Here is a 55,930-nt window from a genome sequence, read left to right as displayed (position 1 = left end):
ACCATCGACAACGACCTCAAGGCCACCGACTACACCTTCGGCTTCGACACGGCGATCTCCATCGCCACCGACGCGATGGACCGGCTGCGCACCACCGGTGAGTCCCACCACCGCTGCATGGTGGCCGAGGTCATGGGCCGCCACGTCGGCTGGATCGCTCTGCACTCCGGGATGGCCGCCGGTGCCCACGCGATCCTCATCCCGGAGCAGAAGGTCGGCCTGGACCAGATCAACGAATGGGTCGAGCAGGTCCACTCGCGCGGCCGCTCCCCGCTGGTCGTGGTCGCCGAGGGGTTCATCCCCGAAGGAGCCGAGGAAGCCGTCGCCGGCAAGGGGCAGGAGGCGGACGGCCGCCCGCGGTTGGGCGGAATCGGCGAGTGGCTGACCCACCAGATCGAAGAGACCACCGGGATAGAGACCCGCAACACCACCTTGGGCCACATCCAGCGCGGCGGGAACCCGACCGGCTATGACCGGGTGCTCGCCACCCGGTTCGGTATCAAGGCCCTCGACCTGGTCCACGAGCAGGCCTGGGGCCACATGGCATCGCTGCGCGGCACCGAGATCGTCAAGGTCGACCTCGCGGAGGCCCTCGACGGGCTCAAGGAAGTTCCGCTGGCCCGCTACGAGGAGGCGAAGATCCTCTTCGGCCGGTGATCCGACACAGTCCGGCTTGGCCGGGCCGGCCGGGCCGGCCGGGCCGGCGCGTAGAGTGGCCTGCATGTCGCTGACCGAGCAGACCCGTCAGATCGTCAAGCTGGCCTGGTGCCGCATGCTGGGCCTGGAGGACACCGCATTGGACCTCGGCGACCCCTCCGTCCGGGTCGAGGCGGTGGAGGGCGACGCCGCGGCGGTGACCTTCGTCCGGATCTTCGACCGTGCCGCGCTCTTCGGCCCCGCCGAGGTGGTCGGCGATGCCCGAGGCGTCGCCGATGATGCCCTGGCCCGGGAGGCCACGCTGCTGGATCTGGTACGCGCCCACCACACCGGAGCCCGGGCGCTCGGTGCCGCAGACCTGTTCTACTGCGAAGAGCCGCCGCAGGCCAGCCCGCCGGCCGGCATCGCCGTCTCCTTCGACACCGAGCATGTCACGGACCTGATGGCCGCCTGCCCCGCCGACGACGTCGCCGGCTCGGGCCTGGCCGACGCCGTCTGGGCGGCCGCCCTGGTGGCCGATCGGACCTCGCGGCAGGACCCGCAGATCGCCGAGGAGCAGGTGCTCGCCGCCGCGGGCCGCGAGGTCTGGCAGCAGATGATCGCCCAGCTCGGGGTGCTCTCCCACCCGGAGCACCGCGGCCGCGGACACGGCCGGTCCATTGCTGCGGTGGCGATGGAGGAGGCCTTCGTGGACGGATTGATCCCGCAGTGGCGTGCCGCGTGGGAGAACCCGGCTTCCCGCCGTGCGGCGACCCGACTGGGCTTCACCCTGGCCGGGTCGCAGACCACTGTCGCGCTGGAGTGAGCGGGGCGGGGGCGCGTGCTGCCCCGATCCGTACCGCACACCCACGCGGCGCACCCAGTCTGTGAGATCGCACCCCCACCGGTGGGGGTGCGATCTCACAGACTGGGTGCTAGGCAGGACGCGGGCGGGCGACGCCGTCACAGCTGACACGACGACCAGAAACGTCTCGCATGGGCAGAACAGCCAGCACGCCCGCGACGACCCGGGCCGACGGCTCAGCGCGGAGGACGCACGAAGTCGCCCTGCGGGCGGCCGACCGTCTTGCCGGCATCAGGACGCACGACGGGCTCCTGGGCTGCGGCGTAGAAGGTCACCACGGGCTCTGCCACGGGCTCTGCCACGGACCCTGCGTCCGCCTCCGCGTCACGCACCACCAGCCGCGCCTCGGGAGCCACCCGGCGCTTCACCAGCGCCAGGGCGATCGGACCCATCTCATGATGCCGGGCCACCGAGGTCACCGTTCCCACAGCGCGCTCCCGGGCCAGCGACTCCCTCGTGGCGGCGTCGACGTCCGCCGGAGCCAGGATCTCCGAGCCGACGGTGGGCACCGTATGCTCGCTGCCGTCGAGGTGCAGGAACACCAGCCGACGCGGGGGATGCCCCAGGTTGTGCACCCGGGCGACCGTCTCCTGCCCGCGGTAGCAGCCCTTCTCCAGGTGCACCGCGGTCCGGATGAGGTCGAGCTCATGGGGGATCGTCTTCTCGTCCACCTCGCGGGAGAGCCGAGGACGCCAGGCCGCGATCCGCAGCGCCTCCGCGGCGAACGTACCGGCCAGCTGCCAGCCCTGCTGCTCCACCGCTGAGACGACGTCGTCGAGGCGAGATCGCTCCACCAGAGTCAGCTGCCAGGACCAGTCTGCGCCGGGGTGGTCCTCCTCGGCCACGGCCGCGTAGCTGACCGCACCCGGGCCCAGCCGCGGCCACGGATCCTCCCAGCGCACCGGCAGCGCAGCGGAGAAGTCGCCGGAGAGTTCGGCACCCTCCGGCAGGGGCGCGGTGGACCCCAGCACGGCGATCTCGGACGTGCGGTCGGCGATCTCCACCTGCAGCATGAACTTCATCGACTCCAGCCAGGAGGCCAGCACCGGGCCGTGCGCGGCCTCGGTGATCAGCCAGGCGGTCTCGCCGTCGTCGACGATCGAGGCGTCATGCTCGATCCGGCCGGAGATGTCCAGCAGCAGCAGCTCGGTGGACTCGCCGGGCGGCAGGCCGGTGAGCTGCTGGGAGGAGAGCGTGGTCAGCCAGGAGAGCCGATCCGGCCCGGTCACCGTCACCACCGCCCGGTGGGAGAGGTCGACGACGGCCCGGCCGCTGTCCAGGGCGCGCTGCTCCGTGGTGGGGTCGCCGTAATGGGCCGCCACCCCGGTGTCCCCTCCGCCGGCGGCGACAGCGCCCGGACGTCGCAGCAGCGGACTCTGGTCGGTGGTGTCCGCGGGCGTTCCGTGCTCAGAACCGGTGCTCACAGGTGCTCCTTGGGCGTCGATGCTCGGTCGCTTCTCAGCCAGCTGACGCGGAGCCCCCGGTGCGATCCAGGATCGCCGAGGCGTGCGGCTCCATCTCGCCGTCGGCGCCGCGGATGTCCCAGCGCCAGAACAGCTGACCGTTCACCAGGCCGAACATACGGGTGGCCCCGCCGTATTCCGCGGCGCTCTCACCGCGCATCACCGCATCAGTGGCGATCTGCAGCTGCGGCCCCTTGATCTGGCCGTAGTACAGCTCGGTCAGACTCCCCGGATGGGAGATCGTCGCCGTGATGGGGTAGGAGCCGTCGGGCCGGACGAGCTGTTCCACCTCGGAGGCGGTCTTAAAGGCCGGCACCACGTCGGCCGGACTCAGCCCGGGGCCGACGTCGGCGTCGGCGCGCGGTCGGTCCAGCGACCAGAAGCCGGTCTCCACGCTCAGCGGCCGCAGGCGGGTGCCGGACTCGTCGGTGAGCCAGGACTCGGCGCGGTACTCGATGAACTCCAGGCCCGAATCACGGAATGTGACACGTTGGGTGAAGGTCGGGTCCGACTCCTCGCCGGAGCCCAGACGACCCTCGCCCTCCCAGCTGCCGAGCAGCCAGTACAGCGGTGCCAGCTCAGGAGTGAGATCGGTGGGCAGCTCCATCGGTGCCAAGGCTCAGCGCTGTCCCTTGTAGAGGCGGGAGATGACGGTCCAGGAGATCCCGGCGATGACCAGCGTCGCCAAGATCAGCAGCCCGATGAAGAAGATCTCCATGGCCAGCAGCGAGACGTTCTGCAGTGCGAATTCCATGCCGGAGAGTCTACCCCCGGCATCGCCCCGATGGGGCGGCATCGACGTCAGATGACCCTCAGACGAAGAGCAGCCGCTCGGCGAAGTAGACCAGGGCGCCCATGCCGGCGATCGGCGCCGCCCCGACGGCCATGGCCGAGAGCCGCCCGACGGGCGCCCCTTCGACGATGAGGAAGCGACGCATCGCGGCGATCAGCACACCGGCGCCCAGGCCCAGAAGGCCGGAGAACAGCAGGGTCAGCTCGCCCCAGAGCAGAGCGGTGAGCAGCGACCCGGCGAACCCACCGAGCACCACCAGAGGCAGCACGAACACATCACGCAGCGGCAGACAGGCCAGCAGCACGGAGACCCCGAGGCTGATCGCCGCCAGGCCGACCACGGAGAGCTGCCCGCCGGCGCCGGTCACATCGAGCAGCGCCCAGTCCTCGAACACCGCCAGCCCCGGCACGGCCAGCACACCCAGGGCGTCGTCGTCTCCGATGCCGACCAGCTCCGCCGGATACCGCAGTCCCGCCACCCAGCCGGCCGCCGTCGTGGAGATCACCACTCCGGCGCTGGCTCCCAGCGTGGATTCCAGCCGATGCGGCCGGCCTGTCCCGCGCAGCACCTGGATGACGAACACCGACATCACTCCGAAGGCCAGCGCCACCGAGGACCAGAAGAACAGCGACTCGACTTCCTGGACGACGGCGGCCCCGAGCGCAGCCACCACTCCGGCCACCAGGATCACTGCGGAGAGCGACCGCCGGGCGGAGACCCCCATCAGCTGCGGCCAGCCCAGGGAGAGCACGACACAGATCGCGCAGACCACTGCGGTCAGGACGGCGGTGCCCGCCCAGGAGCCTGCGACCAGGGCGATCGCCGAAAGCAGGGCCGAGGCGGCCACCAGGAAGTACCTCACACCAGACCATCTTGCCAGAGCCTGCCGCAGGTCCCTCTGTGACGCGGCCCGTGACCTTCCCCGCGACGCACTGATCAGCGGGACAGATATACTCGACGCGGTGCGATTCCCGCGCTGCCGACGGTCACATCGGTGACGGACACGCTCGAGAAGGGACACGGATGGCTCAGGTGCTGCTGCTCTCTGACGCCCCCGACGACGCCCTGCCCTCGCTGGAGCTGCTGACCCACCGGGTCCGCGTGTTCCCGGCCGAGGCCTCGTCGATCGTGCGGGCACCCCAAGTGGACGTCACCCTGGTGGACGCCCGGCGGAACCTCGCCCACGTGCGCTCGCTGTGCCAACTGGTGAAGTCCTCCATGCTCACCCCGGTGATGGTGATCGTCTCCGAGGCGGGGCTGCCGACCCTCAACGAGTCCTGGCAGGTCGACGACTTCCTGCTCACCGACGCCAGCCCCGGCGAGGTCGATGCGCGCATCCGGCTGGCCGCCGTCGAGACTGAGGAGGAGGAGCACTCCGGAGAGATCCGCGCCGGCGGCATCAGCATCGACGAGACCACCTACATCGCGACCATCGACGGCCGACTGCTGAACCTCACCTACAAGGAGTTCGAGCTGCTCAAGCACCTCGCGCTCCATCCCGGCCAGGTCTTCACCCGGGACCGCCTGCTCCATGAGGTGTGGGGCTATGACTATTTCGGCGGCACCCGCACGGTGGACGTCCACATCCGTCGACTCCGCGCGAAGCTCGGCTCGGACCATGAGTCGTTGATCGGCACGGTGCGCAACGTGGGGTACCGCCTGGTGGTCGACGACGCCGGACGCGCCGGACGCGCCGCCGAGTCCGGCGACGGCGACTGAACGCTCCGCCGAACGCCGCGGCGCCCCGGATCTGCCGAGCCCCTCCACCTCGACCGCCCGCCTCGGCCCTCCGCTCAACCCTCCGCTCAACCCTCCGCTCAACCCTCCGCTCAACCCTCCGCTCGACGCCCCTCGACCGCCCAGTCCTCCGTTACAGTGGAGTCATGAGCTCCGAGGAGATCCAGACCGCCCCTGAGACGACCGTCGAGCTGAGCGGCGGCGCCCCCACGCTCGACCAGGTGGAGGCCCTCGTCGAGCTGGCCCATGCCGCCGAGGAGGCCGACGCCAATCCGCCGTTCTCGGAACAGACCCTGGTGGAGCTGCACAAGGCCGCCGACGCCGGTGGCTCCGACGCCCCGCTGCACGTGGCCTACGCTTGGGCCTCCTCGGACGAGGGCAGCACCGACCACCAGCATCTGCTCGCCGGGGCCGGCGTCGTCGTCCTGGGAGACGACGGCTCCCCGGACGTCCTCGAACTGGTGGTCCGCCCCAACTGCCGCCAGCACGGGATCGGCGGACAGCTGACCGCCGCACTCGCCGACGACGCTCTCGCTCCGCGTCCGGGTCGCGTCCAGCGGGCCTGGGCCCATGGGGAGCACGACGCCGCCGCGCGGCTCGCTGCGCGGCACGGCTGGGCGCCGGTCCGCGAACTGTGGCGGATGCGGCTGGCCTCCCTGGATGAGGTCCCCTCGCCCCGGTTGCCGGAGACGGTGACGGTCCGGTCCTTCGTCCCCGGCCAGGACGAGGAGTCCTGGCTGCGCGCCAATGCGGCGGCCTTCGCGGACCACCCCGAGCAGGGTCGCCTCACCCGTGCGGATCTCGACGCCCGCATGGCCGAAGGGTGGTTCGACCCGGCGGGCTTTCTGCTCGCCGAAGAGGACGGCGAGCTGCTGGGCTTCCACTGGACCAAAGTCCACCCCGGCGAGGCCGGCGGCGCCGAGCCGCTCGGCGAGGTCTACGTGGTCGGCGTCGTCCCCGATGCGCAGGGCCGCGGACTGGGGTACTCTCTGACGCTGGCCGGCATCGATCATCTGCGATCCCAGGGCCTGGGCGCGATCATGCTCTATGTCGACTCGGACAACACCGCCGCCGTGGAGCTCTACCGCAAGCTCGGGTTCACCCGGTGGGATGTGGACACCATGTACGCACCGGTGACCGAGCCTGGGGCGGAGCCCGCCTGACCCTGACCGAGACTGCGTGAGACAGCGAGCACCCATCCGATGAACCCCTGGCCGAGCGCCCCCGCCGAGAGCCTCGGCACCGACAGCCCCCGCACCAGCACGAGCACCAGCAGCACCAGCACCAGCACGCCCGACTCCGACGAGACGCCCGCCGCCGCAGGAGGTCCCTTGCGCCGAGTCCCCCGCCGCCGCACCCACGCCTACGCCGACGACGGCACCGAGGCGCAGGTCCTCGCCGCCGGCGCCCTGTGCTGGAGACTGCACCGCGGGGAGCTGGAGGTGCTGCTGATCCACCGCCCCCGCTACGACGACTGGTCCTTCCCCAAGGGCAAGCTCGACCCCGGCGAGACCCTTCCGGAATGTGCCGTGCGGGAGGTCTCCGAGGAGATCGGGCTGCGAGCACGCCTGGGTGTGCCCCTGCCGGTGACCCGCTATGACGTGCCCAAGAACGGCCGGCCGCGGACCAAGGAGGTCTGGTATTGGGCGGCCCGCATCATCGAAGGCACTCCCGCCCCGGACGGCAAGGAGACCGACGAGGTCCGCTGGGCCTCGATCGAGGTCGCCCGCGAGATGCTGACCAACGAGAGCGACCGCGAACCCCTCGACGAGCTGGAGCGGCTGCACGAGACGCGGCGGCTGCACACGAGTCCGTTCGTGGTGCTGCGCCATGCGAAGGCCAAGCCGCGGGCCAGCTGGTCCCGCGCCGAGGGTGAGCGGCCCCTCGCCGCCACCGGCAAGCGTCAGGCCAAGGCGGTGGAGCGGCTGCTCACGGCCTGGCGGCCCCGGCTCATCGAGACCAGTCCGTGGCGCCGCTGCGTGGAGACCGTGGCGCCGTATGTGAAACGCCACCGGCACAAGCTCAAACATCGCAAGTCGCTCACCGAGAAGCGTGCCCAGGAGGATCCGCGGAAGCCGGTCCACCGGACACGGAAATCCCTGGAGGTGCTCCAGCCCACGGTGCTGTGCACTCATCGTCCGGTGCTGCCGCTGGTGCTCGGCGAGCTGCGGGACTGGATCGCGGAGGAGAAGCTGCTGGAGGCGATGCCCGCGGCGGATCCGTACCTGAGCCCGGGAGCTGTGCTGGTCGCTCAGCAGGCGGTGGACCGGGGCGGGGAGATCGTCTCGGTGGAGATCTACGAGCCGTTCGAGGACTGACAGCGCTCCTGGCGTGACGGTAGTCTCGCCCTATGAGCGTCGAGAAGGTCGAGAAGAACGTCCACCCCACAGGGGTGCTGCGTCGCGATGAGGACCGAGGCCGGGCTGAGCTCTGGGACACCGTCGACGGTGTGGAGACTTTCATCGGATTCATCGGCTACACCGAGGAGACCATCGCCGGGCGCCAGGTGAAGCGACTCCAGCACACGATCATCAGCCCGCAGTACGGTCGCCGCGGCTATGCCCGGTGCCTGGTCACTCTGCTGCTGGACGAACTCGTCGACGAGGGCTGGTCGTTCCTCTCCGAGTGCACCTACATCGACCAGTACCTGCACCGGTATCCGGAGTATCGGACGCACCAGGCCCCGATCAGCTGAGGGGTCCGCCCCGCCTCCGCAGCGCCTCCGCTGTGGCCTCCGCAGCAGCCTCCGCTTCCTCGGCCCGGGCCGTTATGCTGGGGAACGTGAGTGACGCGATCCCCACCCCGTACGAGGACCTGCTGGCCGACGTGCTGGAGCACGGCACGGCCACATCCGACCGCACCGGCACCGGCACACGCAGCGTCTTCGGCCGACAGATCCGCTTCGACCTGCAGGACTCGTTCCCGCTGGTCACCACCAAGCGGGTGCACTTCAAGTCCGTGGCCCTGGAGCTGCTGTGGTTCCTGCGCGGAGAGTCGAACGTGCGCTGGCTGCAGGAGCGCGGTGTGCGGATCTGGAATGAATGGGCCGACGACGCCGGCGAACTCGGGCCGGTCTACGGTGTCCAGTGGCGCAGCTGGCCGACCCCCGACGGCGGCTCGATCGACCAGATCGCCCAGGTCGTGGACTCGCTGCGCCGCAGCCCGGAGTCGCGCCGACACGTGGTCACCGCCTGGAACCCGGCCGAGATCGATCGCATGGCCCTGCCCCCCTGCCACGTGATGTTCCAGTTCCACGTGGCCGAGGGCCGACTCTCCTGCCAGCTCTATCAGCGCAGCGCCGACATGTTCCTCGGCGTGCCGTTCAACATCGCCTCCTACTCGCTGCTGACCCTCATGGTCGCCCAGCAGGCGGGCCTGGCGCCGGGAGAGTTCATATGGACCGGCGGCGACTGCCACATCTATGACAATCACCTCGACCAGGTCACCGAGCAGCTCTCGCGGGACCCGTACCCGGCTCCTCGGCTGCGCCTCACCCGGACCCCGGAGTCGATCTTCGACTACGCCTACGAGGACTTCGAGGTGCTCGACTACCAGCATCACCCCACGATCAAGGCGCCGGTGGCGGTATGAGCCCCTCCCCTGATCCGTTGCAGGAGCACCGGCGGCCGGGACCCTGGGTGGGGATGATCTGGGCCCAGACCCGCGACGGCGTCATCGGCCACGGCGGTGACATGCCCTGGCATCTTCCCGAGGACTTCGCCCACTTCCGCGCCCAGACCCGAGGGCGGCCCGTGGTGATGGGCCGCCGCACCTGGGAGTCGCTGCCGGAAGCCGCCCGTCCCCTGCCCGGCCGCCGCAATATCGTCATCACCGGCGACTCCGCCCGGGCTGCGGAGATCGCCGCCGCCGGCGCGGAGACGGCGTCGTCAGTGGAGGCGGCGCTGGAGGTGGCCGGAGGCGCCGACGCCGAGGGGACGTTGCCGGAGAAGGTCTGGGTGCTCGGCGGAGGCCGCATCTACAGGGAGACCGTGGACCGTGGACTGGCCGACGGGGCGGTGATCACGGTGATCGACATGCAGGCCGAGGGAGATACCTGGGCACCGCGGCTGCCGCCGTCGCGCTGGGAGCTCTGCGCCGCGGACCCGGCCGAGGGGTGGCACACTGCGGCGAACGGCCTCCGGTACCGCTTCGAGACCCTGTGCCGACGCGAGGTCGAGGGCCCCACGGACGACTGAACCGACGCTGAACCGACGCTGGGCCGCCGCTGGGCCGCCGCTGGGACGCCGAGTCGCCGCCTGAGTCGCTGAGTCGCTGAATCGTCGCCTGGCCCGTACTGCGGGCGGAGACTCGTGACACTGACGCCGCCGGGACGTACCGTCGTGTCATGAGCACGATGCACGGCATCGGCGGGGCGGACGACTGGAGCGCCGATCCCCGAAAGATCCGAGCCGAGGACGGCCCAGCCGACGACCCAGGCGCTCTCCACCGCAAGGGCTGGAAGCTGGCCCTGGGGATCCTCCTGCTGCTCGTCGCCCTGGGCTCGCTGGGCGGTGCGGTGGCCCAGTACATCGGCGACACTTCCTCCGGCGTCGCCGCGGGCGAACCGCTGGGGGTCTACCTGATCGGGCTGCTGCTGGGAGTCTTCCTGTTCGTGGTGGTCCCCGCCGTCGTCGCCGCCTGGCTGCTGTGGAGCTGGCGCCGCGGCCTCTAATCGGGAGCCCCTGACCCGGAGCCTCGAATCGGGAGTCCCTGACCTGGGGCGTCGGCCGTGGAGACGCCCGACGGCGCGTCCCTGACGCGCTCTGGTGATCTGTCCCATATCCCTGCGATGCGCGGGTTCGTTACCCTGGTAGGTATGGCTTCTACGACATCCCCTGCTGTCTCTGCACTTTCCGACGCCACCGGCGCGGCTCCGTCCGTCGGGATCGTCGGCTGGCGCGGCATGGTCGGCTCCGTGCTCATCCAGCGCATGCTCGACGAGGGGGACTTCCAGCACATCTCCCCGGTGTTCTTCTCCACCTCCAACGCCGGCGGTGCCGCCCCGATCTTCGACGGGCTGCAGCCGGCCGAGGACACGCTCCAGGACGCCTACGATCTCGACACCCTGGCGAAGCTGTCGATCATCGTCACCGCCCAGGGCGGGGACTACACCCAGGCCGTCCACCCCAAGCTGCGGGCAGCCGGCTGGGACGGCATCTGGATCGACGCCGCTTCCACTCTGCGCATGGCCGAGGACTCCATCATCACCCTGGACCCGATCAACCGGGATGTCATCGACGCCGGTCTGGCCGCCGGCGTGAAGGAGTTCGTCGGCGGCAACTGCACCGTCTCCTGCATGCTGATGGGCCTGGGCGGGCTGTTCTCCGAGGGCCTGGTCGAGTGGGGCACCGCCATGACCTACCAGGCGGCCTCCGGCGGCGGTGCCAAGCACATGCGTGAGCTGCTGACCCAGTTCGGTGACCTCCATGGCGCCGTGGGCGAGGAGCTCGCCGACCCGGCCTCGGCCATCCTGGAGATCGACCGCAAGGTCCTCGAGACCCAGCGCGGCGGCCTGGACGCCTCCCAGTTCGGCGTGCCGCTGGCCGGCTCGCTCATCCCCTGGATCGACGCGGACCTCGGCAACGGCGTCGCCAAGGAGGAATGGAAAGCCGGGGTGGAGACCAACAAGATCCTGGGCCGCGGCGACGCGCTGGCCCCCGGGGTGGAGCGCCGCGGGGAGAGGATCCCGTTCGACTCGCTGTGTGTGCGGGTGGGCGCCCTGCGCTCGCACTCCCAGGCACTGACGCTGAAGCTGCGCGAGGACCTCGAGGTCTCCGAGATCGAGTCCATCCTCGCCGCCGGCTCCGACTGGGCGCAGGTGGTCCCCAACGAGAAGGAGGCCACCATGGAGCAGCTCACCCCGGTGGCCGCCACCGGTGAGCTGACCATCCCGGTGGGCCGCATCCGCAAGCTCGAGATGGGCCCGGAGTACATCTCCGCCTTCACCGTGGGCGACCAGCTCCTCTGGGGTGCGGCCGAGCCGCTGCGCCGGATGCTGCTGATCGCCATCGGCAAACTATGAGACGGCCCCACTCCGGCTGACGGCCCGCACTTTCTCCGGCGCCCCGCGCCCACGCCACCGTACGACGACGGCGCCCTGCCTCCTCAGCGAAGCAGGGCGCCGTCGTCGTCGCTGACCAGTGGCGACGGCGCCCTGCGAGCCACCCGTCCCCTCCCAGCCGCCCGCGCCCACCTCTCGCCAAGCCACTCGCCGTCCCCCTTTCAGGGGCCCACCTCCGCGCTTCACCGAGCGAGGGCGTCCCTGGAACGGGGACAGCTGCTCCAGCACCACCCGAAGGACCGCATCGTGAGCGCTGCTCAGAGCTCGCAGCCGATGAGCACCGGCTCGGGGTGCAGCTCGATGCCGAAGGTCTCCCGGACCCGGTCCCGGACCGCACCGGCCACGGTCAGCAGGTCCGCCGTGGAGGCCTCACCCCGGTTGGTGACGGCCAGCGTGTGCTTGGTGGACAGCGAGGCGCGGCCCTCCACCAGATCCGCGCCGAAGCCCTTCTGGCAGCCGGCGCGGTCGATGAGCCAGGCCGCAGAGAGCTTCACCCGCGCGGAGCCGTCCTCATCCTGCAGGGCCGGGAAGCGCGGCGCCCCCTCGGGCAGGGTGGCCAGCACCTCCTCCCCCACGATCGGGTTGGTGAAGAACGAGCCGGTGGACCAGGTGTCGTGGTCGGCGGGGTCCAGCACCATGCCCTTGTCGGCCCGCAGGGCCAGAACCCTGGTACGCACGTCGGCCAGCGGCGCCCGCCGCTGATCCTCCGCCGCGTTCACGTCCAGGCCCAGGGAGCGCGCCAGCTCCGCATAGCGGACCGGCGACGACGGCGTGGCCTCACCTCGATGCGCCAGGCGGAACCGCACCGAGAGCACCACATAACGCGGCGAACCGTGCAGCGTGGTGCGCTTGAGCACCGAGTCGCGGTATCCGAAGCCCAGCTGCTCGTTGCTCAGCGTCACGACCTCACCCAGCAGCCGGTCCCAGGCACGGATGTCCACCAGCGTCTGAGAGACCTCGGCACCATAGGCGCCCACGTTCTGCACCGGGGTCGCCCCGGCGGCCCCGGGGATCCCGGAGAGTGCCTCCAGGCCCGCGTACCGGCGCTGCACCGTCCAGGCGACGACGTCATCCCACTCGTGCCCCGCGGCGGCGGTGACCAGCACGTCGCCGCCCTCCTCCTCGGCTCCGGCCGGTTCGGCGCTGATCCCCGCGAAGGCCAGCTGCAGCACCGTGCCGGGGAAGCCGGAGTCGGCGACGAGCAGGTTGGAGCCGCCCCCGAGCACCAGCAGCGGGTCGCGGCAGGCCGCGCGATCCTCCTCCGAAGGCAACGGGTGGCGGGAGAGCGTCTGCAGGGCCTCGAACTCCGTATGGGCGATGACCCACTCCCCCGCGGTGCCGCCCACCCGTGCCGTGGTGTGCTCGCTGAATCGCCGTCTCAGGCCCTGCTGCCTCAGAGACTGTGCCATCAGGCCTCGAGGTCCACGCCGGTGGGGTTGAGCACACGCCGCAGGAAGTCCTGGGTGCGCGGCTGCTGCGGGTTTCCGATGACCTCCGCGGCCGGGCCCTCCTCGACCACGTAGCCCTGGTCCATGAAGACCACCCGGTCGGCGACCTCTCGGGCGAAACCCATCTCGTGGGTGACCACGAGCATGGTCATGCCGGCCTCAGCCAGCTGGCGCATGATCGCCAGCACGTCCCCGACGGTCTCCGGGTCCAGGGCGGAGGTCGGCTCGTCGAAAAGCATCAGCTGCGGCCGCATCGTCAGCGCACGGGCGATCGCCACCCGCTGCTGCTGACCGCCGGAGAGCTGGTCCGGACGACGCTGGGCGAGGTCCTCGAGTCCGACCCGGCGCAGCTGAGCCATCGCCTCCGCCTCGGCGGCCTCCTTCGACTGCTTGAGCACCCGACGCGGGGTGATCGTGCAGTTCTCCAGCACGCTCAGATGCGGGAAGAGATTGAACTGCTGGAAGACCATGCCGATGTGCCGGCGCATGGCGTCCAGGTCCACCTCGGGGTCGGTGGCGTCGAAGGAGCCGACCGTGATGGTTCCCGAATTGGGGTCCTCCAGACGGTTCACGCAGCGCAGCAGCGTGGACTTCCCGGAGCCGGAGGCACCGATCAGGCAGACCACCTCGCCGGGGCGGACCGTCAGGGAGATGCCTTTGAGCACTTCATTGTCGCCGTACGACTTGTGCAGGTCGGTGATGCTCACCCCCGCGGCGGTGTTCTCGGCGGCGACCGTCGCGGTCTGATCAGGCTCGGCCATGGGGATCGGGCCTCCTACTTCTTCTTCGGTGACCGCTGCTCCATGCGGCGGGCCAGGATGGACAGCGGCACAGTGATCAGCAGGTAGCAGGCGCCGGCGGCGACCAGAGGGGTCAGGCCCGCCTGGTAGATGTTGATGCCGTCGCGGCCGAACTTGGTCAGCTCCGCCGCACCCGCGGTCAGGCCGACCACGAAGATCAGCGAGGAGTCCTTGGTCAGCAGGATCGCCTCATTGGTCAGCGGGGGCAGCACGATGCGGAACGCCTGCGGAATCTGGATGGACAGCATCGCCCGCCAGGCCGGCATGCCCAGCGCCCGAGCAGCCTCCACCTGCCCCTTCGGGACGGCCTGCAGGCCGGCGCGCAGCGTCTCAGCGATGTAGGCGCTGGCCACCAGCCCTAGGGCGGAGCCGGCGATCTGCAGGGAGTTGAGATTCCAGCCGAAGGCGATGGACACGCCGAATCCCAGAGCCAGGAACACCAGGATCGCCGGAATCCCGCGGAAGAACTCGATGTAAGCGGTCGCCAGCCACCGGTAGACCGGGAAGCTGGAGAGCTTCATCAGCGCCAGCAGGGTCCCGCCGAGCAGACCGAGGGCGAAGCCCACCGCCGTGTACTGCAACGTGTTGACCAGGCCGACGGTGAGGATCTCGGGGAACATCGGGCTGACACGCTCGATGTCGAAGAAGCTCCGGTGGATCGCCGTCCAGTCGATGATGAAGATCAGCACGATCACCACAGAGATGAACAGCCCGGCCTGGATCCCGAGGCTCAGCCGTGCTCGGTCACGGGTCGTCAGTGCCATGCGGGTCAGTCGTCGCCCTCGTCGGCGTCTGCGTCCTCAGCGTCGGCCTCCTCGTCGTCCTCCTCGTCGTCCTCGACGTCGCCCTCCTCGGGCGTCTCGCCGCCGCCGAACCACAGCTCCTCGATCTCGGCCATGTAGCCGCTGGAGACCATCTCGGCCAGAATCTCGTCGACGACGTCGATCAGCTGCTGGTTCTCCAGCTGTGCGGCGATGCCGAGCTGCTCGCCGGTGTCGATCTCCTCGATGAACTCGGAGGCGTCGTCTTCGCCGGCCTGGTACCCCAGGATGGAGATGTTGCCGATCGCGGCCTCCACCTGGCCGGATTCGAGTCCCTGGATGAGCAGTCCGGAGTCCGGGTAGGAACGGATCTGGTAGCCGTGCTCGTCGGCGTAGTCCTCGCCGGTGGTGTCCGCCTGCACGCCTACGGTGATCGAGTCGTCGATGTCCTCGAGGGACTCGATGCCGGAGTCGGAGGCGGCCAGCAGGCCGAGGTTGTCATCCAGGTACGGGTCCGAGAAGAGCATGTTCCCGGCACGGTCCTCGGTGATGGTCATCCCGGAGATCGCCAGGTCGCAGGTCTCGGCGTTGAGCGCCACACCGGACTGGATGCCTTCGAAACTGGTCTGGACCACGTCGAGCTCGACATCGAGCACATCCGCGATGCCCTCGGCGATGTCGATGTCGAAGCCGACGACGTCGCCATCGGCGTCGTAGTACTCGAACGGCGGATACGGCACATCCGAGCAGACGGTGAGCGTGCCGGGGGTGATCAGCTCGACCTCTCCGACTTCGAGGTCCAGCTCGGTCTCCACCTGGGGCTCAGCCTCGAGCTCACCCTCGCCGTCCTCGCCGGCGCAGGCGGTCAGGGCCAGGGCCGCGATCGTGGCCGCTCCGAGGCCCGTGGCCAGCTGGGTGCGCCGCGTGCCGCGGGGCATCCCCGCCGGTGCGACGGCGCGCTCATCAGTCTCGAAATCCGTGCTGCTGGGCATGTGAGGTCCCCTGTTCACTGGTGCTCATGGCCGCGTCGAGGCAGACGCGGCGAATCCGTGTGGCGATTATACGACCCTGACCCACCAGGTCAGGGGACCTTGGGCCGGTGATCAGCCGTGGTCCTCCGCCGCGGTCCCCCTCCGTGGTCCTCAGAGACTGACGCTGACCTGAGACTTCGCCAGGACCTTGGTGCCTTCCAGGGTCACCGTCAGGTCGATGCGCACCGTGGAGGCCTCCTCATCGACGGCGCCGACCGTTCCGCTGACCATCAGGGTCGCAGTCGGGGCGTCCGGGGGGCCGGACTCTGCGTCGGGCACCGGCACCGGCTTGGTGAAGCGTGCCTGGTAGTCGCCCACTCGGCCGGGATCCCCAGCCCATTCGGTGACCAGGTCCACCGCCAGGCCCATGGTCAGCATGCCGTGGGCGATGACGCCGTCGAGGCCCACCTCACGGGCGAAGCGTGCGTTCCAGTGGATGGGGTTGTGGTCCCCTGAGGCGGCGGCGTAGCGGATCAGGTCCGCCCGGGAGAGGCTGATCTCCCGGCTGCCGATCTCCTGGCCCTTCTCCAGGGCGCTGATCTGCGGTGCAGTGGTCTCGTCGGGGCTCATGCGCTCTCCTCCTCGGCACGCACCAGCAGCGAGGACATCACGGTGCTGCGCGCTTCGCCCTCCGCGGTGGTGATCTCGACCTTGGTGGTGACCATCGCTCCGGCGCCCATGACGCGGATGCGGTCCAGGGTGACCTGGGCGTGCAGGGTGTCGCCGGCCAGGATGGGGCTGTGGTGGGTGAACCGTTCGTCGGCGTGCACCACCCGGGAGAAGTCGATGCCGACCTCGTCATCGGCGACGACGGCCGCCTCGGCACGCTGCGCGACCACGACGGCGAAGGTCGGTGGGGCGACCAGATCGCGGTGCCCCCGAGCGACGGCGGCGTCGACGTCATGGTGGGCCGGGTGGTCGGCCTTCACCGCGACGGCGAACTCCCGCACCGCCTCCCGACTGACCTGGTACGGCGCGGCCGGCGGGTAGACCCGCCCTTCCGCTGCGGTGTTGATGCTCACGCTCAGCGCCCTCTCTTCTTCGTCGACTCGTCGGCCCGGGACCGGATGATCTGCATGGCCTGCCGCTTGCGCAGCAGGATGGAGACCAGATGGCTGATGATGCCCACCCCGATCAGCCCCAGTCCGATCGTCCGCACGGTGGTCTCGTTCTCCGGACCCACGGCGACGGCGGCCAGCACCACGACGACCACGCCGAGGAAGGTGGCGGACATCCCCAGCAGCAGAGTGCGGCGGTAGGCGGGCGTCCCGTGGGTCCACGGGTCCATCGGCGGTGTGCTCATCGCTGCAATCCTACCGGCCGCGGTACCGGTCCAGGATGATCTCCACCAGCTCCGGTGGGGAGGCCGGCGGCTGCTCGAGGTCCTCAGGGGCCGGCAGCAGCGGCGCCGTGGTGCGATCTGCGGCGGCCTTCTCCAGCAGGTTCTGGAAGTAGCCGGGAGCCAGCAGGTAGCTGACGACGACGACACGCCCCGGACCTGTGGCGGCCTCCTTCGCCTCGGCGACGGCCTCGGCCACGGTGGGCTTCGCGGCGGCGAGGAAGCCGACCGTCACCTCCGCACCGAGGCGGGCGGCCAGACGGCGGCCCATCTCGTGACAGTCCTCCACGGCGGAGGCGTCAGAGGAGCCGGCCACTCCCAGGATGATCGTGTCCGTGCGCGGATCCGCGTCAACCTCCTCCAGACGCCGGAGCAGCACGTCCACGAGCCGGTCGTCCGGCCCGAGCGCGCCGGCGATGGTGACCTCGCGGCCGACGTCGGCGGTCTCCTTCCTCAGGTCCACGTTGACGTGGTAGCCGGCGGAGAGCAGCACGGGCACGACCACCGCCGGCAGAGCCTCCGGAAGCTCCGACAGAGTGGCGGGGACGTCCGGGTCTTGGACGTCCACATGTCCCAGGCGCACCTCGGCGTCGAGGTTCCGGACGTGCACGGTCGCGGCGACGTCGTCGACGAGCCGGCGCACCACAGCCTGACCCGCCGGATCGGAGGTGCCGTGCGAGATCGCGGCCAGAGCGGGGACGGACGGCGTCTCCGGAGAGGCGTCGCGCGGGGACGGGGCGCTCATAGGGGTCCTTCCGGGTGGGTGGGGCGGCTGGGTCGGCGGATCGGCTCTGCTTCCAGCCTAGGACGGATGTGTGACACCTCCGTGAATACGACGTCTCGCAGAGTCACGGCCCGGGTGAGGAGTACACCACCACCGACTCGGCACCGATCCTGCGGCGGCCGACACCGTCGTCCCCGTCCGCCGGCTCCTCCTCCGCCGGCTCCTCCTCCGACGCCGCGGCCTGCTCAGTCTCGCCTCCGGAGTCGAACTCGAGGTGCCACGGCCGGTCGCCAGGCAGCTGGACCTCCACCTGCTCACCGAGGTTGAGGATGACGGCGACCGACCCGACCAGTGTTTCCCCGATCGGATCGTCGGCGGCCCCGGCGAGGACAGCGACGAGGGTGCGCAGCTGCGGATCCTGCCAGTCCTCCTCGGTGGCCGGCTGGCCGTCGGCACGCAGCCAGACCACGTCGGGGTCTCCGGAGGACCGCTGTCCGCCGTGCAGGAAGGTCCGCTGGCGCAGCACCGGCAGACGTCGTCGCACCTCGACGAGGCGACGGACGACGTCGAGCAGCCCCGTCTCCGGGGAGGTCCAGTCGACCCAACCGATCTCGTTGTCCTGCGCATAGGCGTTGTTGTTGCCGCCCTGGCTGTTGCCGATCTCATCGCCGGCCAGCAGCATCGGCACCCCCTGCGAGACGAGCAGAGTCGCGAGCATCGCCCGCATCCGCCGCGAGCGCGCCGCCCGCACGACGGGGTCATCGGTCGGACCTTCCACCCCGAAGTTGTCGGAGTGGTTCTCGCTGTGCCCGTCCCGTCCGTCCTCCAGGTTCGCCTCGTTGTGCCGTTCGGTGTAGGAGACGACGTCAGCGAGGGTGAAGCCGTCGTGGGCGGTGAGGAAGTTGATCGAGGCGGTGGGTGTGCGCCGCGAGTGATCGAAGGTGTCCGCGGAGCCGAGCAGCCGCGCCCCGAGGGCGCGCACCGCGTCCTGGTCGCCGCGCCAGGCCCGGCGCACGTCATCGCGGAAGCCGTCGTTCCATTCGGACCAGGGATGCGGATACCCTCCCCGCTGGTAGCCGGCGGGGCCGAGATCCCACGGTTCCGCGATGACCATGACCTCGGCGAGCACCGGGTCCTGCCGCACCGCCTGGAAGAAGGTGCCTGCCGGGTCGAAGCCGTGCGGGGTGCGCGCGACCGCGGTCGCGAGGTCGAAGCGGAATCCGTCGATCCCGTACCGGGTCACCCAGTGGCGCATGCTGTCCAGGACCAGACGCAGCACCATGGGATGCTCGGTGGCCACGGTGTTCCCGGTCCCGGTGTCGTTGATGTGCGCACCCTCGTGCAGCCGGTAGTAGGCAGAGGTGCCGAGCCCGCGCAGGCTGAGCGTCGGACCGCCGTCGCCGCCCTCGCCGGTGTGGTTGTAGACGACGTCGAGGAACACGGCGATGCCGGCCTCGTGCAGGGTGTGCACCAGGGAGCGCATCTCAGCGTCGGCGTCGCGGAGCGCATAGCGGGGCTCGGGGGCGTGCCAGGCGATCGGCTGGTAGCCCCAATAGTTGGTCAGCCCGCGCTCCACGAGGTACTCGTCGTCCAGGAACGCCTGCACCGGCAGCAGCTCCACGGCGGTCACGCCCAGCGAGGTCAGGTGGTCGATGATCGCCGGGTGGGCGAAGCCCGGGTAGGTGCCGCGCAGCTCCTCGGGGACCTCCGGGTGGGTGGCGGTGAGACCTTTGAGGTGCGCCTCATAGATGACGAGGTCGGCGACGTCGTGCCGGGGCCGGTTCGCCGCCGGGTCAGGCCCGTCGGCATCAGCACCGCCGACATCAGCACCGCCGACATCAGCGAGAACGATGCCCTTGGGCATCACGGAGGCGCTGTCCTCCTCCGCGCCGCTGGACATGTGCGGGTGCCAGCGCACCGGCGCATCGAGGGCCCGCGCATAGGGATCAATGAGCAGCTTGCGCCCATCGAAGGACAGCCCCTGTGCCGGAACGTGCGGCCCCTCGGCGCGCAGCCCGTAGCGGGTTCCCTCGGTCACCCCACAGATGTGGGCGTGTCGGACGCCGCCGTCGTCGTAGGGCAGCAGGATCCTCTCCTCCTGCTCACCGTCGAAGAGGCAGAGCCAGACGTGCGTGGCCTCGGGGGCCCAGACCGCGACGTTCGCACCGTCGGAGGACAGGGTGACACCCAGCGGCCAGGGGCGGCCGGGTGAGATGCGGTCGGTCACCGCACCAGCTCCGTGAACAGGTCGGCGTACTGCCCGGCCGCGGTGGACCAGTCGACCGGCGTGGTCATCGCCCGGTCGCGCACCGCTCGCCACGCGGCCTGATCCGCGTAGAGGCGTCCGGCCCGGTCCAGGGCGTCGTCGAGTCCGGCGGCGCTGATGTCGGTGAAGGTCAGACCCGTGGCGGTCCCGGCGGCCAGGTTCTCCACTGTGGCGTCCACGACAGTGTCGCGCAGCCCGCCGGTGGCGGTCACCACCGGCAGCGCTCCGTAGCGCAGACCGTAAAGCTGAGTGAGGCCGCACGGTTCGAAGCGCGACGGTACCAGCACCAGGTCGCCGCCGGCGTACATCCGGTGGCTGAGCGGCTCGTCGTAGCCGATGTGCACCCCGACGGCGTCGGGACGCCGCGCGGCCAGCTGGAGCAGCTCCTGTTCGTATCCGGGGTCCCCGGAACCGAGCACCACCACCGCGCCTCCCGCGTCGAGGAAGGTGGGCAGCGTCTCGAGCAGCAGGTCCACGCCCTTCTGATGGGTCAGTCGGGTCACGACGACGGCGAGCGGCCCGGACGGTTCGGCGAGCCCGAACTCCTCCAGCAGCACCGTGCGGTTCTCCACCTTCGGCCCGGGCGCGGCGGCCGAGTAGGAGATCGTGTGCGGGTCCTGCTCAGGGTCCCAGTACGCCGTGTCGATGCCGTTGACGATGCCGTGCATCTCCCCGCGATCTCGGCGCATCGCGACCACACCCTCCAGCCCGAAGCCGAAGGCGGGCGTGGTGAGCTCCTCCGCGTAGGTGCGGCTGACGGTGGTGACCCGGGAGGCGTGCATCATGCCAGCCTTCAGCGTGCTGAGCGCCCCGTGGTACTCGAGCCCGTCCGGGTGGAAGTCCCACGTCGGCAGCCTCAGCCGGTCGAGCTGGTCGGCACCGGCGATCCCTTGGAAGGCGATGTTGTGGATCGTCATCACCGTCGGCACCGGAGAGCCGGCGTACTTCAGGTACGACGGCGCCAACCCGGCCTGCCAGTCGTGGGCGTGGACCAGGTCCGGAGCCCACCGGTCGCTGGTGCCCTCCAGGGCGATGCGGGCCGCGGCCCAGCTCAGGGCGGCGAAGCGCACCGGGTTGTCAGGGTGGTCCCAGCCGTCGACCATGTACGGTCCGCCCGGCCGGTCGAACAGATGGGGGGCGTCCAGCAGCAGGACGTCGAGCCCGTCCACTGTGCCCGCCCGCACATGGGCGGGGCCACCGAACAGGTCGTCGTCCTGCCAGACACTGCGGGCACCGGTGACCTGGTCCCGCACTGCGGGATAGGCCGGCAGCAGCACCCGGGAGGCCCAGCCGTGCAGCTCGAGGGCCGCCGGAAGCGCCCCCACCACGTCGGCGAGGCCGCCGGTCTTGATCAGGGGCGCACACTCCGAAGCTACGGAGAGGACACGACGACGCGCGGCAGGCATGGGACGTCCTTTCTGAGGAGGGGCACCAGCCTACTCCAGCGCGGCGGCACGGCGGTCGATCATATCCTGAGTGATCAGCGTGATGCCTTTCGCCGTGTGGCGGAACCACTGGGCATCCTCCTCCGGATCCTCCCCGACCACGAGGCCGTCAGGGACCCGCACCCGGCTGTCGATGACGCAGCGGCTGAGCTGCGCGTGTCGGCCGACCTCCACGTACGGCAGTGCGACCACATGGTCGAGCGCCGAGAACGAGTGCACCCGGTTTCCGGTGAACAGCAGCGAGTTGTGCACGTCGGATCCGCTGATGATGGTGTCCCCTGAGATGAGCGACTGGATCCCCTGCCCTCGGCGGCCCTCCTCATCGTGGATGAACTTCGCGGGCGGGGTCTGCTCGGCGTAGGTCCAGATCGGCCATTCATGGTCGTAGAGGTCCAGCGGCGGCACGAACTCCGTGAGATCGATGTTGGCCTGCCAGAAGGAGTCGATGGTGCCGACGTCCCGCCAGTAGGGACGGGTCTCCAGACCGCTCATCACGCAGGACTCGCTGAAGCGGTGGGCGTATGCGGAGCCGCGCTGCACCAGCTGCGGGATGACGTCGTGGCCGAAGTCGTGGCTCGACTCCGGGTCGTGCTGATCCTCGATCAGCAGCTGGCGCAGGAACTTCCAGTTGAAGACGTAGATACCCATCGAGGCGAGTGCCACCTCGGGGTCGGCAGGGGTTCCGGGAGGGTCGGCCGGCTTCTCCAGGAAGTCGATGATGCGATCCTGATCGTCGATGTGCATCACCCCGAAGGCGCTCGCCTCTTCGCGCGGCACCGTCAGGCAGCCGACGGTGACCTCGGCCCCGGTCTCGACGTGCTGGCGCAGCATCACCTCGTAGTCCATCTTGTAGACGTGGTCCCCGGCGAGCACGATCACGTACTCGATGTGGTAGTCGTCGACGATGTCGATGTTCTGGGTGACGGCGTCGGCCGTGCCCAGGTACCACTTGTTCTCTGCGACGCGCTGACTGGCCGGGAGGATGTCCAGGTACTCGTTGCGTTCGGCGCGGAAGAAGCTCCAGCCGCGCTGCATGTGACGGATCAGCGAGTGCGCCTTGTACTGGGTGGCGATCGCCATCTTGCGGATGCCCGAGTTCAGCGCGTTCGAGAGGGGGAAGTCGATGATGCGGGTCTTGCCGCCGAAATGCACTGCCGGTTTGGCCCGCCTGGCCGTGAGCTCCTCGAGGCGACTGCCTCGGCCGCCCGCGAGCACGAAGGCCATGGCCTGGTTGGTCAGTCGGGCGTGGGCGCCCGGCTCGGTCGAGGTGTTCATGACTGTTCCTCCACGAAGTAGATGGCCGACAGAGGGGGCAGTGTGAGGAGGGCCGACTGGCTCTCGTTCGCACTGGGCACGGGTTCCGTCTCCACCGCGCCGCCGTGGCCCCGATCGCCGCCGGCGTAGGCGGAGGAATCGGTGTTGAGCGCTTCGTGCCACCGGCCGGCGACCGGGAAGCCGACGCGGTACCCCACGCGTTCGACGGGCGCCAGATTCAGCACGACGACGACATGCGGATCCTCCGTGTCGCCCCGCCGGGTCCAGGCGAAGACCTGGTCATCGGCCGCGTCGACGAGCAGCCAGGAGAATCCGTGCCCGTCGGCGTCATGGCGGTGGAGCGCCGGCTGCTCCCGGTAGAGCCGGTTCAGGTCCCGGACCAGGGACTGCACCCCGGCGTGACCGGGGTCGTGGAGGGTCGCCCAGTCGAGCTGTCCCTCATGGCTCCATTCGGCCGTCTGACCGAACTCCTGCCCCATGAAGAGCAGCTTCTTGCCCGGATGCCCCCACATGTAGCCGTAGAACGCCTTCAGCCCGCCGAGTTTGTCGGCGTGCGATCCCGGCATCCGCTGGTACAGGGAGCCTTTGCCGTGGACCACCTCGTCATGACTGATCGGCAGCACGAAGTTCTCGCTGAACGCGTAGGAGAGGCCGAAGGTGAGGTCATGGTGGTGGTACCGACGGTGGATCGGGTCCCGGCTGAAGTACGTCAGCGAGTCGTTCATCCAGCCGAGGTTCCACTTGTAGCCGAACCCCAGGCCGTCATGGTCGACCCGACGGGTCACCCCGGGGAACGAGGTGGACTCCTCGGCGGTCATCGCGACCCCCTCGTGGGTGCCGTAGGCCGCCACGTTGGTCGCCCGGAGGAACTCGATGGCCTCGTAGTTCTCCCGGCCTCCGTCGCGGTTCGGGACCCACTCCCCCTCCTGGCGCGAATAGTCCCTGTAGAGCATCGAGGCGACGGCGTCGACTCGCAGCCCGTCGAGGTGATACTGGTCGATCCAGTACAGGGCGTTCGCCACCAGGTAGCCGCGCACCTCGGGGCGTCCGTAGTTGTAGATGAGCGTCTTCCAGTCGGGGTGGAAGCCCTGGCGCGGATCGAGATGCTCGTAGAGCGCCGTGCCGTCGAAGCGGCCCAGGCCATGCTCGTCGGTGGGGAAATGCCCGGGGACCCAGTCGGCGATGACCCCGAGGCCCTTCGCGTGCGCCGCGTCGACGAAGGCGGCGAACTCACCGGGGGTGCCGTGCCGGACCGTCGGGGCGTACATGCCGACCGGCTGATACCCCCAGGATCCTTCGAAGGGATGCTCGCTGACGGGCATCACCTCGATGTGGGTGAAGCCCAGGTCTGCGACGTAGTCGACCAGCTCCGTGGCGAGCTCCAGATAGGACAGCGGGCGTCCGCCGTCCACGCGGCGCCAGGACCCCAGATGCACTTCGTAGACGCTGATCGGGCTGTCCACCGCGTTCGCCTCGGCCCGGCGGGCGAGCCACTCCGCGTCCTGCCACTGGTGCGTGTCGAGACGACGCACCACCGACCCTGTGGCCGGGGGGTGTTCGCTGCCGAAGCCGACCGGATCGGCCTTCTGCGGCAAGTGGTGGCCGTCGCGGTCGTGCAGGTCGTACTTGTAAACGGCGCCCTCGGAGACGCCGGGGACGAAGGTCTCCCAGATCCCGGTGGAGCCGACCGGACGCATAGGATGCTCGTCCGGGTTCCAGACGTTGAAGTCCCCGACAACCGCCACACGCGAAGCGTTGGGCGCCCACACGGCGAAATGCACGCCGTCGACGCCTTCATGCGTCATCAGGTGCGCGCCGAGCACCTCCCACAGCCGGTGATGGGTCCCCTCCGCGAAGAGGTGTTCGTCCAGCGCGCCGAGCACAGGACCGAAGCGGTGCGGATCCGTCTGAGATGCCATCGCCGGGACCTTTCATCAGGAAGGAGGACGCTCATGGCGCCGAGGGAATGCCCCAGATCTCCTTCATGTACTGAGCGATGGCACGGTCCGAGCTGAAGCAGCCGACCCGAGCCATGTTCTCCACCGCCATTCGTTGCCACTGCCGCGGATCGCGGTACGTCTTGTCTACCAGTTCCTGGGCCGAAATGTAAGCATCGAAATCAGAGGCGACGAGGAACCAGTCACTGGTCCACAGGTGGTCGACGAGACCTCTGTAGCGCGCTGGTTCCTCGGGGCTGAAGGTGCCTTCAGCCACAGCCTGCAGCACATCCTGCAGCGGCTGGCTCCGCTCGATCGCGGCGCGGGCATGGTCCGGCTGCTCACGCCGGGCGGTGACCTCATCGGCGGTGAGGCCGAAGAGGAAGAAGTTCTCAGCGCCGACCTGTTCTCGGATCTCGACGTTCGCCCCGTCCAGGGTGCCGATCGTCAGCGCCCCGTTCAGGGCGAACTTCATGTTGCCGGTGCCGGAGGCCTCCATGCCCGCCGTGGAGATCTGCTCGGAGAGATCCGCCGCCGGGATGAGCTTCTCCGCCATCGTCACGTTGTAGTTCGGCGGGTAGACCACGCGCAGCTTCTCCCGGGTCTCGGGGTCACCGTTGATGACCCGCCCGACATCGTTGATCAGCCGGATGATGTCCTTGGCCGCCGCGTAGCTGGGTGCTGCCTTGCCGCCGAAGATCTTGACCCGGGGAACCCAGTCGGCCGTCGGGTCGGCTTTGATCCGCTGCCAGCGCGAGACGGTCCAGAGGATGTTCAGCAGCTGCCGCTTGTACTCGTGGAGGCGTTTGATCTGCACGTCGATGAGCGAGTCGAGGGGCAGATCGATGCCGTGCTCGGCGGCGAGCCAGGACCCCAGACGCTGCTTCGCCTCGTGTTTGGCACGACCGAAGGCTGCGAGGAAGTCGGCGTCGTCGGCGTGGGCCTCGAGCTCGCGCAGCCGTTCCAGATCAGCCTCCCAGCCGGCACCGATCGTGTCCGTGATGAGGCCTGCGAGGGCCGGATTGGCGAGCTTGAGCCAGCGTCGCGGGGTGATGCCGTTGGTGACGTTGAGGATTCGCCCCGGAGTGAGCGCCTCGAGGTGTGGGAAGAGGTTCCGGCGGACGAGGTCGGTGTGCAGGGCGGAGACGCCGTTGACCCGATGGCTGGTCACGAAGGCGAGCTCACCCATCTTCACGTGGCCGTGCTCGATGAGGTGCACCCCCTCTGCCGCCTGCCCGTGGACCTCGTGGACGCGTCGGTCGAGCCGTTCGATGATCTGCAGGTGGCGCGGGAGCAGGTGACGCATCAGGTCCACCGGCCACATCTCCAGCGCCTCGGGCAGCAGGGTGTGGTTCGTGTACCCCAGCACCCGAGTGGCCAGGTCGACGGCGACGTCGAAGGCGAAGCCGTGGTGGTCGACGAGCAGACGGATCAGCTCAGGGCCAGCGATCGCGGGGTGGGTGTCGTTCATCTGGATGGCGGCATGCTCCGGCAGGCGCCGCAGGTCGTCCTGGGTGTCGAGGAAGCGTCGCAGCACGTCCTGCACGGAAGCGGAGGTGAGGAAGTACTCCTGCGACAGACGCAGCTGTCGGCCGAGATCGGTGGTGTCGGTCGGGTAGAGCACCCGGCTCAGCGTGCGCGCCCACGTCTCGGTCTCGGCGGCGCCGATGAAGTCTCCGGCGGTGAACCGGTCAAGGTCCAGCAGGTCCGCGCTGGGCAGCGCCGACCACAGGCGCAGCGTGTTGGCCCAGCCGGCGCCATAGCCGACCACCGGAGTGTCGTGGGCGGCGGCGACGATCCGGGTCTCCGGCCGCCAGGCCGCCCCGCCGTCGTCGTCGGTGGCCTCTCCTCCGAAGCTCACCTGATAGGCCTTCTCCGGGCGGGAGAAGCTGAACGGGTCCCCGGTCGAGAGCCACTCGTCGGGGCGCTCGATCTGCCGACCGTCTTCGAAATGCTGCCGGAAGAGCCCGCGCTCGTAGCGCAGACCGTAGCCGTAGGCCGGGCACCCGAGAGTGGACATCGACTCCAGGTAGCAGGCGGCCAGGCGCCCCAGGCCCCCGTTGCCGAGCGCAGGGTCGGGTTCGCCGTCGACGACGTCGGCGAAGCTGACCCCCAGCTCGTCGAACGCGGCGGCCACGGCCTCGCGCAGCCGCAGGTTGATGGCGGCGTCCTCGAGAAGCCGGCCCGGCAGGAACTCCATGGACAGATAGCTGACGCTCTTGAGCCGCTCATCGCGGGTCCGCCGGGCGGCCTCGAGCCACGGATCCGTCGCCTTCTCACGCAGCACATGCGACAGCGCCACGCGCCAGTCGTGCAGACCCGCACAGGCTGGTTCGACCCCCGCGGAATACCGCAGATGATGCAGGAGGGCGGCGCGAAGCTCGGTGGGTGTCGACATGAGCCACAGCATAGCCCGGGATGGAGCCTCGGCTCGGACGCCGTTCCGAAAGACGAGAAGCCCCGAGTCCATGGACCCGGGGCTTCTGGTGCGGTAGCGGTGGCGGGGCTCGATCCCGCGACCTCACGATTATGAGTCGTGCGCTCTAACCAGCTGAGCTACACCGCCACGAATGAGAAAGCCCGCGCCGCGCCGGAAGCGCCGCGCGGGCTCTCATTCAGAGCCCCAAGCGGGAATCGATCCCGCGACCTCAGTCTTACCAAGACTGCGCTCTACCACTGAGCTATTGGGGCAACGGCATGAAACTCTACCACCAGGTCTGCCAGCGGCAAAAATCCGGCAGAGTGACCTCCGTCATAGGATCGGCAGGTACGCCGACCCGCGTATCAGCGCCAGCGCGGCTTGCGCTGACGGTCCGTCTTGTCGCCGCCGGAGCCGCCCTTGCGGTGACCGCCGCGCGGACCGCGGTCACTCCGCTCACCCCGGTCTCCGCCGCGCCCACCGGCGCCGCTGTCCTTCTCCAGTCGAATCAGCTCGCCGCCGATCCGGGTCTTGGCCAGAGCCTCCCACTGGTCGCTGGAGAGGTGCTCCGGCAGCTCCACCAGTGCGTGGGTGTTGCGGATGTCGATCCCACCGATCTTCTTGGCCGGGACGCCGGCCTCGTTGGCGATGGCGCCGACGATGTGACCGGGGGCGACGCCGTCGCGACGACCCAGGGCGATCTTGTACATGGCGTTGCCCGGCGCGGCGACCCGCGGCGCCCGGGGGCCCCGGTCACCACGGTCGGCGCGCGGACCCCGCTCCGGGCGGTCACCGTCGTTGTCCCGACCGGCGCGCTCCGCCTCGCGGACCAGCTCGTCAGAGCCCTTCTCATCCAGCAGCAGGGGCCGTCCGTCATGGACCATCGCCACCAGGGCGGCGGCGACGTCCTCGGCCGGGGTGTTCTGCTCGGCCACATAGGAGGCCACCAGGCCTCGGTACTCCTCCAGGTCCTCGGAGGCCAGGGTCTGGGTGATCTTCTCGGAGAACCGCTGCAGGCGGGAGGCGTTGACGTCGGCCACGGTGGGCATGGACATCGGCTCCACCTTCTGACGGGTGGCCTTCTCGATGGCGCGCAGCAGGCGGCGCTCCCGCGGCGTCACGAACAGCACGGCCTCGCCGGAGCGACCGGCGCGGCCGGTGCGGCCGATCCGGTGCACGTAGGACTCGGTGTCCAGCGGGATGTCGTAGTTGAACACGTGGCTGATCCGCTCGACGTCGAGCCCGCGGGCCGCGACGTCGGTGGCGACCAGCACGTCCACCCGCCCGTTGCGCAGATTGTCCACCGTGGTCTCACGGAGCTTCTGCGGAATGTCGCCGTTGATGGCGGTCGCCCGGAATCCCCGGGCGCTCAGCCGATTGGCGACCTCCTCGGTGGCCGACCGGGTGCGCACGAAGACGATGGCGGCGTCGTGCGCCTCGGTCTCCATGATGCGGGTCAGCGCCTCCAGCTTGGAGGAGTGGCGGACCTGCACGTAACGCTGGCGGATGGTCGACGACGTCGAGGTGGTCGACTTGACCGAGACCTCCACCGGGTCGTTGAGGTAGTCCGCAGAGATCCGGCGGATGGCCCGCGGCATGGTGGCCGAGAACAGCGCGGTCTGCTTGTCCGCAGGGGTCTGCTCCAGGATCTGGTCGACCTCCTCGGCGAAGCCCATGCGCAGCATCTCGTCAGCCTCGTCGAGCACCAGGTGCTGGATCTCGGAGAGGTCCAGCGACCCACGGGAGAGGTGGTCGATCACACGACCCGGAGTGCCCACCACGACGTTGGCCCCACGGCGCAGGCCGGAGAGCTGCGGGCCGTAGGGCGCCCCGCCGTAGATGGGAAGCACCGTCAGGCCGTCGATGTCGGCGGCGTAGGTGGAGAAGGCTTCCGCCACCTGCAGGGCCAGCTCACGGGTGGGGGCGAGCACCAGCGTCTGCGGGGCGGCGCCCACCCCGCCGGCGTCGGCGGCACGGGCCATGTGGGTCAGCGCCGGCAGCGCGAACGCCGCGGTCTTGCCCGTGCCGGTCTGGGCGAGGCCCACGACGTCGCGACCGTCGTTCAGCAACGGGATGGTCTGCGCCTGGATGGGCGAGGGGGTCTCGTAGCCCAGCCGCTCGGTGACGGCCAGGACACGAGGGTCCAGGCCGAGGTCCACGAAACGGGGGCCTTCCGGCTTCTCGGACTCCTGCTTCGGGGACTCCTGTTCGGCCTGCGGCCGCTCCGGCTGCGGAGCGTTCTCCGGGATCTCGTTCTTCTCTGCGCTCTCGACGGCCTCGGCGGCGTCCGGCGTCTCAACGGTGGGGGTGCTCATGGGTTGAGGCTCCTTCGTGACGATGGGCGGCCTCGAGTCCCCGTTCGGCGTCCTCTGCACACGGGCGTCGACCACCTCTGCTCGACAGTCATGTCAAGGGCAGGGCAGGGTGCACATGCTCTGATGGGACGGAATGGGACGGGGACTCTGCGGCCACTGGTGGGCTCCGGAGTCGACCCGTGAAAACACACACGAACCTCGACAGCCTCTCGGGCGCCGAACGGATCGGCGCGCACCGATGATCAGTGCAGAGATGCTGGAGTAGCAAGAGAAGACGGGATCTTCCGGAGAATGCTCTTCAAGTGTAGGGGACGCCGTCGCGTTTTCCCCAATCAGGAGACCAACGTCACGCGGGTGCCCGCCCCCGGCCGCCGAGGTGGTCCGAAGCCCACCTCCCGGTTGAGCTGGTGCGCTTCGGCCGGAATGAGCCGACTCTCGGGCCTTTTCGGGCGGAAACGCACCAGCTCAACGCGAGAACGGGACCGGAACTAGTCCTGTGGGCGGGCCGCCGTCGGACCCTTGGCCAGGGCGATCTCCCGGATCGTGCGCTCCGGGGCCTCCGCCGCGGAGATGACCTCCACCGGGGCACCGGCACGGACCTCTCCGGGGGTGACCACGCGGAAGTAGGTGCCGGGGCGTCCGGCCTGCAGGAACCGTTTCACCCAGCCGGGCTCGCCCATCCAGCGCCCGAAGGTCGCACACGGGATCCGCGGGCGGGTGACCTCGAGGACCAGCCGGTCCCCCACCAGCCAGCGCTCACCCGGGTAGGCGCCGTCGACGTCGAACTCCTCCCCCGCGGACCCGGAGATCCGCAGGTTCTCCCCGAAGCTGCCGGGTGGGATGTCGTGGCCCAGCTGCTCGGACCACCAGAGGGCGTCCTCGGCCGCATAGGCGTAGACGGCCTTCTCCTCGCCGCCGTGGTGCTTCCGGTCCGCCTGCACGTCTCCGTGCAGGCCGAAGGCGCGCACCATGACGGGCCCGCTGACCGGACGCTTGTCGATGCCGGTGACCCCGACAGGGCCGGGGTCGTCCCGAACCAGCTGGTCCACCACGCAGACGGCGTCCACCGTGCCCCGCAGGCCCAGGCGCTGCGTGGCGGCGGCCAGACAGGTCGGAGAGGAAACGTGGTCGAGACTCATGGACGACAGTGCAGGGACCCGGAACGTGTCGGCTCAGAGTCCGGCGAGCGCGGCGTCCAGGTCGTCGATCAGGTCGGCCACGTCCTCGATGCCCACCGAGAGACGCAGCAGGTTCTCCGGCACGGCCAGCTCGGTGCCGCGCACCGAGGCGTGGGTCATCTCATGCGGGTAATTCATCAGGGACTCGATGCCGCCCAGAGACTCGGCGAGCACGAACAGCCGGGTAGCCTCGGCGACCTTCCGGGCCGCGGGCTCCCCGCCGGCCAGCTGGAAGGAGACCATGCCTCCGTAGCCGCTCATCTGCCTCGTCGCCAGCTCGTGGCCCGGGTGGTCCGGCAGACCCGGGTAGAGCACCCGCTCCACACCGGGGTGGCCCACCAGGTGCTCCGCCACGGCCTGGGCGTTGCTGCAGTGCCGGTCCATCCGGACCCCGAGGGTCTTCAGCCCCCGGGTGGTCAGGTAGGCGTCCAGCGGTCCGGAGACCGCGCCGACGGCGAACTGCTGGAAGGCGACCTTCTCGGCCAGGTCTGCGGCGGCGGCGTCGGAGCCCAGCACCACGGCCCCGCCGACGACGTCGGAATGTCCACCGATGTACTTGGTGGTGGAGTGCACCACGATGTCCGCGCCGAGGGCCAGCGGCTGCTGCAGATACGGGGTGGCGAACGTGTTGTCCACCACCAGCAGGGCCCCGCGGGCATGGGCGATCTCAGCCAGCGCGGAGATGTCCACCACGGTCATCAGCGGATTGGAGGGGGTCTCCACCCACAGCACAGTGGCGTCATCGCCGTCGAGCTCAGCGGCGACGCGCCCATGGTCGGACAGGTCCAACGGAGTGTTCGCGATCCCCCACTCCCCATGGACCCGGTGGATCAGCCGGTAACTGCCGCCGTAGGCGTCATTGCCCATCACGATCCGGTGCCCCGGGCGCATCACGGCGCGGATGACGGCGTCCTCAGCGGCCAGCCCGGAGCCGAAGCTGAAGGCGTGCCCGCCGCCCTCGACGGCGGCGAGCTGGGTCTGCAGCGCGGTCCGGGTGGGGTTGCCGGCCCGGCCGTAGTCGTAACCGTTGCGCAGATTCCCGATGCCGTCGGGCGCGAAGGTGGTGGAGAAGTGGAGCGGCGGGACCACCGCGCCGAAGACCTCGTCGAGGTCCTGGCCGGCGTGGATCGCGTCGGTGGAGAAGCCGCGCCCGCGGGCGCCGGCGTCGTCGTGGTGGGTCATCGGTCCTCCTTAAGCACCGCTGAGGTGCGCCAACAGGTCATTGCGGGTGAGCACGCCGACGATGTCGCCGTTCTCGGCCACCAGCAGGGTCGGGTCCCGGCGCAGCTTGGCCAGGACCTGGTCGACGGTCTCGGTGATCCCGACCAGCGGCAGGTCCTCGCGCAGGTGGTTGGCCACCTGGTCGCGCGGGTCGGCGTGGCCGACGATCAGGTCCTCGGAGAGCCGCTCGACGTCGACGATGCCGTAGACCTCCCCGATGCGCGCCACCCGCCCGGGCTCGTCGATGACCGGGACGATGTCGATGCCGTAGCGGTTCATCACCGAGACGGCGTCGCGCAGGGTGGTGGTGCGCGGGATGGAGATCACCTCGGGAAGCGCGTCGCCGACGGTGTCACGCTTGGCGGTGAGCACATCGGCCGCCGTCGTCGAGGACGGGTCCTTCGCCCCGGTGCCAGGGGCCGGGGCGGCGTCGGCCCCGATCACGCCGTCGCGGACCGCGGTGCTGATCTCCTCCTGGCTGGCGACGCTGATCTCGGTGCCGGTGGAGGTGGACACGACCTCGCCGAAACCGTGGTCGATCATCCACTGGTCGTTGAAGATCTTGCCCAGGTAGCCACGGCCGGAGTCCGGCAGCACCGCGACGACGACGTCGTCAGGGCCCAGCTCGGCGGCGACCTTCAGCGCCGCGGCCACCGCGGTGCCGGAGGATCCGCCCACCAGCAGGCCCTCCTCGGTGGCGAGCCGCCGGGCCATGGCGAAGGACTCGGCGTCGGTGATCGCGTGCTTCTCATCCGGCACGGAGGCGTCGTAGTTCTCCACCCAGACGTCCTCGCCCACCCCTTCGACGAAGTAGGGGCGCCCTTCCCCTCCGGAGTAGATGGAGCCGTCGGGGTCGGCGACGACGACGCGCACCGGACCGGTCTCGCGCTCCCGGGAGACCTCTTTGAGGTACCGGCCGGTGCCGGTGACGGTGCCGCCGGTGCCGGCGCCGACCACCAGGTGAGTGACGCGGCCTTCGGTGTCCTCCCAGATCTCCGGGCCGGTGGTCTCGTAGTGGGAGGCCGGGGCGGCCGGGTTGGAGAACTGGTCCGGCTTGTAGCCGCCGTCGATCTCGGCGGCGATCTGATCAGAGATCCCGTAATAGGACAGCGGTGACTCGGCGGAGACACCGTTGGGGCCGACGACCACGTCGGCTCCGTAGGCTCGCAGCACGTCGCGCTTCTCCTGGGCGACCTTCGGCACAGTGATGAAGACGCTGCGGTAGCCCTTCTGCTGGGCCACCAGCGCCAGGCCGACCCCGGTGTTGCCGGAAGTCGGTTCGACGACGACGCCACCGGGGCTCAGCCGGCCGTCGGCCTCGGCCTCTTCGATCATCTTCAGGGCGATGCGGTCCTTGATGGACCCTCCGGGATTCAGGTACTCCAGCTTCACCAGGACGGTGGCGGAGATCCCCTCTGTGACGCGGTTGAGCCTCACCAGAGGCGTACCACCGATGAGGTCGACGACGGACTGGGCATATCTCATGGGCCCAGCCTACCGGCGCGGACCGACGCGGCTCTGGGCCCCTGCGCCTGGGGGACTCACGGCGCAACATGTCAGCCGGCTGTGCTTCCATGGACACGTGGCCCCTCGATCCTCGCGGTCCCGGCCGACGGCCCATCAGCCGGGCGCCGGCGCCCCCGACCGCGAACGCGTCGTCGACTTCGGGTCGCCCGTGGACCTGCCCCGTACGCTGGAGATCATCCAGCGCGGAGCCGGTGATCCGGCCTTCCGGGTGGATCCGGGCACCTGGCCCGGCGGGCCCGCCGGCACCCCGGGGGCCGGGGCATGGTCCTGCTTCCGGGTGCACTGCCCGCTGACCGCGGTGGAGCTCGGCCAGGTGCTGCTGCGGCTGGACCAGCTGGACGCCTCCCGGGTGCGCGCCCAGGTGTGGTGCGCCCCCGAGGAGGCCGCTGCCTCGAAGCCGACGGAACCCTCCGCACACGGCCCCTCCGAACACGGCCCCTCCGACCGCACCCTGGATCAGCGTGCCCTGGCTGAGCGTGCCCTGGCCCAGGTCCCAGCGCTGCTGGGGGCCGACGATGACGGCTGGGACGAGTTCGACCTTCTCCTGGAGGCCCTGGGCGATGACCGGTCCACGGCGCTGGCGCGGATCCGTCGGCGGCACCCCGGGGTGCGACTCCCCGCCAGCGGCCAGCTGCTGGACCAGCTGGTCACTGTGGTGCTGGAGCAGAAGGTCACCCACGATCAGGCCCGCTACGGATGGCGAGAGCTGCTGCGCCGGCACGGCGAGCGCCCGCCCGGCCCCGCGCCGGAGTGGATGCGGCTGCCGCTGACCGGCGAACAGCTGCGCAGGGTTCCGTCCTGGCGCTGGCATCAGATGTGGGTGCAGCCGCCGATGGCGGCCACGGTCGTGCGGGTGGCCGCACGCGCCTCCGCACTGCACCGGCTCGCGGCCACCCCGAACGATCCTGCCTCCGTGGCGGATCTGGCGGGCCGACTGACCGCGATCGACGGCCTCGGGGCGTGGACGGCGGCGGAGGTCCTGCAGCGTACGCACGGCGCCGCCGACCTGCTCGCGGTCGGTGATTATCATCTGCCCGCCCTGGTGGGCGAGGCGCTGACCGGAGCCAGGACCGACGACGGCGGCATGCTGCGACTCCTGCGCCCCTGGCGGGGACACCGCCAGAGGGTGGTGCGCCTGATCCGGCTGAGCGGATACCGGCACCAGGCGTTCGGCCCCCGGCTGAGGCCGGCGGACCACCGAGATCGGTGAGAACCCCGAGCCTCCGTCAGACGCCCAGGACATGAGACGCCCAGGACATGAGTGGAGCCGGGCTCAGCCCTGGAGCTGGGCGTAGACGATGAAGTTGTCCTCCAGAACTCCGGTCTCCTGATTGAGCCCGTCGCAGGTGATCAGTCGCAGCTCCGGCCCGGCGGTGTTGCCATAGACGTCGAGCGTGGGGAACTCGTCCTGCGGGAATCTGGCGGTGCGATAGACGACGAACTCGGCGAGGGTCCCGTCCTCCCGAGTCACCGTGATGGTGTCGCCGACGGACAGGTCAGGGAGCTCGGCGAAGATCCCGGGGCCACCCTCCCACGCGTTGCGATGGCCGAGGATGACCGCGGGGCCGGTCTCACCGGGCGTGGGACCGTGCCGGAACCAGCCGGCCGGCGACCCCCCGCCGTACGGTGGGACTTCGATGACGCCGTCCTCCTGCAGGCCCAGGTGCATGATCTCAGAGACGATGCCCAGGGTCGGCACCTCCAGCGAGTCCGGTTCAGCCGGAGCCATCGGCTCCGCCAGCGCCACCTCCTCCGCCGGAGCCACCTCCTCGGCCGGCGACGCTCCCCCGACCTCCGGCTCTGGACTCGACACCGGTCCAGGCGCGGCGGAGGACAGGTCAGAGGGTCCGGAGGAGGGTTGGACCTTCTCGGCGGCGCCCGCGGAGGGCGGACGTTCGGCGCTGAGCGGCTCGGCGTAGTCCGGCTCGGTGGACCCTGCACAGGCGCTGAGGAGCAGAGCGGCCCCCGCCACACAGGTGAGTGCACCTGCGCGACGGGGACGTCGCATCGTCGACGACATGATCTCATCCGCTCCGGCGGTCAGGCGTGGGCTGTGCGGCGTCGCACTGCCCACGCACCGCCGAGGGCCGCCATAGCCAGCACTCCACCGCCGAGGGCGAGGTGCAGGCCGCCGGCGGTCTGCACCGGAGCGCCGGTGTCGGCCCCGCCATCAGGCATCTCCTCCATCTGGGAGACGGTCAGCGTGCCGCAGGCGGCGGGGAGGGTCGCCGCCAGGGGAAGCTCAGGGTCTAGTTCGCTCTGCTTCTGCGCCGCTTCCTCCGGCATCAGCACCGGATCCACCCCGTGGACCACGACGACGGCAGTGCCCTCCTCGAGGGAGGCCAGCGTGTCATCAGACAGGTCGAAAGTCCGCTCGTAGGAGTACTCCGATCCCCCGGGGAACCGGTCGACGGCGAGACCCGAATCAGGGCTGGTGTCTCCCTCAGTGGTCAGGGAGGTGCCGATGTCGCCGTAGAAGTGGTGCCCCTCCGGGGTGCTCACGACCCCGTCGCCGTCAGTGTCGGCCTCCGCACCGGGGCAGAGGCCCTGGGCCCCGATGTGGATGTGCTGCGCGTGGGGGAAGGGACCGTCCATGAACTCATCGGCGGCTCCGGTGACGTTCATCGTCACCGTCGCCTCCTGACCCTGGATGTCGATCATCACCTCGCCGGTGGTGCCGCTGCCGTTCAGCTCCTCCAGGGACGCCTGCACGGACCACGAGTCGTCATGACCGTGCGCCATCGCCGGTGAGGCTGTCAGCGCGAGCCCGCCGAGAGCCAGTGCGGGTACAGCGAAGAAGGTGGAAGTGCGCATCGTCGTCTCCTCATTCAGTCGCCGAGCGCTCGGCAAGCCTCGAGGCTCAGCTCATCGAGTCAAGATGTCTGCTTGCACGTGACGTTCGTCGCACCCCCCGATCCGGATTGGAGGAATCTCGGAAGAGGCCCGGGCGCCAGGTTTCGGACATGCGTGGAGCCGGGCTCGATGATGAGCCCGGCTCCTGGTGCGTCTGGTCTGTCGGAGTCGTCAGGCCTGCTGGCCCTCGGCCTCGTCCTCGGCGATCTGCCGGTGGATCTCCTCCATGTCGAGCCCCTTCACCGCCGTGATGACCTCGTTGAGCTGGTCGGCGTTGAGCGCTCCCGGCTGGGAGAAGACGAGCACCTTCTCGCGGAAGGCCATGAGCGTCGGGATGGAGCTGATGCTCGCTGCGGCGGCGAGCTCCTGCTCGGCCTCGGTGTCGACCTTCGCGAAGGTCACGTCCGGGTGCTCTTCGGAGACCTGCTCGTACACCGGGGCGAACTGCTTGCATGGGCCGCACCAGTCCGCCCAGAAGTCCACCAGGAGGATGTCGTTGTCCTCCAGGGTCTTCTGGAAGTCCTGTGCGGTGATGTCGGTGGTAGCCATGGCGGCCACGATACGCGACCCGCCGGCGACTGTCCGCCCCGCCGCCGTCGCCTCCGGCGCCTTAAGCGCCCCGCGAAACAGCCACCAGCCTCTGTCCCGGCCGTGCCCCAGTCCGCGTCTCGGCCTTCCCGCCCCGGACGCGAAGAGGCCCGGACCGCAACGGTCCGGGCCTCTTTCACATGCTGTGGCAGATGAGGGATTCGAACCCCCGTAGGCAATGCCAGCTGATTTACAGTCAGCCCCCTTTGGCCGCTCGGGTAATCTGCCGCTCGACCGTCTCCGGTCATCCCTCGGAACCCGTGGCCCCGAGGCACCACACAACTTTACCCAAGACCTCGAGATTTTTCGAATCCGCACCGACGCAACTCCGCAGTAGGCTGGTGCCGCCCCGTCTTTCCGCCATGCCCAGACCGAAGGAGGCTTCGTGGCAGACATCGAAGCCGAGTCATTGGCCCGCTCGCTGACCGAGCGGAGTCCGGCCGGGATCGCCGAACAGGTCCGCGAACTCATCGCCGCCGGCGTGCTCACCGCCGGGATGCGCCTGCCCACCGTCCGTGATGTCGCCACCGAGATCGGGGTCAGCGTGGGCACCGTGGCCCAGGCCTGGGCGCTGCTGCGCGAAGGCGACCTCGTGGAGACCCGCCGCCGCGGCGGAACCCGCGTCATCGAAGGCAGCGGACCCTTGGCCGGGGAGTTCGCCGGCTGGCCCGGAGTGGATCTGCTCTTCTGCAGCCCGGACCCCTCCCTGCTGCCTGCATTGGACGAACCGATCGCCGAAGCGCTTAAGCAGCCGGGGATCAACACCTGGGGCCGCGAGCACATGATCCCTGAGCTCCGCAAGGAGCTGCAGAAGATGCTCACCGACCAGCCGCGGGAGTTCATCACGGTCAGCTCCGGCACCGAGGCGCTCTGGCTGGCCACCCGCGTCGCGGCGGAGTCGGGAGACGTCATCGCCGTGGAGGAGCCCGCCTCACCGGGCTACCTCTCCGTGCTGCAGTCCATGGGGCTGCGACCGATCGGTGTCCCTGCCGACGAGCAGGGGCCGAGGCCGGAGCACCTGGCCGCGGCGCTCGAGTCCGGCGCGGTCGCGTTCGTCCACTCCCCGGTGGGGGCCTTCTCCGACCGCCATGTGCTCACCCCGCGGCGCGGCCTGGATCTGGAGGGTGCCCTGCAGGCGCATCCGGAGGTGCTGATCATCGAAGATGATCCTCTGGGCCCACTGGCCCCCGACGACGTGCCGTCGCTGGACGCGCTCTTCCCCGAGCGCACCCTGCGCGTGCTCGGCTTCGAGCGCGCCTTCGGCATGGACCTGCGCACCTCCGCCCTGGCCGGCCCACAGGACCTCGTGCAGCGCTGCGTGCGGCACCGTTCCGGCGGCGTGGCCTCCAACTCGCGGGTGCTGCAGCATGCGCTGGTCCGCATGCTGCGCGATCCGGTGGTCTCGCACCGCATCGCCTCGGCCCGCGGCCACTATGCGACTCGCCGCAGCCTCGCTGTGGAGGCCTTCACCGCGGCAGGGCTGACGGCCCGCTGCGGCCCCCACAGCTGGGCGATCTGGGTGGAGGTCCCCGACGAGCGGGCCGCCGCACTGGCCCTCAGCGGCCAGGGCGTGGTGGTCGACGTCGGCTCCGGCAGTCTGGTCACCGAACGGCCGACCGGTCTGCTCCGCCTCTCGGTGGCGCAGCTTCCGGAGGATGATGCGGTGCTGGCCGATCTCGCCCAGCTCGTCTCACGGGCCGCCTCCGGGGAGCTGGGCGGGTCGACCTTCGTCTGAGGACCGCGGCGGACGCCGTTAGACTCGTGGCGGACATCGACCCGGCAGCATCAGGAGGACCTATGGCCAAGGAATCCAGCTTCGACATCGTCTCCAAAGTGGACAAGCAGGAGGTCAGCAACGCCCTGAACCAGGCGCAGAAGGAGATCGCTCAGCGCTATGACTTCCGCGGCACCGGCGCGGAGATCGACGCCTCCGGGGACAGGATCCTCATCAAGGCCAATGCGGAGGAGCGGGCCAAGGCCGTCCAAGACGTCTTCGGGTCCAAACTGATCAAGCGGGGCATCTCGCTGAAGTCCTTCGACGCCGGCGAACCCTTCGCCTCGGGCAAGGAGTTCCGGATCGAGGGCACGATCAAGGAGGGCATCGATCAGCCCACGGCGAAGAAGATCACCAAGAAGATCCGGGACGAGGGTCCGAAGTCGGTGAAGGCCACCATCCAGGGTGACGAGCTGCGCGTGACGTCCAAGTCCCGGGACGACCTGCAGGAGGTCATGGCCCTGCTGAAGGACTTCGAGGACGCCGACCTGCAGTTCATCAACATGCGCTGACACCGCTGCTGAGCCCGCGCTGCGGCCGTTCACTCCAGCAGCAGGCCCCATTCCTGCTCCAGGAGCACGCGTCCGGAGGCAGTCAGCGTGAGACCCCGCCCGGCCCGGTGCCTCTGCACCCATCCGGCCTCCAAGAACTGCGAGGCGACCGCCGCTCCGAGGGCGCCTGCGAGATGCGGACGCCGCGCGGTCCAGTCGAGACAGGCACGCGCGAGGGGCCGCCGCAGGCGCCGCAACGCACCCACGTCGACACCCAGCTCGGAGAATCCGACGTCTCCGTCCCTGGTGAGCGTGAGGTGATTCTCGGTCAGCCACTCACGACGCCGCCACTCCTCGGTGAGCGCGACGCCGAGCCGCCCCGCCAGGTGGTCATAGCAGAGCCGGGCCTCGGCGAGCCGCTCGGCCTGACGGCTGAGCGCGTACCCGCTGATCCCTGCAGGACCGCTGACAACTCCCAGCGCTTCCAGCGCCTCGGCCACCTCGGGCCCGGCGAGGGCGTACCATCGGTGGCGCCCCCGGGAGGTGCAGGTGATCAGCCCGGCCTCCACCAGGACGGACAGATGCTCCGAGGTGGTGGAGGCGCTGACGCCCGCCGCGCGCGCGAAGTCCCCTGCCGGACGCACACTGCCGTCCATGAGCAGGTTCAGCATGAGGGACCGGGCCGGTGCCGCCAGTGCGGCGCCGATCCGTGCGAAGTCCCGATCCCTCGCCTCCGTCATAGATCCCGTCCTGGCTTCGTCCTGGCTTCGTCCTGGCTTCGTCCTGGCTTCGTCGGGGTCCTGCAGGCGTCCTGCAGCCACGATGATGGCACCCGATCGTTTCGGCCTCGGCCGAAACGATACGGGCCTACGATGCTTCCATGATCACTGCCCAGCATGAATATGAGACCAGGGCATCCTGGCCCGTGTCAGCGGATTCCGGCTCCACTGGCGGCGGACTGCGAGACTACTCCCGGGACCATGAGATCACTGTCCCAGGCGTGGAAGGCGGTCTGGCGCTGACTGCGGACCCGGCATTCCGGGGCGACGCCTCCCGGCTCAATCCGGAGCAGCTGCTGGTGGCGGCGGCATCATCCTGCCAGATGCTCAGCCTCCTGGGGGCCGCCGCACGCGCCGGAGTGGACGTGGTGGGCTACCGGGACACCGCCGTCAGCCGTCTGCTCCTGCACGAGACCCCTGCCCGGCTGGACACGATCCGTCTGCACATCACAGTCCAGGTGACGGCCGGGACCGACGAAGGCGTCGTCCAGGAGCTCGCCCAGCGGGCCCACGAGCGGTGCTACATCGCCAACAGTCTGGCCATCCCGGTCGAGCTGACGGTCACGGTGGAGCATCTCTGACCGTACTCGCTCAGTCGGTGACCCCCATCGGCGCTCATCGGCGCCCGTCGTCGCCGTCAGACGCCTCTGGCCCGGGAACGTCTCCGGGCCGTTCCTGGCCGTCTTGGCCCCGGATCTCGTGGAGCACCTCCTGGAAGAAGTCGCGGACCTCCTCCCAGCGGACCCGGGAATTCGCGAGGTGCTCCTCAAGCCGTTCGATCTGCTCGTGCTGGAGGCGCCGCTGCCGCTGCTCGGCGAGCTCCCGGCGCAGCTCAAGCACTGTGGACTCCGCTTCGCGGAGGATCTTCTCGAGCTCGGCCTCCAGCTCGGTGACGTTCTCGTCGTCCTCGCGATGCTCGTGGTGTTCAGCGCTCACTGCCTGGCCCCTTCGGTTCATCCGGGCGCCTCGCGCCCCGCGTTCACTGCCCCCACTCTGACCCAGCATGCGCTCCGGCACAACACATGCCAGAAGGCGGGACGGTGACCGGCGAGGGAACGCTCAGAGGATGACGGTGCCGAAGATCAGCGCCAGCGGCAGCGCGATGAAGACTCCCAGCACCCAGAGCGCGGCATAGAGCTTCCTCTCGGCGGCGAGGTTCGCCAGCCAGGTCGCGCCCCGCAGAGGCAGCTCACGCAGGAACGGCAGGCCGAAGATCAGCAGCGTGGCCAGCACGTTGAACGAGAGGTGGACCAGCGCTGCGATGAGCGCGTAGTGAGCCTCGACCCCGGTGAAGGCGAAGGCGGAGATCAGCGCCGTGACCGTGGTGCCGATGTTCGCCCCCACAGTGAACGGGTAGATCTGGCGCAGGGTGAACGCACCGGAGCCGGCCAGCGGGACCATCAGCGCGGTGGAGGTGGAGGAGGACTGCACCATCACCGTCATCAGCGCACCGGAGCCGATGCCAGAGATCGGGCCGCGGCCCATCGCCGTGTGGAAGACCTGCTTGGCCCGGCCGACCATGAGCACCTTGAGCATCCGGCCGATGAAGTTGATCACCAGCAGGATCAGCACCACGGCGACGATGATCATCACGATGCCGCGGACCGGGTCCGGGATCCAGCTGACGGTGTACTGGATGCCGTCGGCCAGCGGTGTGGTGGCCGTCTTGACGAGGTCACCGATGCCGCCGAAGATTGCGGCGACCAGCCCGCCGTCGGTCCCGGAGACCTGACCGGCGAAGAAGGTCGCGATGCGCTGGAGGATCCCGAAGGCCATCTCGAGCGGCAGGAAGATGACCACGGCCATCAGGTTGAAGAAGTCGTGGACGGTGGCGGCGGCGAATCCGCGGCGGAACTGGTCCTTGTCGCGGATCATGCCGAGGCTGACCAGGGTGTTGGTCAGCGTGGTGCCGATGTTGGCCCCCAGGATGATCGGGATCGCCACGGCCAGCGGCAGTCCGCCGGCGACGAGCCCGACCGTCACCGAGGTGGTGGTCGACGAGGACTGGGTCAGCGCGGTGGCGGCCACACCGATCATCAGGCCGATGAGCGGGTTGGTGGCGAAGGCGAAGAGCGTCTCCGCCTGATCCCCGGTGGCGGCCTTGAAGCCGGAGCCGATCACGTTGACCGCGGTGATCAGCACGTAGACGGCGGCGACCACGGCCAGCCAGTTGATGACGGCGAGAGCACGCCCGGAGAATCCGAGGCGCTCGAACGGGCTGATGAGACGCGGCGTCTCCTCAGCGGCCTGCACTGTCGGGCGACGAACCTCGACAGACGGCATTGCGGTCATCCAGTCTCCTCCAGATGCGGGCTGCACGCAGCCCTGACTCCCTGTCCTTCTCCAGAGTGGGGCCTCTCGACGACCAGAACCACACGTGAAGGTTAACGGAGGGTGAACAGTGCGGCGGAGTCCGCGTGAGGGCCCGCACAGCGGCGCCCGGCGACCGTCCAGCGACGTCGCTGCGCCAGCGACGTCGGCGACGCTCAGTAGGATGGGGACCATGCATCACCACCACGGACGACTCCGCACGGCAGGACTGCTGGCCTTCCTCTTCGCTCTGCTGCTCTTCGTGGGCGCGATCGTCACCTACTTCACCAACAGCCCGTTCTTCCTGTTCCTCTTCGCCGGGATCGGCCTGGTCTCCGTGGGCATCAGCTACTGGAACTCCGACAAGATCGCCCTCCGGGCCATGAAGGCCTACCCGGTCAGCCGGGAGCAGGCCCCGCAGCTGCACCAGATGGTCGAGGAGCTGGCCCATCGCGCCCAGCAGCCGGTGCCGCGCATCTTCATCGCACCCAGCCCGACGCCGAACGCCTTCGCCACCGGGAGGAACCCGGAGAACGGCGTGGTGTGCTTCACCGAGGGCATCCTGAATCTGCTCACTGCTCGTGAGCTGCGCGGGGTGACCGGCCACGAGCTGATGCACGTCTACAACCGGGACATCCTGGTCTCCTCAGTGGCGGCCGCCGTCGCCGGGTTCCTGACCACCATCAGCCAGTACTTCATGTTCTTCGGGATGATGGGCGGCGGCCGCAGCAGCAACCAGGGCGGCGGCAACCCGCTGATGCTGGTGGGCGGGCTGCTGGCGATGATCCTGATGCCGATGGCCGCCAGCCTGATCCAGATGGCGATCAGCCGCACCCGCGAGTACGACGCCGACGCCGACGGCGCTGAGCTCAGCGGAGACCCGCTGGCGCTGGCCTCGGCCCTGCGCAAGCTCGACGGCGGCATCGCCCGTCAGCCGTTGGACGAGGAGCCCAAGCATGATGCCCACGCGCACATGATGATCGCCAATCCCTTCGGCCCGCGATCCAAGCGGATGTTCAGCACCCATCCACCGATGGACGAGCGGATCGCCCGCCTGGAGCAGATGGCCGGAGGCCAGCTCCCCCAGGGCTGATCAGCAGGGCCGATCAGCAGGGCCGATCAGCAGGACTAATCAGTGCCACCTGCTCAGCGCCACCTGCTCAGACCGTCGCCTGCACGGCGCGGGAGATGCGTACCATCTCCTTGCGCGGGACCACCTTGACACGCTCACGCCCCACCGGACCGGTGGCGGTGGCCTCCTCGCCCAGGCGCACCTCGTGCTCATCCAGCTGAAGCCAACCGTCCCAGGTGGTGTACTCCACCCCACGGGCCTCGAGAAGCTCGATGACGGCATCCTCGCGAGGATCCTCCGCCTCGGGCAGGTGGTGGACGTCTTCGAGCAGACAGCCGATCGTCTCCAGGGCATCACCCTTGGTGTGGCCGATGAGCCCCACCGGCCCCCGCTTGATCCAGCCTGTCGCGTAGGTCCCAGGGATGTGCTCGCCGTCGTCGAGCACCCGACCGGCCTCGTTGACGATGATGCCGCGGCGCTCGTCGAAGGGCACACCGTCGACCGGCGAGCCGAAGTAGCCGATCGCCCGGTAGACGGCCTGGCACTCATAGTCCCTGAACTCACCGGTGCCGCGGACGTTGCCGGTGCCATCGAGTTCCATACGCTCGAAACGCACTCCGGCCACCTTCCCCGCCCGCTCGCCGGTTCCTTCGAGGATCTCGACCGGCTGGTGCAGGAAATGCATGTGCATCCGCCGGGAGGCCCGCTCAGCACGCTCCTCCTGCTCCACCAGCCAGTTCGCCAACGTATTGACCATGGTCTTGACCTGGTTGTTGGACTTGATCGCCTCGTCCGAGGCGGCGTCGAACTCGAAGTCCTCCTCATCGAGGACGATGTCGACGTCGCGACAGTGCGAGAGCTCCCGCAGCTCCAGCGGAGTGAACTTCACCTGTGCCGGGCCGCGGCGCCCGAAGATGTGGACGTCCGTCACCGGGGAGCTGCTCAGCCTCCGGTGGACGTTCTCCGGGATCTCGGTGGCCAGCATCTCCTCCGGGTGCTTGGCGAGCACACGGGCCACGTCCAAGGCGACGTTGCCGTTGCCGATGACGGCGACGTCCTCCGCCTCCAGCGGCCAGTCCCGGGGGTAGTCCGGGTGACCGTCGTACCAGGAGACGAAGTCGGCGGCCCCGAAGGAGCCCTCAAGCTCGATGCCGGGGATGTCCAGCTCGGCGTCCCGGATCGCGCCGGTGGCGAAGATGACGGCGTCGTAGTGTCGACGCAGGTCCTCCACGGAGAGGTCGGTGCCGACGTCGACGTTGCCCAGCAGGCGGATGTCACCGCGGTCCATCACCTTGTGCAGGGCTTTGATGATGCCCTTGATGCGCGGGTGATCCGGGGCCACTCCGTAGCGGATGAGCCCGAAGGGCGCGGGGTAGCGGTCGAAGAGGTCGATGCTGAACTCGATGTCGCTCTTCTTCTGCGACTTCGACAGGATGTCCGCCGCATACACCCCGGCGGGGCCGGAGCCGATGATGGCCACACGGAGGGGCCGCTGGCGGGGATTCTCAGACACGGACGACTTCCTTTCAGCGCGAATACCACAGAACAGTATGCCGTATTGGTCAACGCCACCCCTCCCCCTGGCTGTTCCCGACAGGCGCGAACTCCGCCCGTCATGAGGAAACTCACACTCGGGTACCGTGCCCCCATGAGCTCCTTCCGCCAACCCCTCGCCGGACTCTCCATCTTCCCGCTGACCCCGTTCCGCACGGCGGCGGACGGCACCGACATGATCGATCTCGAGGCGGTGGGCTCCCTGGTGACCCGCTGCGCCACAGCAGACGTGGACTCCATCACCATGCTGGGCTCCACCGGATCCTACGCCTACCTGGACCGCTCCGAGCGGCAACAGGTGCTCGAGACCGCCCTCGCCCACGCCGGAGACACCCCCGTGCTGGCCGGGGTGGGGGCGCTTCGCACCTCCGCAGTGCTGGAGCACCTCCGCGACGCTGAGGAGGTCGGCGCGGCCGGTCTGCTGCTGGCTCCGATCAGCTATCAGCCGCTCTCCGCGGAGGAGGTGTTCGGCCTCTTCCGCACCGTCTGCGAGCACACGGACCTGCCGGTGGTGCTCTACGACAACCCGCGCACCACCGGGTTCCGCTTCACCCCGGAGCTCTACGGGCGGATCGCCGCACTGCCCGGCGTCGCCTCGGTGAAGGTCCCACCGCTCCCCGCCGAACCCCACGAGGCCCGTGCCGTCGTCGACACCGTCCGGAACGTGCTCCCGGAGCACGTCACCGTGGGCGTCTCCGGGGATCCGTCGGCCGCGCGCGGCCTGCGCGCCGGCTGCGAGGCCTGGTTCTCGGTGATCGGCGGGGTGCTGCCCCAGCAGGCGGCGCACCTGATGCGCACCGGTGATGAGACCCCGCTGGCCCCGCTGTGGCCGCTGTTCGCCGAGCACGGCAGTCTGCGGGTCGCGGCCGCCGTCGCGGAGCATCTGGAGCTGGCCCCGCCGGACTGTCTGCCCCGTCCCGTGCACGGTCTCGACGAGACGGCCCGCGCCCGTGTGGTCGAGGCGCTGGAGTCGCTGACCTCCCCGTAGACTGGCGCCCATGGCCGAGATGCTGGTGGAAAAGTTCAAGGACCTGGTCCCGAAATACCTGGACGAGAAGTGGACCCCGAAGGAGGGGTACTCTCCTGAGGACCTCGCGGCGGCGCTCCGCGAGGCGGACCTGCCCGACGACGTCCAGCTGCCCCTGGTGCTCGAGGAGTTCTATCGGGCGCTGGGCCGCTGCGAGGAGCTCATGGAGGCCCACCACTTCTTCTTCGACCCCGACGAGCTGGAGGTCGAGGACGGCCACCTGCTGTTCCTCGAAGATGAGGACGAGCGGTGGGTCTGGGGCATCCCGGTGGACATCCTCGACGTCCCGGACCCGCTGATCCGCCGACGCAGCAACGCCCAGGGACACTGGAATGACGAGGACGCCACCGTCAGCGAATTCATCCTCGACCTGCTTGAGTTCTCCTTCGAGGAGGATTGATGCCGCAGTGGACCTCCCATGCCCCTCCCGACTACCGCTGCCCGTTCTGCGACCTCGCCCGTGGTGATGTCAGCGACCCGCACAATCGCTGCGAACTGACCGACCTGGTCTTCCAGGACCAGGATCTGATGGTGTTCATGGCCTGCGACGGGTTCGGGCCACATGCCGGGCACGCGATGATCAGCCCCATCGCCCACCGGGAGACGCTCTACGAGCTCGATGACCACCTTCTGGCCCGCATCGGCGCCATGTCCCGCGATGTGGCCATCGCCATGAAGCACGCCTGGCACCCGGAAGGCACCTCAGTGCGTCAGCACAACGAGCCCGCCGGGAACCAGCACGTCTGGCATTACCACCTGCATGTGTTCCCCCGGTACGGCGATGACATGCTCTACCGGCAGGTCCGTCACCCCGTGGCCGTCTCGGTGCGGGCGGAGAAGGCCCGCCAGCTCTCGGCCGCGCTGGAGGAGGTCCTCGCCGCGCGGGTGGACTGATCAGCTCTCGCGGTCGACCACGGCATCGGCGAAGGACAGCAGAGCCGTCTTCACCGTGGAGTCCTCAAGCCCGGCCAGGGCGTCCTTGGCCCGCGCGGACCAGGCATGGGCGACCTTCCAGGCCTCCCCAGTCACCGGATGCGCGACGACGGCCGCCACGGCCTCGGCCAGGGCGGCGTCCTCGCTGAGGTCACCGTCGACGCGGCGCAGCGCCTCGACTGCCGCGGCCTCCCCGGCGGCCGCCCGCTCACGGAGCAGCAGCACCGGCAATGTGGGCACCCCCTCGCGCAGGTCCGTGCCGGGGGTCTTGCCGGAGGTCTCACCGTCGGAGGTCAGATCGATGACGTCGTCGGCCAGTTGGAAAGCCACGCCCACGGCCTCGCCGTAGGCGCCGAGCATCTCTGCGGTCCCCTCCGCACAGCCGCCGAAGGTGGCCCCGAGCCGGGAGGCCGCCGCCAGCAGCGAGCCGGTCTTGTCGGCGATCACCGACAGGTAGTGCTCCTGGGGGTCCTCGCCCTCGCGCGGGCCGACGGTCTCGTGCAGCTGCCCCATGACCAGGCGTTCGAACGTCTCGGCCTGGACCCGGGTGCCCTGCTCCCCCATCCGGGTCATCAGCTGGGAGGCCCGGGAGAGGATCAGGTCTCCGGTGAGGATCGCCACCGAGTTGCCCCACACCTCGTGGGCCGCGGGGGCCCCGCGGCGCACCGGGGCGGAGTCCATGACGTCGTCGTGATAGAGCGTGGCCAGATGGGTCATCTCCATGACTGCGGCGGCCTCGCGGACCTTCTCGTCCGGGCCGTCGCCCAGCAACGAGGACAGGATGGTCAGCAGCGGACGGACGCGCTTGCCACCGGCTTCGGCCAGGTACCGGGCCGAGGTGTTGACCAGCCCGTCGGAACTGGAGAGGGCCGCCAGGAGACGCTCCTCCACCTCCCCGAGGGCGCGGAAGACGTCGGCGGCGAGGTGCTCGTCGTCGGCGAGAGCGTCGAATCCTGCCGGCAGTCTCAGCGACACCGGCTCAGCGGCTGATTCAGTCATCAGGGCCCAGCCTACCGAGCTTTCGGTCCCCCTTGCGGGCGTGGTGGATCGCGACGATCCCGCCGGTGAGGTTCCGGTACGTCACGTCGGTGTACCCGACGCCGTTGATCTGCGCGGCCAGCTCGTCCTGGTCCGGCCAGGCGCGGATGGACTCGGCCAGATACACGTAGGCCTCCGGGTTGGAGGACACCGCCCGCGCCACCGGGGGCAGGGCGCGCATCAGGTACCCGTTGTAGATCCGGTTGAACGGAGTGCACGTGGGGTCGGAGAACTCCATCACGGCCAGCCGTCCCCCGGACCTGGTCACCCGGAGCATCTCCGTCAGCCCGGCCAACGGATCGGCGACGTTGCGCAGCCCGAACGAGATGGTGACGGCGTCGAAGGTGTCATCGGCGAAGGGCAGGTTCATCGCATCGCCGGCGACGAAGGTCATGTCTGGGCGCCGACGTTTGCCCACCTGGAGCATGCCGAGGGAGAAGTCGCAGGCGATCGCCTCGGCACCGGCGGCCACGAACGGCTCCGTGGAGGTCCCGGTCCCGGCCGCCAGGTCCAGGACCCGTTCACCGGGCTGGACGTCCAGCGCCTCCACCAGCCGACGGCGCCACACCCGGGCCTGCCCGAAGGACAGCACGTCATTGGTGATGTCATAGCGGGCGGCGACCTCATCGAACATCGAGGCGACGTCGGCGGGCTTCTTGTCCAGATCAGCCCGGTTGCCCTGGGCGTGCTGCTCTTGTGTCACCCCAGCATTGTCCCAGATCGCGGGGACCGATGTGCGCGGTGTCCCGGCGGACGGTCGACGCTAGACTGTTCCCGCTATGCCTGCCCAGCCTCTGCGCGCCGTCTCGACGACGGTGGCCCTCCCCGACGACGTCGCCCTGGCCGACCTGCTGCCCCGGCTGCAGCCCAGCGGCACCTGGATCCGGCATGGGGAGGGGATCATCGGCCTGGGGGTGGCCGACCGGGCCACCGCCCACGGCTCCGAGCGCTTCGCCGAGCTGGCCCACTGGTGGGAAGGCCGACTCGAAAGTCTCCCCGAGGACCGACGCCCTCAGGCGCTGCACGATGTGCCTGGCTGCGGCCCGGTGGCATTCACCTCCGTCACCTACTCCTCGGACTCCTCAGCGGCCTCCGTGCTGATCCTCCCGGAGCTGGTGCTCGGCTCGGTGGCAGGACATACCTGGGTGACCACCATCGGCGTCGCTCCCGACGTCGACGCCGCGCTGGACCGCCATGGCCTCGTGATCGACGCGGGCGTGCTCCGCCCGCACGACGGGCTCACCGCCGAAGTGCCGACCCCCCGGACCACGCTGCACGAGGGGACACACCCGGCGAGGCACTACCTGCGAGCCGTGGAAGCCGGGATGCAGGCCATCGCGGAACGTCGGCTGGAGAAGCTGGTGCTCGGCCGCGACGCCGTCGTCACCGCCGAGGAGCCGCTCTCGGTGGGCGCGACCCTGGCCGCGCTGACCCAGGAGTACTCCGACTGCTGGACCTATCGCGCCGGCGACGTGCTGGGCGCGACCCCGGAGATGCTGGTCACCGTGCGCGGCGAACGGATGGCCGCCCGGGTGCTGGCCGGCACGGTGGACGGCTCTCTGCCGCCCGGTCAGGCCAGGACACAGCTGCTGGAGGACCCGAAGCAGCGCACCGAGCATGAGATCGCCGTGCAGTCCCTGCTCACCCAGCTCGCGCCGGTCGTGGAGGTCATCAGCGCACAGAACCCCCCGGCGGTGCTGGAGCTGCCCAACGTCTACCATCTCTCCACCGACGTCACCGGTCGGCTGGTGAAGGACTGCACCGACGGCGGCGGGTCCGACGCCGGTCCCGTGGCGCCCCGGGTTCCGCCCGCGCTGCTGGTCGCGGAGCGGGCCCACCCGACGGCGGCGATCTGCGGGACGCCCACTGCGACGGCGGCCGAGTTCATCGCCCGGCTGGAGGATCTGGACCGCGGGCCTTTCACCGGGCCGGTGGGCTGGGTGGACAGCCAGGGCAACGCGGACTTCGGCATAGCGCTGCGCGGAGGGATCTTCACCGCCGATCAGCGTGCCGTGCGGCTCTACGCCGGCTGCGGGATCGTGGCCGGCTCCGAGCCGGAGTCCGAGCTGGCCGAGACCTGGGCCAAGCTGCGGCCGATGCTGGGAGCGCTCGGCGTGCCCGACGTCCCACGAGACTGACGTGCCCGACATCCCGCGGGACAGAACGACCCCCTCCCGTCCCTCCCCGCCGCCTCCCCCGACGAGGGACCACTTTCCCGTAGACATCCACCCTGATGACGCGCTTCAGCGCCCCGAGATGCACGGGATTATGACCCCTCGATCTCAACGAGCTCGGCGGACGGCAGCGCGCCGGGGCTCAACGCGCCAGGGGCAGCAGCTGCGCCGCCCCGACCGCCAGGGCGGCCGGTTCAGCGGAGGCGAGGGGACGGCGCGAAGACGGCGGCCTCCACCGTGCGCACCGCCCCGCCCGAGGCGCCGAGCAGCGCCCCGTAGCTGATCGCGGTCCACGGGTCGGTCACCAGTGTCAGGAACGCCATCGATCCGGCGAGCAGCAGCATCGAGACGGTGACGGCGATCTTCGGCGCCAGCCGATCGGCCAGACTCCCCACGCCGATGGTGACCACCAGCATAGCCACGGCCTGAGGCACGAAGTTCGCCGCGGCCTCCGTGGGGCTCAGCCCCCACTCCCCGAGGGCGGCGATCTGATGGAACTGCAGCCCGGTCCCGAGCACCCCGGAGGCGGCCACGCCGGAGACGATGATCCAGAACATCGGGGTGCGGACCGCCTCGGCCGCCGTCCAGTGCCGCTGAGCAGGGCCCCCGGGGGAACCCCCAGCAGCGGGATCCGGCGAGGAGTCCGGCGAGGAGTCCGGCGAGGAGTCCGACGCAGAATCCGGCACGGCCGACGGTCGGCGCAGTCGACGAGAATACAGGGCCACGGGGATCACCACCGCCCACACCAGCAGCCCCTCGATGAGCCAGACGGTGGACTTCCCCAGGTGCCGGATCATCCACTCCGGCAGCACCGTGGCCAGCGCGATCCCCGCCGAGCCGACCGCTGTCTTGATGCCGATCGCCAGCCCTCGGCGTCGGGTGATGTGCACGCCGACCGCCGTGGAGGCGGCTAGCTCGAGCGCGCCCTGGCCGATGAACGGCAGGGCGCAGGCACCCAGAAGCGTCGCCACCATGTAACTGGCGGACAGCGCATTGCGGGTGATCTCCAGCTCGTCGATGAGCGAGTCGGTGAAGACCGCGATGGCCGCGGTCTGCCCGGGGCGCTCATCACCGTGGCCACCGACCCGGCCGTGACGATCGCCCAGGGCCGGCCGATGGAGCGGCCCGCCGCGGGCCCGTGCCTGTCGGTCACGCGGCCACCAGGGCGTCGAGCGTGAGATGCTTCCGCGTCCGTTCGATGCCGAGCAGGTGCCAGCGGTCGCGGAACAGCGCCAGCAGCTGCCCGTCGCTGCGCTCCAGCACCTCGACGCCGGGCATCCCGGCCAGCTCCTCGGCCGACTCCACGTCAGTGGCGCGGGCCAGCGAGAGACCCAGAGGCTCAAGCTTCGATGGGGACCGGAACTCGTCGCGCAACCGGTGCTCCACCACTTCGAACTGCATGGGGCCCACTGCGGCCAGAACCGGCACATGGGTGCCGCGCAGCTCGGAGCGCAGCACCTGGATCACCCCTTCGGCCTCCAACTGATCGATGCCGCGCCGGAACTGCTTCATCCGGCCCATGTCCGCCGGGCGGGCGACGGCGAAGTGCTCCGGTGCAAAGCGCGGCAGCGGCGGGAACTCCACGGGCTCGGCCTCGAAGAGCGTATCTCCGATGCGCAGCGCCGAGGCGTTGACGATCCCGACGACATCCCCGGGGTAGGCGACGTCGACGACGTCGCGGGTCCGCCCGAAGGCCAGGTGGGCATACTTCATGGAGAACGGCCGACCGGTGCGGGCGGAGGTCACCGTCATCCCCCGGCGGAAGACCCCGGAGCAGACGCGCACGAAGGCCAGTCGGTCGCGGTGGGCCGCGTCCATGCCGGACTGGATCTTGAAGGTGAAGGCGCTGAAGGGCGCGTCCAGCTGCCGCGGGGCGCCGTCGACGTCGGGACGTGGTTCCGGCGGCGGGGCGAGCTCGGTCAGCGCGTCCAGCAGCCGTGGCACGCCGAGGTGGCGCACGGCGGCTGCGAAGAACACCGGCGTGGAGATCCCCGCCAGGAAGGTGTCCTGATCATGATCGGCCCCGGAGGCTCCGAGCAGCTCCGACTCCTCGAGCGCGCCGGCGAGCTCGGGGAGCTCTTGGGCCACCGGACCGGCCTGCGAGGCGTCCAGGCGCTCCTCCTCGGCGGCCTGCCGCCCTCCCGGCGTCGCCCGGATCAGGGTGAGGTCGCCGGTGCTGCGCTCCACATAGCCATGGAAGTCGCCGGCGGTGCCCACCGGCCAGGTGACCGGCGTGGGATCCAGGCCGGTCTCCTCGCGGATCTCGTCGATCAGCTCCAGGGCTTCCTTGCCCGGACGGTCCCATTTGTTGATCACGGTGATGATCGGGATGTTGCGGTGGCGGCAGACCTTGAACAGCTTCATGGTCTGCGGCTCCAGCCCCTTGGCTGCGTCGATGAGCATAACGGCTGCGTCGACGGCGGCGAGCACCCGGTAGGTGTCCTCTGAGAAGTCCGCGTGACCCGGGGTATCGAGGAGATTGAGCACCGTGCCCTGATGCTGCAGCTGCATGGAGGCGGAGGAGATGGAGATCCCCCGCTCCTTCTCCATGCCCATCCAGTCGGAGACCGTGGACGACCGCCCCGCCTTGCCGTGGATGTGCCCGGCCTCATCGATCGCCTGGGCATTGAGCGCCAGCGACTCGGTGAGCGTCGATTTTCCGGCGTCGGGGTGGCTGATGATGGCGAAAGTCCGGCGGCGCGCGGCCGCGCTCGACGGATCGTCGGGGGCAGAGTCCTCAGCCGTCACGCAGTCTCCTCAGTGCTCGTCAGGGGTCCAGTGGCAACCTACCCCACGGGGAGAGCCGCCCCCAACGCGCGGACAGCCGCTCCTGCAGGCCTCGCAGAATGAGACGTTGCTCACATAATTCCACCACAACCCTGACGTAAGGGTAGGGTTCATGAGCGTGAGACGGTGCCGCTCGACTGCCGCTCCCCTGATTCTCCGGCGCGACGACGCGCCCCTCTGTCGCCCCTTGAAGAGCCGGACACCTCTGTGCCGCCCGCCCGGCACCACCCTGCGCCGCATGCCGCAGGGTCAGCGGTGTCCCGACCACAGAACGGAGCCCTATGGCCACCGCACCCCAGCCTGCCGTCGCGCATCCTGAGGAATCCATAGCCCACCCGGAGGACCGCCAGTCGGTCCTCCGCACCCTGAAGTCCCCCCGCCTGCTGAAGGTCGAGGTCCTCGCCGGGCTCGTCGTGGCCCTGGCCCTGATCCCGGAAGCCATCGCCTTCTCGCTGATCGCCGGGGTGGACCCCCGGTACGGGCTCTTCGCCTCCTTCACGATGGCCGTGACCATCGCCTTCCTCGGCGGTCGGCCCGCTATGATCTCCGCGGCCACGGCGGCCACCGCCCTGGTGATCGCCCCGCTGGTGGAGAGCCATGGCATCGACTACTTCATCGCCGCGGTCATCCTCGCCGGAATCTTCCAGGTGCTCATGGGGGTGCTCGGCGTCGCCAAGGTCATGCGGTTCATCCCCCGCTCGGTGATGGTCGGCTTCGTCAACGCGCTGGCCATCCTCATCTTCACCTCCCAGCTGCCGGAACTCATCGGCGTCCCCTGGCTGGTCTACCCGATGGTCGCCGTCGGCCTGCTCGTGATCTACCTGCTGCCCCGCCTCACCAAGGTGGTGCCCGCCCCGCTGGTCTCGATCGTCCTGCTCACCGTCATCTCCGTAGCCTTCGCCTTCAACGTCCCCACCGTCGGTGATAAGGGCGAGCTGCCGGACTCGCTGCCATCACTGTTCATCCCGGACGTCCCGCTGACTGTCGAGACCTTCCAGATCATCGCGCCGTTCTCCCTCGGGATGGCCGTAGTCGGGCTGCTGGAGTCCCTGATGACGGCCAAACTGGTCGACGACGTCACCGACACCCGCTCCGACAAGGTCCGCGAGTCCTGGGGACAGGGCGCGGCGAACATCGTCACCGGATTCTTCGGCGGGATGGGCGGATGCGCCATGATCGGCCAGACGATGATCAACGTGAAGGCCTCCGGCGCGCGGACCCGCATCTCCACTTTCTGCGCCGGAATCTTCATCCTCATCCTGGCTGTATCCCTGGGCGACATCGTCGCGCTGATCCCGATGGGCGCCCTGGTGGCCGTGATGATCTTCGTCTCCGTGGCCACCTTCGACTGGCACAGCGTACGGCTCTCCACGCTGCGCATGATGCCCAAGAGCGAGACGGCCGTCATGCTGGTCACCGTGATCGCCACCGTGTGGACCCACAATCTGGCGACCGGCGTGATCCTGGGCGTGCTGACCGCGATGGTGCTCTTCGCCCGCCGGGTGGCACACCTCGCCACGGTGACCCGGCACGTGGACGAGCACTTCGGCGAGGAGGTCGCCAAGTACCAGGTCCAGGGACAGCTGTTCTTCGCCTCCTCCAACGACCTCTACACCCAGTTCCACTACCGGGACGACCCCGACCACGTGGTCATCGACCTCTTCGGCGCCGAGGTCTGGGACGCCTCCACTGTGGCCACCCTGGACGCGATCTGCGAGAAGTACGCGAAGTACGACAAGCACGTCGAGATCGCCGGACTCGACGGCGCCAGCGCCGCGATGCACGAGCGCATGGCCGGCAAGCTCGGCGCCGGGCACTGAGTCCCGGCTGCTGAGCCGGCGTTCAGGCCTCCGCCGCGGCGCGCTGGGCGATCCGTCCGCCCGCCAGGACCATCTCCACCTGCCGCGGGGAGAGCCGGTGACGCAGGGGGACCGGCCGCTCGTCGTCGCTGTCGTGACCATCCTGGTCTCCGCCGACGACGACGGCCGGCACCTCGGAGCCGGCCCGCAGAGCCTCGTGCAGCCCCTCCAGTCGGATCCGGGCCCCGACCGAGATGGAGGCCTGGACCTCCTCGTCGCATTCCAGGGCCAGGACCCCGAAATTGGCCAGGTTCTGCCAGTGGATGCGGGCGAAGGACCGAGCCACGACCACCCGCAGGCCCAGGTGCCGCGGGGCGATCACTGCATGCTCGCGAGACGATCCCTGCCCGTAGTTCTGCCCGCCGAGAATCGCATGGCCGCCCTCGGTCTCGCGAGCCCGTTGAGCATACGTCGGGTCGACCTGCAGGTAGACGAACTCGCTGATCTTGGGAATGTTGCTGCGGTAGGGCAGCACCCTCGATCCGGCGGGCATGATCTCATCGGTCGAGACGTCGTCGCCGACCTTCAGCAGCACCGGCAGGTCGATCTCGTCCGGCAGGGGGTCGAACTCCGGCAGCGCACTGATGTTTCCTCCCTTGACCAGCTCGACCTCACGGGCCTGCTCCGCCGGCAGGGGCGCCACCAGCATCTCGTGGTCGATGGTGGGCGCCTCCGGCATGCGCGGGGTAGGGCAGGCGAGACCCGGTGACTCCTCCAGGACACGCGGATCGGTGATGCGCCCGGTCAGCGCTGAGGCCGCCGCCGTCTCCGGGGAGCACAGCCACACGGAGTCCTCGTCCGTTCCGGAGCGTCCCGGGAAGTTCCGCGGCATAGTGCGCAGGCTGTTGCGGCCGACCGCCGGCGCCTGCCCCATCCCGATGCAGCCCATGCATCCGGACTGGTGGATCCGCGCCCCTGCGGAGATCAGATCCAGCAGCCAGCCGCCGCGGGCCATGTCCGCGTAGATCTCCCGGGAGGTCGGGTTGACGTCGAGGGACACGCGCTGGTCGACCTGGCACCCCCGGAGGATCTCCGCGACGACGGCGAAGTCCCGCAGTCCCGGGTTGGCGGAGGAGCCGATCACCACCTGGTGGACCTCCTCGCCGGCGACCTCCCGCACAGGGGTCACGTTCCCCGGTGACGAGGGAGCGGCGATCAGCGGCTCCAGGGCAGACAGGTCGATGTGCTCGGTGACGTCGTACCCGGCGCCGTCGTCAGCCTGCAGCGGCATGAACTGATCCTCGCGGCCGCGCTCGGCCAGGTAGCGCCGCACCTCCTCGTCCGCCGGGAAGACGCTGGTGGTCGCTCCCAGCTCGGCCCCCATGTTGGCGATCACGTGCCGGTCCATCGCGCTGAGCGACCGGACGCCGTCGCCGTGATATTCGATGACGCGGCGGGAACCGCCGGTGACCCCGTGGCGCCGGAGCATCTCCAGGATGACGTCCTTGGC

53 protein-coding genes and 3 tRNA genes (2 of these 56 only partly in view) are annotated in these 55,930 nt (G+C 69.7%); 20 read left to right on the top strand and 36 right to left on the bottom strand.

Annotated features, from left to right (window positions below; translation table 11 throughout):
• On the top strand, positions 1–657 hold the 3' portion of the coding sequence (locus ACYVKI_RS09140) for a 6-phosphofructokinase (protein WP_460690041.1). It extends 375 nt beyond the left edge of the window; 657 of the gene's 1,032 nt are visible here — the last part of the coding sequence; its start codon lies off the left edge, out of view; it ends in the stop codon at positions 655–657.
• A gap of 64 nt (positions 658–721) precedes the next feature.
• Positions 722–1,462 (top strand): GNAT family N-acetyltransferase, encoded by a 741-nt coding sequence (locus tag ACYVKI_RS09135; protein WP_460690040.1) that lies wholly within the window; start codon positions 722–724, stop codon positions 1,460–1,462.
• Between the two features lie 215 nt (positions 1,463–1,677).
• Here the strand turns inward: ACYVKI_RS09135 and ygfZ are convergent, their stop codons facing one another.
• The 4 genes from ygfZ to ACYVKI_RS09115 are packed head-to-tail and all read right to left on the bottom strand — an operon-like array spanning position 1,678 to position 4,619.
• Positions 1,678–2,925: a CAF17-like 4Fe-4S cluster assembly/insertion protein YgfZ gene (ygfZ, locus tag ACYVKI_RS09130; protein ID WP_460690039.1), complete on the bottom strand. Its 1,248-nt coding sequence runs from the start codon at positions 2,923–2,925 to the stop codon at positions 1,678–1,680.
• Positions 2,926–2,959: 34 nt separating this feature from the next.
• Positions 2,960–3,571 carry a nitrobindin family protein gene (locus ACYVKI_RS09125; RefSeq protein ID WP_460690038.1) on the bottom strand — a complete coding sequence of 204 codons (612 nt, stop codon included), beginning with the start codon at positions 3,569–3,571 and terminating at the stop codon, positions 2,960–2,962.
• 12 nt (positions 3,572–3,583) lie between these two features.
• The gene (locus ACYVKI_RS09120; RefSeq protein ID WP_460690037.1) at positions 3,584–3,718 is read right to left on the bottom strand and encodes a hypothetical protein; all 135 of its coding nucleotides are present in this window, start codon (positions 3,716–3,718) and stop codon (positions 3,584–3,586) included.
• A gap of 58 nt (positions 3,719–3,776) precedes the next feature.
• Entirely contained in the window at positions 3,777–4,619 is an 843-nt protein-coding gene (locus ACYVKI_RS09115; RefSeq protein ID WP_460690036.1) for a hypothetical protein, read from the bottom strand.
• Between the two features lie 161 nt (positions 4,620–4,780).
• Here ACYVKI_RS09115 and ACYVKI_RS09110 point away from each other — a divergent pair, with 161 nt between their 5' ends.
• The 8 genes from ACYVKI_RS09110 (at position 4,781) to asd (ending at position 11,516) form a co-directional block, all read left to right on the top strand.
• Positions 4,781–5,476, top strand: a complete 696-nt coding sequence (locus ACYVKI_RS09110; RefSeq protein ID WP_460690035.1) for a winged helix-turn-helix transcriptional regulator — start codon at positions 4,781–4,783, stop codon at positions 5,474–5,476.
• Between the two features lie 164 nt (positions 5,477–5,640).
• A complete protein-coding gene (gene mshD, locus ACYVKI_RS09105) occupies positions 5,641–6,657 on the top strand; it encodes a mycothiol synthase (protein ID WP_460690034.1) in 1,017 nt (338 codons plus the stop codon).
• 39 nt (positions 6,658–6,696) lie between these two features.
• A complete protein-coding gene (locus ACYVKI_RS09100) occupies positions 6,697–7,812 on the top strand; it encodes an NUDIX hydrolase (RefSeq protein WP_460690033.1) in 1,116 nt (371 codons plus the stop codon).
• 32 nt (positions 7,813–7,844) lie between these two features.
• Positions 7,845–8,189: a GNAT family N-acetyltransferase gene (locus ACYVKI_RS09095; RefSeq protein ID WP_460690032.1), complete on the top strand. Its 345-nt coding sequence runs from the start codon at positions 7,845–7,847 to the stop codon at positions 8,187–8,189.
• A gap of 74 nt (positions 8,190–8,263) precedes the next feature.
• Complete coding sequence (locus ACYVKI_RS09090) at positions 8,264–9,085, top strand: thymidylate synthase (RefSeq protein WP_460690521.1); 822 nt, start codon at positions 8,264–8,266, stop codon at positions 9,083–9,085.
• Positions 9,082–9,690: a dihydrofolate reductase gene (locus ACYVKI_RS09085; protein ID WP_460690031.1), complete on the top strand. Its 609-nt coding sequence runs from the start codon at positions 9,082–9,084 to the stop codon at positions 9,688–9,690. The genes ACYVKI_RS09090 and ACYVKI_RS09085 overlap by 4 nt, the downstream gene beginning before the upstream one ends.
• Positions 9,691–9,839: 149 nt before the next feature.
• Positions 9,840–10,166 carry a hypothetical protein gene (locus tag ACYVKI_RS09080; protein WP_460690030.1) on the top strand — a complete coding sequence of 109 codons (327 nt, stop codon included), beginning with the start codon at positions 9,840–9,842 and terminating at the stop codon, positions 10,164–10,166.
• 144 nt (positions 10,167–10,310) lie between these two features.
• Positions 10,311–11,516, top strand: coding sequence for an aspartate-semialdehyde dehydrogenase (asd, locus tag ACYVKI_RS09075; protein ID WP_460690029.1), 1,206 nt, complete (start codon positions 10,311–10,313; stop codon positions 11,514–11,516).
• Between the two features lie 296 nt (positions 11,517–11,812).
• Here asd and ACYVKI_RS09070 read toward each other — a convergent pair whose 3' ends face one another.
• The 19 genes from ACYVKI_RS09070 to ACYVKI_RS08980 form a co-directional block, all read right to left on the bottom strand.
• Positions 11,813–12,964: a UDP-N-acetylmuramate dehydrogenase gene (locus ACYVKI_RS09070; RefSeq protein WP_460690028.1), complete on the bottom strand. Its 1,152-nt coding sequence runs from the start codon at positions 12,962–12,964 to the stop codon at positions 11,813–11,815.
• A complete protein-coding gene (locus ACYVKI_RS09065) occupies positions 12,964–13,764 on the bottom strand; it encodes an amino acid ABC transporter ATP-binding protein (RefSeq protein ID WP_460690027.1) in 801 nt (266 codons plus the stop codon). Before ACYVKI_RS09065 ends, ACYVKI_RS09070 begins: the two co-directional genes overlap by 1 nt.
• Positions 13,765–13,778: 14 nt before the next feature.
• Entirely contained in the window at positions 13,779–14,567 is a 789-nt protein-coding gene (locus ACYVKI_RS09060) for an amino acid ABC transporter permease (RefSeq protein WP_460690026.1), read from the bottom strand.
• 5 nt (positions 14,568–14,572) lie between these two features.
• Positions 14,573–15,556, bottom strand: a complete 984-nt coding sequence (locus ACYVKI_RS09055) for an ABC transporter substrate-binding protein (RefSeq protein WP_460690025.1) — start codon at positions 15,554–15,556, stop codon at positions 14,573–14,575.
• Between the two features lie 150 nt (positions 15,557–15,706).
• Positions 15,707–16,165, bottom strand: coding sequence for a MaoC family dehydratase (locus ACYVKI_RS09050; RefSeq protein ID WP_460690024.1), 459 nt, complete (start codon positions 16,163–16,165; stop codon positions 15,707–15,709).
• A complete protein-coding gene (locus tag ACYVKI_RS09045) occupies positions 16,162–16,617 on the bottom strand; it encodes an FAS1-like dehydratase domain-containing protein (protein WP_460690023.1) in 456 nt (151 codons plus the stop codon). Before ACYVKI_RS09045 ends, ACYVKI_RS09050 begins: the two co-directional genes overlap by 4 nt.
• Positions 16,618–16,619: 2 nt before the next feature.
• Complete coding sequence (locus ACYVKI_RS09040; RefSeq protein WP_460690022.1) at positions 16,620–16,898, bottom strand: hypothetical protein; 279 nt, start codon at positions 16,896–16,898, stop codon at positions 16,620–16,622.
• Positions 16,899–16,908: 10 nt separating this feature from the next.
• Entirely contained in the window at positions 16,909–17,679 is a 771-nt protein-coding gene (locus ACYVKI_RS09035) for a sirohydrochlorin chelatase (RefSeq protein WP_460690021.1), read from the bottom strand.
• Between the two features lie 103 nt (positions 17,680–17,782).
• Positions 17,783–19,885, bottom strand: a complete 2,103-nt coding sequence (gene glgX / locus ACYVKI_RS09030; protein ID WP_460690020.1) for a glycogen debranching protein GlgX — start codon at positions 19,883–19,885, stop codon at positions 17,783–17,785.
• Entirely contained in the window at positions 19,882–21,330 is a 1,449-nt protein-coding gene (gene glgA, locus ACYVKI_RS09025) for a glycogen synthase GlgA (protein WP_460690019.1), read from the bottom strand. Before glgA ends, glgX begins: the two co-directional genes overlap by 4 nt.
• A gap of 30 nt (positions 21,331–21,360) precedes the next feature.
• Complete coding sequence (glgC, locus tag ACYVKI_RS09020) at positions 21,361–22,644, bottom strand: glucose-1-phosphate adenylyltransferase (protein WP_460690018.1); 1,284 nt, start codon at positions 22,642–22,644, stop codon at positions 21,361–21,363.
• Entirely contained in the window at positions 22,641–24,563 is a 1,923-nt protein-coding gene (gene glgB / locus ACYVKI_RS09015; protein ID WP_460690017.1) for a 1,4-alpha-glucan branching protein GlgB, read from the bottom strand. Before glgB ends, glgC begins: the two co-directional genes overlap by 4 nt.
• Positions 24,564–24,594: 31 nt before the next feature.
• Positions 24,595–26,979, bottom strand: a complete 2,385-nt coding sequence (locus ACYVKI_RS09010) for a glycogen/starch/alpha-glucan phosphorylase (protein WP_460690016.1) — start codon at positions 26,977–26,979, stop codon at positions 24,595–24,597.
• Between the two features lie 94 nt (positions 26,980–27,073).
• A tRNA-Met gene (locus ACYVKI_RS09005) sits at positions 27,074–27,147 on the bottom strand.
• A gap of 53 nt (positions 27,148–27,200) precedes the next feature.
• A tRNA-Thr gene (locus tag ACYVKI_RS09000) sits at positions 27,201–27,272 on the bottom strand.
• A 93-nt stretch (positions 27,273–27,365) separates the two neighbouring features.
• Positions 27,366–29,315 (bottom strand): DEAD/DEAH box helicase, encoded by a 1,950-nt coding sequence (locus ACYVKI_RS08995; protein WP_460690015.1) that lies wholly within the window; start codon positions 29,313–29,315, stop codon positions 27,366–27,368.
• A 488-nt stretch (positions 29,316–29,803) separates the two neighbouring features.
• Entirely contained in the window at positions 29,804–30,454 is a 651-nt protein-coding gene (locus ACYVKI_RS08990) for an MOSC domain-containing protein (RefSeq protein ID WP_460690014.1), read from the bottom strand.
• Positions 30,455–30,487: 33 nt separating this feature from the next.
• Positions 30,488–31,675 carry a cystathionine gamma-synthase gene (locus ACYVKI_RS08985; RefSeq protein ID WP_460690013.1) on the bottom strand — a complete coding sequence of 396 codons (1,188 nt, stop codon included), beginning with the start codon at positions 31,673–31,675 and terminating at the stop codon, positions 30,488–30,490.
• Positions 31,676–31,684: 9 nt separating this feature from the next.
• Positions 31,685–33,199 (bottom strand): pyridoxal-phosphate dependent enzyme, encoded by a 1,515-nt coding sequence (locus tag ACYVKI_RS08980; protein ID WP_460690012.1) that lies wholly within the window; start codon positions 33,197–33,199, stop codon positions 31,685–31,687.
• A 97-nt stretch (positions 33,200–33,296) separates the two neighbouring features.
• Between ACYVKI_RS08980 and ACYVKI_RS08975 the strand changes: the two genes are divergently transcribed.
• Complete coding sequence (locus ACYVKI_RS08975; protein WP_460690011.1) at positions 33,297–34,451, top strand: DNA-3-methyladenine glycosylase family protein; 1,155 nt, start codon at positions 33,297–33,299, stop codon at positions 34,449–34,451.
• 63 nt (positions 34,452–34,514) lie between these two features.
• Here the strand turns inward: ACYVKI_RS08975 and ACYVKI_RS08970 are convergent, their stop codons facing one another.
• The 4 genes from ACYVKI_RS08970 to ACYVKI_RS08955 all read right to left on the bottom strand — a co-directional run bounded on the left by ACYVKI_RS08970 (position 34,515) and on the right by ACYVKI_RS08955 (position 36,910).
• Positions 34,515–35,261 carry a class F sortase gene (locus tag ACYVKI_RS08970; RefSeq protein ID WP_460690010.1) on the bottom strand — a complete coding sequence of 249 codons (747 nt, stop codon included), beginning with the start codon at positions 35,259–35,261 and terminating at the stop codon, positions 34,515–34,517.
• Positions 35,262–35,281: 20 nt separating this feature from the next.
• On the bottom strand, positions 35,282–36,055 hold the full coding sequence (locus ACYVKI_RS08965) for a hypothetical protein (protein ID WP_460690009.1): 774 nt from the start codon (positions 36,053–36,055) through the stop codon (positions 35,282–35,284).
• A gap of 210 nt (positions 36,056–36,265) precedes the next feature.
• Positions 36,266–36,643, bottom strand: a complete 378-nt coding sequence (trxA, locus tag ACYVKI_RS08960) for a thioredoxin (protein WP_460690008.1) — start codon at positions 36,641–36,643, stop codon at positions 36,266–36,268.
• 185 nt (positions 36,644–36,828) lie between these two features.
• A tRNA-Tyr gene (locus tag ACYVKI_RS08955) sits at positions 36,829–36,910 on the bottom strand.
• Between the two features lie 157 nt (positions 36,911–37,067).
• Between ACYVKI_RS08955 and ACYVKI_RS08950 the strand changes: the two genes are divergently transcribed.
• Together ACYVKI_RS08950 and ACYVKI_RS08945 are read left to right on the top strand one after the other, a co-directional pair.
• Positions 37,068–38,417, top strand: coding sequence for an aminotransferase-like domain-containing protein (locus ACYVKI_RS08950; protein WP_460690007.1), 1,350 nt, complete (start codon positions 37,068–37,070; stop codon positions 38,415–38,417).
• A 62-nt stretch (positions 38,418–38,479) separates the two neighbouring features.
• Positions 38,480–38,968 carry a YajQ family cyclic di-GMP-binding protein gene (locus ACYVKI_RS08945; protein ID WP_460690006.1) on the top strand — a complete coding sequence of 163 codons (489 nt, stop codon included), beginning with the start codon at positions 38,480–38,482 and terminating at the stop codon, positions 38,966–38,968.
• Positions 38,969–38,997: 29 nt separating this feature from the next.
• On the opposite strand, the gene ACYVKI_RS08940 is transcribed toward ACYVKI_RS08945, so the two are convergent.
• Positions 38,998–39,687 carry an ArsR/SmtB family transcription factor gene (locus ACYVKI_RS08940; RefSeq protein WP_460690005.1) on the bottom strand — a complete coding sequence of 230 codons (690 nt, stop codon included), beginning with the start codon at positions 39,685–39,687 and terminating at the stop codon, positions 38,998–39,000.
• 140 nt (positions 39,688–39,827) lie between these two features.
• On the opposite strand from ACYVKI_RS08940, the gene ACYVKI_RS08935 reads away from it, so the two are divergent.
• Positions 39,828–40,307 carry an OsmC family protein gene (locus ACYVKI_RS08935; protein ID WP_460690004.1) on the top strand — a complete coding sequence of 160 codons (480 nt, stop codon included), beginning with the start codon at positions 39,828–39,830 and terminating at the stop codon, positions 40,305–40,307.
• Positions 40,308–40,341: 34 nt separating this feature from the next.
• Here the strand turns inward: ACYVKI_RS08935 and ACYVKI_RS08930 are convergent, their stop codons facing one another.
• A complete protein-coding gene (locus tag ACYVKI_RS08930) occupies positions 40,342–40,662 on the bottom strand; it encodes a hypothetical protein (RefSeq protein WP_460690003.1) in 321 nt (106 codons plus the stop codon).
• Between the two features lie 123 nt (positions 40,663–40,785).
• Positions 40,786–42,018 carry a Na/Pi symporter gene (locus tag ACYVKI_RS08925; RefSeq protein ID WP_460690002.1) on the bottom strand — a complete coding sequence of 411 codons (1,233 nt, stop codon included), beginning with the start codon at positions 42,016–42,018 and terminating at the stop codon, positions 40,786–40,788.
• 211 nt (positions 42,019–42,229) lie between these two features.
• On the opposite strand from ACYVKI_RS08925, the gene ACYVKI_RS08920 reads away from it, so the two are divergent.
• A complete protein-coding gene (locus tag ACYVKI_RS08920) occupies positions 42,230–43,129 on the top strand; it encodes a M48 family metalloprotease (protein ID WP_460690001.1) in 900 nt (299 codons plus the stop codon).
• Between the two features lie 67 nt (positions 43,130–43,196).
• Here the strand turns inward: ACYVKI_RS08920 and ACYVKI_RS08915 are convergent, their stop codons facing one another.
• On the bottom strand, positions 43,197–44,621 hold the full coding sequence (locus tag ACYVKI_RS08915; RefSeq protein WP_460690000.1) for an FAD-dependent oxidoreductase: 1,425 nt from the start codon (positions 44,619–44,621) through the stop codon (positions 43,197–43,199).
• A 135-nt stretch (positions 44,622–44,756) separates the two neighbouring features.
• Here ACYVKI_RS08915 and ACYVKI_RS08910 point away from each other — a divergent pair, with 135 nt between their 5' ends.
• The 3 genes from ACYVKI_RS08910 to ACYVKI_RS08900 are packed head-to-tail and all read left to right on the top strand — an operon-like array spanning position 44,757 to position 46,583.
• Positions 44,757–45,650: a dihydrodipicolinate synthase family protein gene (locus ACYVKI_RS08910; RefSeq protein ID WP_460689999.1), complete on the top strand. Its 894-nt coding sequence runs from the start codon at positions 44,757–44,759 to the stop codon at positions 45,648–45,650.
• A 10-nt stretch (positions 45,651–45,660) separates the two neighbouring features.
• On the top strand, positions 45,661–46,089 hold the full coding sequence (locus ACYVKI_RS08905) for a hypothetical protein (protein WP_460689998.1): 429 nt from the start codon (positions 45,661–45,663) through the stop codon (positions 46,087–46,089).
• Complete coding sequence (locus ACYVKI_RS08900; protein WP_460689997.1) at positions 46,089–46,583, top strand: HIT family protein; 495 nt, start codon at positions 46,089–46,091, stop codon at positions 46,581–46,583. The genes ACYVKI_RS08905 and ACYVKI_RS08900 overlap by 1 nt, the downstream gene beginning before the upstream one ends.
• Here ACYVKI_RS08900 and ACYVKI_RS08895 read toward each other — a convergent pair whose 3' ends face one another.
• On the bottom strand, positions 46,584–47,621 hold the full coding sequence (locus tag ACYVKI_RS08895) for a polyprenyl synthetase family protein (protein ID WP_460689996.1): 1,038 nt from the start codon (positions 47,619–47,621) through the stop codon (positions 46,584–46,586). It abuts the gene before it with no gap.
• Entirely contained in the window at positions 47,614–48,294 is a 681-nt protein-coding gene (locus tag ACYVKI_RS08890) for a demethylmenaquinone methyltransferase (protein WP_460690520.1), read from the bottom strand. Before ACYVKI_RS08890 ends, ACYVKI_RS08895 begins: the two co-directional genes overlap by 8 nt.
• Positions 48,295–48,439: 145 nt before the next feature.
• On the opposite strand from ACYVKI_RS08890, the gene ACYVKI_RS08885 reads away from it, so the two are divergent.
• The gene (locus ACYVKI_RS08885; RefSeq protein WP_460689995.1) at positions 48,440–49,798 is read left to right on the top strand and encodes an isochorismate synthase; all 1,359 of its coding nucleotides are present in this window, start codon (positions 48,440–48,442) and stop codon (positions 49,796–49,798) included.
• A 230-nt stretch (positions 49,799–50,028) separates the two neighbouring features.
• Here the strand turns inward: ACYVKI_RS08885 and ACYVKI_RS08880 are convergent, their stop codons facing one another.
• Complete coding sequence (locus ACYVKI_RS08880) at positions 50,029–50,808, bottom strand: MFS transporter (protein WP_460689994.1); 780 nt, start codon at positions 50,806–50,808, stop codon at positions 50,029–50,031.
• A gap of 175 nt (positions 50,809–50,983) precedes the next feature.
• Positions 50,984–52,582, bottom strand: coding sequence for a peptide chain release factor 3 (locus tag ACYVKI_RS08875; RefSeq protein ID WP_460689993.1), 1,599 nt, complete (start codon positions 52,580–52,582; stop codon positions 50,984–50,986).
• Positions 52,583–52,902: 320 nt separating this feature from the next.
• On the opposite strand from ACYVKI_RS08875, the gene ACYVKI_RS08870 reads away from it, so the two are divergent.
• On the top strand, positions 52,903–54,441 hold the full coding sequence (locus tag ACYVKI_RS08870) for a SulP family inorganic anion transporter (RefSeq protein WP_460689992.1): 1,539 nt from the start codon (positions 52,903–52,905) through the stop codon (positions 54,439–54,441).
• A gap of 22 nt (positions 54,442–54,463) precedes the next feature.
• Here the strand turns inward: ACYVKI_RS08870 and ACYVKI_RS08865 are convergent, their stop codons facing one another.
• Positions 54,464–55,930: the 3' portion of an aconitate hydratase gene (locus ACYVKI_RS08865; RefSeq protein ID WP_460689991.1), read on the bottom strand. Its footprint extends 531 nt past the window's final position; 1,467 of the gene's 1,998 nt are visible here — the last part of the coding sequence; its start codon lies beyond the right edge, outside the window; its stop codon occupies positions 54,464–54,466.

The organism is Nesterenkonia suensis (genome assembly GCF_054782935.1).
This window is presented reverse-complemented; position numbering and strand designations above follow the sequence as displayed.

What these genes read in the sequence shown, in the direction of transcription:
- ACYVKI_RS08940 (WP_460690005.1), bottom strand. Translation starts at nt 39,687, where the DNA reads ATGACGGAGGCGAGGGATCGGGACTTCGCACGGATCGGCGCCGCACTG.
- ACYVKI_RS09060 (WP_460690026.1), bottom strand. Translation starts at nt 14,567, where the DNA reads ATGGCACTGACGACCCGTGACCGAGCACGGCTGAGCCTCGGGATCCAG.
- mshD (WP_460690034.1), top strand. Translation starts at nt 5,641, where the DNA reads ATGAGCTCCGAGGAGATCCAGACCGCCCCTGAGACGACCGTCGAGCTG.
- ACYVKI_RS09090 (WP_460690521.1), top strand. Translation starts at nt 8,264, where the DNA reads ATGCTGGGGAACGTGAGTGACGCGATCCCCACCCCGTACGAGGACCTG.
- ACYVKI_RS09070 (WP_460690028.1), bottom strand. Translation starts at nt 12,964, where the DNA reads ATGGCACAGTCTCTGAGGCAGCAGGGCCTGAGACGGCGATTCAGCGAG.
- ACYVKI_RS09040 (WP_460690022.1), bottom strand. Translation starts at nt 16,898, where the DNA reads ATGAGCACACCGCCGATGGACCCGTGGACCCACGGGACGCCCGCCTAC.
- ACYVKI_RS08990 (WP_460690014.1), bottom strand. Translation starts at nt 30,454, where the DNA reads ATGAGTCTCGACCACGTTTCCTCTCCGACCTGTCTGGCCGCCGCCACG.
- ACYVKI_RS09125 (WP_460690038.1), bottom strand. Translation starts at nt 3,571, where the DNA reads ATGGAGCTGCCCACCGATCTCACTCCTGAGCTGGCACCGCTGTACTGG.
- ACYVKI_RS09080 (WP_460690030.1), top strand. Translation starts at nt 9,840, where the DNA reads ATGAGCACGATGCACGGCATCGGCGGGGCGGACGACTGGAGCGCCGAT.
- ACYVKI_RS08995 (WP_460690015.1), bottom strand. Translation starts at nt 29,315, where the DNA reads ATGAGCACCCCCACCGTTGAGACGCCGGACGCCGCCGAGGCCGTCGAG.
- ACYVKI_RS09095 (WP_460690032.1), top strand. Translation starts at nt 7,845, where the DNA reads ATGAGCGTCGAGAAGGTCGAGAAGAACGTCCACCCCACAGGGGTGCTG.
- glgB (WP_460690017.1), bottom strand. Translation starts at nt 24,563, where the DNA reads ATGGCATCTCAGACGGATCCGCACCGCTTCGGTCCTGTGCTCGGCGCG.
- ACYVKI_RS08970 (WP_460690010.1), bottom strand. Translation starts at nt 35,261, where the DNA reads ATGTCGTCGACGATGCGACGTCCCCGTCGCGCAGGTGCACTCACCTGT.
- ACYVKI_RS08880 (WP_460689994.1), bottom strand. Translation starts at nt 50,808, where the DNA reads ATGGTGGCGACGCTTCTGGGTGCCTGCGCCCTGCCGTTCATCGGCCAG.
- ACYVKI_RS08945 (WP_460690006.1), top strand. Translation starts at nt 38,480, where the DNA reads ATGGCCAAGGAATCCAGCTTCGACATCGTCTCCAAAGTGGACAAGCAG.
- ACYVKI_RS08900 (WP_460689997.1), top strand. Translation starts at nt 46,089, where the DNA reads ATGCCGCAGTGGACCTCCCATGCCCCTCCCGACTACCGCTGCCCGTTC.
- ACYVKI_RS09010 (WP_460690016.1), bottom strand. Translation starts at nt 26,979, where the DNA reads ATGTCGACACCCACCGAGCTTCGCGCCGCCCTCCTGCATCATCTGCGG.
- ACYVKI_RS09035 (WP_460690021.1), bottom strand. Translation starts at nt 17,679, where the DNA reads ATGAGCGCCCCGTCCCCGCGCGACGCCTCTCCGGAGACGCCGTCCGTC.
- ACYVKI_RS08910 (WP_460689999.1), top strand. Translation starts at nt 44,757, where the DNA reads ATGAGCTCCTTCCGCCAACCCCTCGCCGGACTCTCCATCTTCCCGCTG.
- ACYVKI_RS08895 (WP_460689996.1), bottom strand. Translation starts at nt 47,621, where the DNA reads ATGACTGAATCAGCCGCTGAGCCGGTGTCGCTGAGACTGCCGGCAGGA.
- ACYVKI_RS09100 (WP_460690033.1), top strand. Translation starts at nt 6,697, where the DNA reads ATGAACCCCTGGCCGAGCGCCCCCGCCGAGAGCCTCGGCACCGACAGC.
- ACYVKI_RS09050 (WP_460690024.1), bottom strand. Translation starts at nt 16,165, where the DNA reads ATGAGCCCCGACGAGACCACTGCACCGCAGATCAGCGCCCTGGAGAAG.
- ACYVKI_RS09120 (WP_460690037.1), bottom strand. Translation starts at nt 3,718, where the DNA reads ATGGAATTCGCACTGCAGAACGTCTCGCTGCTGGCCATGGAGATCTTC.
- ACYVKI_RS08980 (WP_460690012.1), bottom strand. Translation starts at nt 33,199, where the DNA reads ATGAGATATGCCCAGTCCGTCGTCGACCTCATCGGTGGTACGCCTCTG.
- ACYVKI_RS08935 (WP_460690004.1), top strand. Translation starts at nt 39,828, where the DNA reads ATGATCACTGCCCAGCATGAATATGAGACCAGGGCATCCTGGCCCGTG.
- ACYVKI_RS08965 (WP_460690009.1), bottom strand. Translation starts at nt 36,055, where the DNA reads ATGCGCACTTCCACCTTCTTCGCTGTACCCGCACTGGCTCTCGGCGGG.
- ACYVKI_RS09065 (WP_460690027.1), bottom strand. Translation starts at nt 13,764, where the DNA reads ATGGCCGAGCCTGATCAGACCGCGACGGTCGCCGCCGAGAACACCGCC.
- asd (WP_460690029.1), top strand. Translation starts at nt 10,311, where the DNA reads ATGGCTTCTACGACATCCCCTGCTGTCTCTGCACTTTCCGACGCCACC.
- ACYVKI_RS08870 (WP_460689992.1), top strand. Translation starts at nt 52,903, where the DNA reads ATGGCCACCGCACCCCAGCCTGCCGTCGCGCATCCTGAGGAATCCATA.
- ACYVKI_RS09110 (WP_460690035.1), top strand. Translation starts at nt 4,781, where the DNA reads ATGGCTCAGGTGCTGCTGCTCTCTGACGCCCCCGACGACGCCCTGCCC.
- ACYVKI_RS08885 (WP_460689995.1), top strand. Translation starts at nt 48,440, where the DNA reads ATGCCTGCCCAGCCTCTGCGCGCCGTCTCGACGACGGTGGCCCTCCCC.
- trxA (WP_460690008.1), bottom strand. Translation starts at nt 36,643, where the DNA reads ATGGCTACCACCGACATCACCGCACAGGACTTCCAGAAGACCCTGGAG.
- ACYVKI_RS08905 (WP_460689998.1), top strand. Translation starts at nt 45,661, where the DNA reads ATGGCCGAGATGCTGGTGGAAAAGTTCAAGGACCTGGTCCCGAAATAC.
- ACYVKI_RS08925 (WP_460690002.1), bottom strand. Translation starts at nt 42,018, where the DNA reads ATGACCGCAATGCCGTCTGTCGAGGTTCGTCGCCCGACAGTGCAGGCC.
- ACYVKI_RS09135 (WP_460690040.1), top strand. Translation starts at nt 722, where the DNA reads ATGTCGCTGACCGAGCAGACCCGTCAGATCGTCAAGCTGGCCTGGTGC.
- glgA (WP_460690019.1), bottom strand. Translation starts at nt 21,330, where the DNA reads ATGCCTGCCGCGCGTCGTCGTGTCCTCTCCGTAGCTTCGGAGTGTGCG.
- ACYVKI_RS08890 (WP_460690520.1), bottom strand. Translation starts at nt 48,294, where the DNA reads ATGTTCGATGAGGTCGCCGCCCGCTATGACATCACCAATGACGTGCTG.
- glgC (WP_460690018.1), bottom strand. Translation starts at nt 22,644, where the DNA reads ATGAACACCTCGACCGAGCCGGGCGCCCACGCCCGACTGACCAACCAG.
- ACYVKI_RS08920 (WP_460690001.1), top strand. Translation starts at nt 42,230, where the DNA reads ATGCATCACCACCACGGACGACTCCGCACGGCAGGACTGCTGGCCTTC.
- ACYVKI_RS08985 (WP_460690013.1), bottom strand. Translation starts at nt 31,675, where the DNA reads ATGACCCACCACGACGACGCCGGCGCCCGCGGGCGCGGCTTCTCCACC.
- ACYVKI_RS09085 (WP_460690031.1), top strand. Translation starts at nt 9,082, where the DNA reads ATGAGCCCCTCCCCTGATCCGTTGCAGGAGCACCGGCGGCCGGGACCC.
- ACYVKI_RS09055 (WP_460690025.1), bottom strand. Translation starts at nt 15,556, where the DNA reads ATGCCCAGCAGCACGGATTTCGAGACTGATGAGCGCGCCGTCGCACCG.